Here is a 57,671-nt window from a genome sequence, read left to right on the forward strand (position 1 = left end):
TGGAGCTGTTGGATCATGCTGTACAGCAATTGCTTGGGGAGGTGCCATGATGCTGGACCCGAAGAAGCGTAGACAACAGGTGAATGGGCCGATGGTGCACAGGGATATCCGAACCGAAACCACTTACACGCCAACGGAAACAGTCGATCGGACACATACAGACGCATTGGGAAATGGCGATCACACGCCGGATCATGCACAACCAACGCCGAGCACTCGAAGCCAAATTCATCACTGGGGCGACGTACAAGATCAGGGAGAACAGGATGCTGCTGTATCACAAGAGGAAACAAATGTATTCGAAGAGCCCTTCTCCATTCGTCGGGTTCGCAAAAGCAAAGGCAACAAGCTGACCGCCATGCTCCAGGTTCGCAATGAACGTGGCCGATACCTTGAAGAGGTACTGCATGATCTGAGTGAATTCGTGGATGAGATCGTCATTGTGGACGATGCCAGCACAGATGGAACCCCGGACATATGCAAGGCCTATCCGAAGGTGGTCCGGCTGGAGGTATTGGAGAAACCACTGTTCGCCGAGGAATGGCGGCTTCGCAACACCTTATGGCAAGCGGCTGCGGGAACACGTCCCGACTGGTTGCTCTCAGTTGATGCGGATGAGCTATACAGCTCAGAGGCCAAGAAAGCCATACGCACTCTGATTAATCAGGAGTATGCGGACTGGTTTGCATTTCGTTTCTACGATATGTGGGGTGGCCGGACCCACTACCGGGAAGATGATCTCTGGTCTCTTCACAAGCGGCATACGGCTTCACTTGTACGGTATATGCCTGGATATCCTTATTTTTATCCACAACAGAATCATCATGTTCCCCGTCTTCCCTTGTCCTGCACCGTATTGCCCGGGGTCAGCACGGAGCTGAAGGTTCAACATCTCGGTTGGGCCGGCAGCCTGGAGGACCGGGTTCGTAAATATTTGCGCTACAAACGTATTGATCCTAGTGGTGAATGGGGCAATCTTGCACACTACGAGTCGATTCTCGATCCTGAACCTCGGCTGGTTCCTTGGAAGGAGGGACAGTGAAATGGGCGTGGTGAGTATTCTGACGCATAGCTTTACCGATGGTTACAATCGGGAATTTGGCCGGGTATTTGGCGGTGGACTGGAGCGCTACATTTTGGATCTGTGCAGTGTCATCCGTGGGCTCGGGCATATTCCCGAGGTTCATCAGCTCTCTTATTTTGAAGCGTTTCAGACGCGGACGGAGCAGATTGATGTATTTGGCTATGCGTATGACATGAATGATGTGCCCGAAGCCTTTGACCGGATGGCAGCCGCGGCGCGCGGCCCCGTGATCTATGCCAGCTGTCTGTGGCAGCCCATCACCTACAAACCCGGCAGTCTTGGCATCTGTCATGGCATTAACTGGGATCGTCCCGGACTGCCACTGGATACCAAACAACAAGTAGCAGAACACATTCAGCTGGCTCTGGATGGACTTGTGCGTATCGTGTCTGTGGATTCCCATTTCCAGACCTTTTGCCGGGCCGCGTGCACCTATACCGACCCAAGACAGGTTGTCCTGATTCCCAATGCAGTGGATACGTCCTATTTCACACCAGCCCCACCAACGCGGACCTTAGAGCAGGAACAGGAAGACGAATGGCTTGCTGCATGGAAGACTGATCTGGCGAGTCATGAGGAGAATCTTGGAGCGGTTATATCAGGCGTGAAAACTTTAAAAGGCAAGACTGGAACGAGTGGTGATGGAGAGGTGGATCCCCATTTCAATGTATCGAAAATGGAAGAAATCGAGGTAGATGGCGAATCGTATAGGGTTGCTCGCAGCCACCGCAATTCAACGGATTGGGCTAACGATATTGTAATAGAAGCAGATGCTCAATGTCAGGTTAATGGTCCAATTCAGGGACAGGTTGAAAAGAAAGCTGTGGATGCCCCTGCGTCCTCTCCCCGCCCAATTCGCATTATATATCCACGCCGTATCAGCATGGAACGGGGCATTATTCCGATGATGCTGGCAGCAGATAAGCTATTGGGGGCCTTTCCGGATCTGGAGATTGAATTTGCCGGGGAACTGGTCGAAGGCAGTACGGTGGGGAGAGCCTTTCGTTATTGGCATCGTACTCATCCACATGCAGCGAGAATTAACCAGCGCACGTATGATTTCCGGGATATTCGGGAGGCGTACCATCAGGCAGATATCGCCGTAATTCCAACCGTGTTCTCAGAGGGTACCTCCTATGCCTGTCTGGAAGCGATGAGTTGTGGTCTTCCGGTGATTGCCTCCAATGTTGGCGGATTGAATGATCTGATTCAGGACGGGTTTAATGGGCTGCTCGTACCTCCTGGCGAGCAGGAACTCACCGCCGCACTGGTACGTCTCGTTCAGGACCGGGCCGAGCGAGAACGACTGGGAATCTATGCGCGCGAGACTGCACTGTCCTATGATCTTGCCAGGTGGCGGAGCCGGTGGAGCACGGTGTTGGAATCTTTTTTGGCAGAGACAGGATTGAAGGAGGGAATTCGGGGATGATGGATACGCCCAAGACAACGGAATTCATGGAATCAAGATACATTCGGCAAAGTGACCCTAAAACGGACACACTGGTCTTCCCCCTGCATCCGGCATGGTGGAGCCGTCCATATGAATATGAATGGGCCCGGCGGTTTGCACGTCCGGACGATGTGGTCCTTGATGCAGCCTGCGGCATCTCCCATCCGTTCAAATTCTGGCTTGCAGAGAACTGCCGCGAGGTTCACGCCTGCGACTGGGATGAACGCATTTTGTCTGAAGAGGCGATCCGGCTGGATATTGTTTCTGACTTTGGCGAGCAAGCCGCCCAGGATCTGCCGGATTCGAGTCTCGTCCGATTGCACCGTGCACAGGCTAATCTGGCCCAACTTCCGTATGAGTCCGGCAAGTTCGACCGGGTGTTCTGTATCTCCGTATTGGAACATCTGGATACAGGCACAATGCTGCGGGCTTTTCGTGAATTCGCCCGAGTGCTAAAGCCCAACGGACAGTTGATCGCTACCTTCGATGTGCCCGAGATGCGGCCGGATCTGCTAGAGACGATCATGGCTGTCACCGGATTAACCATTGAAGATAAGCTGAATGTGGAAGAGCCGGATGATGCCATCTGGTCTGATATGTATGGCACGCCGATTCGCTGTTTTCGCGCAGTGATATGCAAAGGTTGAGGGATCGAGCTATTGGCAACGGAACCATGCACGGCTCGGGAAATAATCCGATTACCGGCTGCTCCGTTGCTTTTGCACTTTCAATCGGAGATCAATTGAGAAACAGATCGGGATTGGGGGTTGGGGACTAGAGACTAAAAATCAGAGGTTAGAGACTAGAGATTAAAGATTAAAGATTAAAGATTAAAGATTAAAGAAAAATTATAGGTGTACCAGTAACATGTTGCACTGGTTGGTGTACTCTTTGGCAGTGGCTGCGCCGGGTGCTGTCAGGCGCAGCAGGGTTTGCAGGCCCGGCGAGATTGCAGTCGCCGGGCGACCTGAGGCGGCAGGTTGCCGCGCAGTGAGTTGGGCCGATTCGGCCCATTCACGCGCCAGGTTCTGCCGCCCGGCGAGCAACGCGAGCGTGCCCGCAAGGAGCGCGTGAGCGGTGCGCTCCGGGGCGGGCACTTCGTCCGCGAGGGGCTGCTGCGCGCCGTCAGGCGTGCCGCATAGCGCCAGCAGCCCTTCGCGGACGCTCGCGGGTGCGCGCAGCAACCCGCAGCGTGCCGCAGGCGGAAGCGCTGCGAGCAACGCCAGCGCGCCGCGGGGCGGCAGGGCTTGCAGCAGGCGCAGCCATGCGGCCCAGGCGCCTACGCCGGCAAGCGCTTGCGCAGCGGCGAGCAGGCCAGGCGAAGACGCGGCCAGGACGCCGGGCGTTGCTCCGCGGGGCGGGCTGCCGCTGCTGCGCGCCGAGGCGTTGCTGCGGGCCGGGGCCCCGCGCTGAAGCAACGCCTCGGCGGCGTGGGCCGCGGCGGGCAGCGCTGCCGCATGGCGAGCCGCCGGGCGGGCGTTGCGCCCGCCCGGCGGCTTGCGGCCCAGCGCCCACAGCGCCAGCGCCGCCTCTGGCCCGTGCTGCGCATGCGCCGCCCAGGGCTGCAAAGCCGCCCGAGCCGCGGCGTCTTCGCCCAGCTGGGCCAGCGCAAGCCCGGCGCCCAGCGGCTGTGCCCGCAGTGGGGCAACAAGTGCTGCCGCATGGCGTAGCAGCCACTCCGGCCGATGCGCAGCCAACGCAGCCGCGATCAGCGCTTGCCATGCCGCAGGCGGCAAGCTTCCCCGGGCGGCTGCGCTGGCGATGGCTTGCGGCCGCCCGGTGGTTGCGGCTAGCAACAACAGCCGCTGCCATGCAGGCAAGCTGCTTGGTTGCATGCCCAGTGCCGCCGTGTACGCGGCTTCTGCCTCCGCCCAGCGGCCAGCTCGCTCATGTGCCATGCCTTCCAGTGTCAGGCTGCGATAGGTTCCAGCACCAGAGACCGACGTATATCGGTTGGCTGTGGAAGCAGCGGATCTAGCCCGTTTTAACCAGTCCAAAGCCACATCCTCGCTCCCTTGATCCAGCTCCAGTACAGCACCAAGCTCCAACAAATCCGGAAAATCCTCATACACGGGCGCCCATGCTTCCACCACAGCAAGCGCCCGTTCTGGACTGCCAATTTCTCGCCAGGCGTAAGCCGCTTTCAGCACCAGATCCGAGTGATATCCACACTCCGGCATAAGTTGTGCCAATAATGGCTGCAACAACCGGAGTGCTTCATCATACTTCGCTTGCTGAAACCACTCGGCAGCCAGAGCATATAACAACTCCGGTTGGTCGCCCTCCTGATTCAACGCGGAGCGAATCAATTGCATATTCCGTGCACCTTTATTTTTGTCGACGATTGTCTGCTCCAGATATCCATAATGAATGACCTCAAGTCCAGAATGAAGCACACCTTGCGAAGCCAGTGCCATAATGGATGAAGCGATCTCTTCATGAATTCTGCCCTGAAAGGCAATTCGAGGATCATTTCGGAACAAACGACACACCGCATCTGTCACACGCTCTTCACCAGACACACCCAGCAGACTCGTGACCTGTATCCAGTAACCCCACACATCATCCCTGCTCTCAGCTAACAAATGCATAAGCTCTGCCTTCATCTGTGGGGTCTGTACCCATACTTCATCCGCATCGAGCACCAGAATCCACGGATTCGTAGCAGCAGCCAGTGACAGATTACGGGCTTCACTGAAGTCTCCGTTCCATTCTGTGCGAATTACAATGGCACCATGGCGGCGGGCTATTTCAATTGTATCGTCTTCCGATCCTGTATCCACGATGATGATCTCATCTACGATATCCCTGACTGCATTCAGGCACCGCTGGAGTGGCCCGGCTTCATCCTTCACGATCATGCACAAGCTAATCCCTGTGCTCACATTCATCACCACCCTTAACCAACGGAGTTCAGTCCCATCCAGTACGCATCTGTATTACCTTTAGCTCCTGCACCTACCTTATACCACTTAGCTCTCGAATTAGTTCTCGAACCCATCCGCCCCTGGCAGTTCAAGCCGAATATGCTGAACGACAGGCCAACAACGGTGTCGATTTCCATTCGTATGTTGGGCGAACACCTCCAGATGATGATCCGCAGCACTAACCAATCCCTTCACCAGCCAACTAGTTCCCGCGAGGGAATCCGAAGCCCCAGGGAATGACTCCATTCCATTCTCATTCAAGTTCTCTTTCTCTCCCACTCGAACGCTCTCCCCAACAGATAAATCATCTCCAGCTAATTGCTGTCGACACATCTGAATCAAGCTATGCAGCTCCTTCCAACGTCCTGACTGCACACATCCTTCCATCATCAGTCCGAGCGCCTGCCAGCCATCATACTCTGCTCCTGCAACCGTTCCGTCCATGCTAGCGTCCGTGTCCTTCTTTGTTGTCGCTCGCAGACCAACCGTTCGCCATGTCTGCACAGCAGATTCCTCATCATTGGTTACTACTGCACTTACCTGAGAACTACGCTTCAACCACAACGTCAAAGGATCGTCTCCGCTGACTTCCTTCCCTTCGAGCCATTCCAACCGTTCGAGCCATCGTGCAGACGAGATCGCGAGCAGCCTTTTTTTCCGCTGCACAGGTTCCAATTTCAGACGCGCCTTATTCCATCTCCCCTGTTGGATTTGGAGCATCGCCTCCGCCACAGATAAACGCTCCCTCATCTCTCCGGAAGGCTGTGAGGAAATCTCCGGTAACAATTGCAGAGCCGCTTCATAACAACGACTTTGCTCCAGAATGCCCAATACTTTGTGTGTAGCCTCTTCTGATCCGAGCGCAAAACGCTCCGTCACCAGCTCTGGAATCTGATGTTCCTGCCCGGAGACTCGCATCATCCGGAATATCCGATAGAGCGGAGGTAACAGACTGGATTTGGCACGCACCGCTTCCACGTAAGCATCCACCGCACCCTCCAGATCGGCCCTTCCTTCCAGCAATCGCCCTAGCGTATACCACGTCTGATAGGTGCCGATGCCTTCTTCCGTATGATATATGGGTGGAGGTGGCCCCATGCGAACCGCTTCACGCAGTGACAATTCTGCCCGATCTGCATCGCCCAATGCATCTGCACATACTCCGCGATGATGCATCAGATCCGTGTACTCTGGAAAGAGTTCAAGCGCAGCATCGATTCGATCCAATGCCTCCTGCCAGCGATTCAGTTGCTGTAGACAACGAACTTCATATTTGAACAGCAAATGTGCGTAACTGGTCACCGCTGGATCGATCCCCATCCGAGCCACAGCAAACGTCTCCAAGGCCCGCTCTGCTTCCCCCACACGCAGATATTCTACGCCCAGATTATAGTGATGGAATGGCTGACCCGGTTCTTCCTCCACTGCCTGTTGCAGCAGGCGGACATTGCGGTTCACCTTATCTTTGCGCTCCACAATCGCCGTCTGATATCCATAATGATGGATGACCATGTCCGTCACATGAAAAGCAGCCTCTGGATTCCCACGACAGATCGCCGCCGCAATCTGCTCATGAATTCGCCCTTCAAATCGATGCTCCGGGGCATTACGAAAGAGACGCAAAACCGGATTCACGGTAACCCCCTGCTGACCCGTACCTGTATAGTTATGAATGTTTAAAAACAATCCGTCACATCCGCTGACCGCCGTCCAGCTCCTGATCTGCTCCCTCGCAGCCCTATCGAGCGCCTCGTCCGCATCAAGAAAGAGAATCCAGTCGCCGGAAGCACGCTCCAGGCCAGCATTCCGTGCTGCGGCAAAATCATCGCACCACTCAAACGCCACAACCACCGCGCCATATTGCTGCGCAATCTCCGCGCTGCGGTCCGACGAACCGGTGTCCACGACAATTACCTCGTCCACCGCTCCCTGGACACTGGCAAGACAATGGGGCAGTAACTCTTCCTCATCCTTCACGATCATGCATAGGGAAATTCGTTCCGCTCGCAAGCTGATTCCTCCTTTCCTTCGCATGGAAAATCGTGCGCCATGGGATACCTTCGGCCGTCCGCAGCCTTTGTTCCAGTGCAGCATGTTGTGCCGCGAGTGCCCCTGCCGACGGGGAGCGAACCAACTCCTGTCGAAGTGCCTCCATTGCTATCCGCAAGTAACATACTGCTGCACCAGCTCTGGCCTGTTGCAGATCAGGTTCCCGCTCCAGAGCCTGCTCGAACAGAGACAGCGCCTGATCATAATATCCTTTGGCAGACAGCGTTTCACCCAGCCAGAATAACCCTTCGGCATCCAGATCACTCTCGGTCATGCACTGAATCAGGATGTTCGCGGCTACCATGGTATACCCGTGACGATACAGCAGACTTGCAAACTCCCGCCGGACCGTGACTGCCTTTCCCCGATGCTCACGCATCATGATTGCCCGCAGTTCATGCAGGTGCTCAGCAAGCGTAAGATGTCCAGTCTTTACGGCCTGCTGTACAACCTTTTCTGCCACCATCTGTGCCTGCGGACCCCACTCCATAAGCTTCTGCTCTTCTGACGCAGGTTCCATGCTTCGCGGCTCTTTGGTCAACTGGTCCAGCAGACGATCCATGACCTTCCAAACCGTCTTTTCTTGTGGATGGGTAGATGCGAGGAATATATCGGTTAATCGTAATCCATTAGCCCAATAAGCCAGTGCCCAATCCATTCTGTGCTCAGTTGGCAGATTGGCTTCATGTACACACCCAACGTTCCAGTGTTCTTCTGCCAGTTGTAATGCCTCCGAAACCTTATTCGCACACAACATCCAATGTATTCGATCCGCTACATGGATACGGGTAATACGAGCATCTGTATCCAGCATTTTCAATGCCTGCCCATATGCTCCGCAGCCTGCGAGAACATGAATGACTTGTGCAAAATGATCCTCATTCTTCACGGCGTATGGATGGGGTGTTTCACCATGAATCGTGTCGCCGTGATCTGACTCTTCGATCCCTCTGCATCTGGCGAGCAATGTTTCTGCTATGTTCTCATCTGTTTCTCCGGATTGTTGCAGTACATCCGCTAACCCCACCCATGCCGGAGCATATGCAAACATGCTGTCCAATGCCAGCCCGTACAGATGTGCGGACTCATTCAGGAATCCACGTTTCTGGGCAAGTCTTGCCATCGCGGTATAGACTCTGTAACTGTCAGAACCGGCTTCCGTTACATATGGCGAATCTAACGTGCTACCACCATCACTTTGTCCATCACTGTCTGGCACCCCCAGGCACTCGGTCGCTCGGGCATAGGATTGATATGCACGCTCCTCCAAACCTTGCTGCTCCAACGTCTCCCCATACAATAGGTGCAGATCAGCATAAGATGGGTAACGATGCCTTTCCACAGCCAGAAGTGCATGCGCCTCTTCATATCGTTCCAATCCCACAAGGATCTTCGCATAATCTCTAACCAGTGTAGGACGATAAGGCGCGCGCAACTCTGTCAGGCGCAATGATACACTAAACGCTTCAGTTGCCTGTTCAATCTGACCAAGTTGGCAATAGGTCACTCCGAGATTGTACAGATGAAACGGCTGTGCAGGATTATCTGCGAGTTCCCGTTCAATCAACTTCAAATTACGTCTTGGTTTATGTTCCTTCACAATCGTGGAGGCCAGATACCCATCATGAATGAGACATAGTGGAGCCAGCGGTTCAGTCTCGATCAATACGTTTTCTTCGTCTGTATAGTTCTCGTTCTTATCCCTATCAGCAGGCTCAATCAAGACAAGCTTGCTCGGGCCGCTACGAACCAACTGCTCATGGATGCGTCCCACATATCGATATCCTTGATTAGCACGGAACAGTCTCACCGGTTGGGAGATCATCTTCTCTTCGGCCCCTTCACCGTATCGATTCTCTATAGTAATGCGTAATCTTGAAATGCTTTTATGGACTTTAGGCAAATAGTTCAGTAGTTCTTCCAACCCCTGTGTGACGTACTCATCCGCATCCAGACATAGGACCCATTCGGTGCCAGCCAAAGGCAAACTGATATTCCGCGCATGGGCAAAATCATCCTCCCAGCGGGCATGCAACACCGTTGCTCCGTATGTTCTTGCAATCTCGGTTGTGCGGTCAGACGAGCCCGTATCGGTGATAAAGCACTCCGTGCCGATATGCATCAAGCTGTCGAGACAGCGGGGCAGATGATGTTCTTCATTTTGCACAATCATATGGATTCCAAGTAAACGGTTCTGCAAACATAACCACCTCCAATACAAAAAAAGTACATGAAGTCCACCAAAGGAACTCCATGTACCTATATGACAAATGAATGGGTTATGTGCCTTGTCCATTGAAGAACACATCAATCGTACTTGGTGCACCAACTAGGCTGGAGCGGTAGGATAGACGTGTATATTTGAGAAAACGCTGCGGAACCAATACATCCACTGACCCGGACAAAATGCCTGTTACTGTCGTCACATCCGTGTACCAGTTCGAACCGTTTGCACTGATCTCAACACGAGCATCTACCCGGTTTACACCAGGTCCCCTGTTATATACAAAGAAAGAATACGTACCAAATACACTGGTTGTCACTGCTGGAAGCGGTGTAAAGGTGTTAGCCGTCGGGGTGCTAATGAGTTGGTTTTCCTGAAAACTCTTCTGTGATATGGACGTCACGCTGCTAAGCGTTCCCGCCGTAATTGTAGCGCCGAGCACACTGGTGATTGTCCCGTTCAACAGGTTCGTCAGGGTGCCGGCTGTGATCGTTGCTCCAAGCACACTCGTGATCGTACCATTCAGCAGGTTTGTCAGCGTCCCCGCTGTCACCGTTGCGCCGAGCACGCTGGTGATCGTTCCGTTTAATAAGTTCGTTAGGGTTCCGGCTGTAATCGTTGCTCCAAGTACACTCGTAATCGTACCATTCAGCAAATTCGTCAACGTACCCGCTGTTACCGTTGCACCGAGCACACTGGTGATCGTTCCGTTTAATAAGTTCGTCAGGGTGCCTGCGGTGATGGTTGCTCCTAGTACGCTCGTGATCGTACCTGCGGTAATCGTTGCTCCGAGTATACCTGTGATGGTCCCCGCTGTGATGGTCGCTCCAAGTACGCTGGTGATGGTTCCGGCCGTGATTGTTGCTCCCAATACACTTGTGATCGTACCATTCAGCAAGTTCGTCAGTGTCCCCGCCGTTACTGTAGCTCCGAGCACACTAGTGATGGTTCCAGCTGTGATCGTTGCTCCCAATACACTCGTAATCGTACCATTCAGCAAGTTGGTCAGCGTTCCCGCCGTTACCGTAGCTCCGAGCACACTGGTAATCGTTCCGGCTGTAATCGTCGCCCCAAGTACACTTGTGATCGTACCATTCAGTAAGTTCGTCAATGTTCCTGCAGTCACCGTGGCTCCAAGCACACTCGTGATGGTACCATTCAGCAAGTTCGTGAGTGTTCCTGCTGTTACCGTTGCCCCGAGTACACTTGTAATCGTTCCGGCCGTGATCGTCGCACCCAATACACTTGTGATCGTACCATTCAGCAAGTTCGTCAAGGTACCTGCGGTAACGGTGGCTCCAAGCACACTGTTGATCGTACCTGCCGTGATGGTCGCTCCAAGTACACTTGTAATTGTGCCGTTCAGAATGTTCGTAATGGTTCCGGCATTAATCGTAACGGTGGTCAGACCAGAGATGTTACTGATGGTTCCGTCCAAAATGATGCCAACCACGTTCCCGCTCGTATCGGTTCTGACGGGCTGGGCTGTGCCTGTACTATCCTGGCCGAAAATCAATGTCCTCAGATTATCCGGATTCGTATTAAACGTTGTAAAGTTAGGCATGTGCCTCGTCCTCCTCCCTGGTCAAATCTGTGAAATTTTACTCCCTTACGGCATACGCTGCGCCTGAAAGTAAACATCAAGCCGGGTCGGCTGATCCGGTTCAACAGATCGAATTGCAAGCCGGGTATAATGCAAAAATCGCAAGGGTACCAGCGCTTTGGTCTGACCTCCCGCGACCACCTCCTGGCTGTCCACAGCATAGTCCACGGCATTGGGACTGATCTGGATCTGTACAAGAGCCGGATGTTTGCCCCGATTCACAACGCCATAGGTATACATGCTGAGTGATGAGGTGTCTTGTGCCGGGAGTGAGTGTATGCTGCTACTGGTCTCGGCTCCGACATACGTATGCTCTGTAAAACAATGAATAGCACCAGGGAGTTTCGTACGTGAGGAAGCACCCTGCTTGAACCGGGGACGAGTGATCCGGGAACAAGGGGGTTTCAGCAATTTAGCGCGGCAGGAATGACGGGAGCGACGACGGCTAACATATTTAGTTGGTTGCTTCGTTCTCTTCTTGCTTCGCTTCGCTGTTCGACTCATCTCGATTTCCCCTTAAAAAATGTGCTTACGCATCGTATGCCCGGATTGGAAATACGGGCACGGCAACCGCCTTTATTTCCAGATATACGGCTCAGTTCCCAATCCATTTTTCTTCTTTTCACATACACTGCAAGTACAATGACATGCGAATTAACCGGAGTGTTGCTCTAAAAGAACTGGTCTACGGGAGGTGGATGCGATGACGAACTACAATGTATTTAATCAATCCAATGGTCCCCTGTTTACTCAACTGACCAATACCTTCTCGGCACCTGGAATTGAAGCTTCACCAGACAGCGGTGCTGCTGCTGCCGGAAGTTTCTTTGCCCTAACGACGAACAATACCGCAATTCCTGCCAGCCAAAATCTTCTTCTACAGATCCTGAATGGAGCCGGTAGTGGCAGAACTTTACGCATATCCAGCCTCACTGGAGGCACAACAGCAGCAGCTACGCTTGTCATCTATTCTGGAGGAACGGTGACTGGTGGCAGCTCGCCTGTACCCGTCAATACGCTACTTGGAAATACCAACGTCAGTGTAGTCACAACGAGGCAAAGCACGGGTACTCTTGGGGGAACCTTCACGAGCATCGCAAGTATTCCGCTTACCGCAGGTATGTATTCACTGAATTTGAACGGCTCGATTATTGTTCCACCGGGACAAACTTTATCCATTAGTGTAGGTACAGGGAGTCAGACGGGAGCCATTAACCTGTTCTGGTGGGAATTCTGAGTTGGATCATAGTAGAAGAAGGTGGTGTATACAGTGCCAAACAATAATGTATTCAACCCGTTAAGCCAGCCCGTCTATACGTCAAATACCAACACATATACCTCTCCCGGCATTGTTGCCCCACCGGAGAACGATGCCGGCAACACAGGCAATCTGTACAATGCAGGTTCCACCAACTCCACAACACTGGGATTGCTGGGAGGAACGGTAATCGCCACCGTACAATTGGCCAATCCAGCGGGGAGTGGAAAAACCCTATACGTATCACGGATCTCTGGCGGAATTACAGTCTCACTCAACCTTTTATCTTCCTTCAGCGGTTCCATGAGTCTGACCGCAAATGGAACGCTGTCCTCTCCCAGTACACTTACGCCGGTGAACAGCAATCTTTCCAGCAGCAATACCAGTGTAGCCGTAGTACGATTCTCTGCTGCCGTGCCTTCGGGTGCGACTTCATTGATGGCGATGCCCCTTCAAGCAGGGCCCTTTCTATCCAATGAATTCGGCCGTTATGTGGTTCCTGCGGGTCAGGCCATTAACCTGTCTGTCGGCGGATCACTCTCGGTTGGTGGACTGATGGCCTCCACTGCCTATTTCGCCTGGTGGGAAGTGTGATGTTTCATACATCGCAACGTGCAAACAGCCGCCTTCGGATGAATACCGGAAGCGGCTGTTCGTTTTATTGTAGATGTAATGATGATTAAATATGTTGTCCGGGCAAAGACTGTCAGGCCGATTCCTGCGGAATGATCTTTTTTGCTTCATTCACGTGAGGCTGCTTTCCCTCCCACAAGATACGCTGTAGCAAAATGCCGGCAAGACCAATTACCAGCGTAGCGAGACCAATATATTGAAAGGTGGAACTCGGACCTGCGGCTCGAATGAGCGCCCCACCTGCAAGTGGAGCTACGACCAGTACAACACTGGATAGTGAATTTTGGATACCGAAGACACGCCCTACATAGGCAGGAGGGGTTTCTTTTTGCAGCAAATAATTCAGTGTTACCATAAAGAGTCCATTGCCTATCCCGATGCAGAGGCCCCAGATAATGACCCAAATTTCCGGTGTTTGTGGGCCGATCCACCCCAATGCAGCGATTCCGGCACCCACGAACAGATATCCTCCACCTAGTCCCCATCCATACCCAATCCTCGGCAGCCGATTTAACAACAAAATGATAATTACTGCCCCCGCTCCTGCAGATGAACCCAACCAGCCGAGCAGTGATTCGTTACCTGGCTTGATCTCCCGAAACAGAGTCGTAAACTGATAATCAATCATTAGAATAGCCATGAGTCCAAAACAGCCAAACAGAATCGTGCTCAGCACAGTGCGGCTGCGACGTATAAAATGCCAGCCTTGCTGCCACTGTGTGAACAAGGATTCCGAGCCATCCTTTGCGTCAGAATCACTTCCGTCTGGTTCAACAGGCTCCGATTGCTCCACCAACCGCCGTAAAGGCCACAACACTGCCCCCGACAACAGGCGGGTACAGGCATTAATAACAATACAGATCTGTGGTGAGAAAAAGGCCAAAATGACTGCTCCCAGAAGTGGTCCTGCCACTTTCGAGCACTGGCTCACAAAACCGTTCAAGGAAGATGCCTGGAACAGATGCTCCTCTGCCACCACCTGGCGGGTTAACGCCTGCTGGGCTGGAACATGGAACACCCCCATCATGGCCCGCAGAGCAAGAAGTGGCAGCAACCATGCCGGGCTTGGTGCGAATAAAATAGCAACGGTTAAACCCACGGTGATCACATCACACAAGATCATGATCTTTACTTTGTGCAGTCGATCAGCCAGGGCACCTGCAACGGAGCCAAGCAGTATACCCGGGACAGCCATACATACAGGAATAAGTGCAATGATCAGTGGGTCAGCACCCCAGCGGTAAGCCACCATCACCTGGATCGCAAGTGCATCGAACCAATCTCCAAACGTAGCCAGTGAGTATGCGATAAACATGCGGACAAACTGGAGGTTAGTCCATAAGCTTTTGGAAGATTCCGCAGATGAGGCAGTTAATTCGGTGGATTCATTGGATGTGGGTTCATTTGAAATGACGGTCATACATGTACTCCCTCCCTTGATTACAGCCGTTTACGGTCTGCATGTTCCTTGGCTGTAATCATAAGGGCGTTATATCAGAGGAAGATCAGAGGATGGGGCGATAGGGGATAAAAAGTTGCGTACTTCATCCACAATTTGCTGTCCATATATGGGAACACCGTAGCTTTTGCCGATCTCTGCATACACTTGACGATATTTACTGCGAAGTCTGCCTTCAATTCGATGATGACCCATGAACTGGAGAATCTGATATGCCGCATTCAGATATAACGGTGCGTTCAGCGACATCTTCAATACGTCCAGACCATCATCCATTCTAAGTTCCGCTTCACGAACTCGTCCCTGCCGAAGCAACCATAACCCTTCCATCACCTGAAAACGTCCGATCTCCCGCAGATACGGAGCATTCTTTAATCCTGCTCGCAGGACTGCTATCTGAGCCTCAACCGCTTCACCGCTGCCACCCCACAGTTCCACATACAACGCTGCAAGTGCTACAGGCAGTTTGAAATTAACAAGCTCGTCTGTCTTAATCACACGATACGTCTCCTCCAGCTGCATCCTAGCCCGTTCAATCTGTCCAATCTCAGCATAGACTTCAACGATGTTCAGAATCCGAAGCTCCCGAAGCTGATCTGCAGACAATGCCGATGAATTCAGAGCCTGCTCATACAGCTGTATACTATTGGCTGGCTCAATTAGGGGGTGCACGAAAATCAGTAGCCAGTATAGACGCTCCTCAAAGGGAATTTCCTTTGTTGTAATCAGCCACTCCAGATCTCCCTGTATAAAACGGATATACAACTGATAATACGGGACAATCTGAATGCCAAGTGCTTCCTGCTGTTGAACCAGAGTCTGTATGGCGTTTCCCTGCCCAAACAAGTGATATTTACGAAGTAATCCGTGAATGGATTCCTGCATCTCTGGGTCTTGAGCAGAAGGGGTAGCGGGTAGAGCGGACTTATTCTCATGTACAGCAAGCCGATATCCGTAGCCCCGTACCGTATCCAGACTGATCTCATCCCAGCGTTTCAGCTTCTTGCGCAGACGATAGATATGATCATCCACGGTACGTTCAACCGGATATTCCAAGGGCCATACCCGGTCCAGCAGTTGGCTGCGGGTGAAGGATTTTTCCTTGTTTTCATACAGAAAATGCAGCAGTGCAAATTCCTTGGCGAGTAGACGAATGGATTCCGTTCGCCGTGTTACCGTATATTTCCCTTCATCCAATTGCAAAGACATGCCTGTTTCCTCCTACTATGTATAATTCGCTAATCCGAAATCGTATAGATTCATTCCATTTTTTCTCTTCATGGTGTTCAACATACCACAAAAACCCTTTGCGAGAACGCAAAAGGTTTCTGTCGTGGAGCTATTCTTCGAACGAGTTATTCCCTTGCCTTAACCAAGCACGACTCGGTCATCCGCCATTTTTTTGCCGCTAATACGCTCGAATTCACCCAGCAACTCAGGTACCGTCAACGTACGCTTGCGCTCTTCGCTGACATCCAAAATAATTCGGCCTTTGTCCATCATAATCAAACGGTTACCCAGACGAATCGCCTGTTCCATATTGTGCGTTACCATCAATGTAGTAAGTCTCATCTCACGCACAAGTGTCTCCGTCAGTTCCGTGATCAGTTCGGCACGTGAAGGATCAAGGGCAGCCGTATGCTCATCCAGCAGCAGAATCTGCGGTTGAGTAAAGGTCGCCATCAACAGACTGAGTGCCTGTCGCTCTCCGCCCGACAAGAGGCCGACTTTCGCGTTAAGCCGCTTCTCCAATCCAATACCCAGCTTCTCCAGTTGTGTATTGAAAATCTCACGTCTGGCACGGGTTACTCCGAAGCCTAGTCCGCGTCCTTTGCCACGTTTGTATGCCATCGCCATGTTTTCTTCAATGGACATATGTGGTGCTGTTCCTGCCATCGGGTCTTGGAACACCCGGCCAATCCAGCTACTGCGTTTATGCTCCGGCAGGTTTTTAATGGAACGGTCATTGATCAGAACATCGCCCATATCCGGCTTCATCACACCCGAAATGATGTTCATCAGCGTGGATTTCCCCGCTCCGTTACTGCCAATCACCGTTACAAAATCTCCCGGATTCATCGTCAGATTCACACCAACCAGCGCGGTCTTCTCATCCGTTGTGCCTGGGTTGAACAGCTTGGTTACTTGCGTAATCTCCAGCATGATCACATACCTCCCTTCGTCTGCTGACCCCCGGATCGCATCAACTCTTCCGTTCGTTTGCGAGCCAGACTACGCTGCTTCATGGAGCGCTGCATCGTTGGGAATACCAGGGCGATAATGACGATCACTGCGGTGATCAACTTCAGATCAGATGTATCAAACCACTCAACCTGAAGGGCAAGCGCGACCACAATCCGGTAAATGATTGAACCAACAATTGCTGCGAGTGTAGCCCAGAATACCGTTCTTGCACCGAGAATAGCTTCACCGATAATTACCGAAGCCAGTCCAATGACAATCATACCAATGCCCATCGTAATGTCCGCAAAGCCTGATTGCTGGGCAATAAATGCACCAGACAGGGCAACCAATCCATTGGATAAACTGACACCTACAATCGTAGTCACATCCGTATTCGCACCAAAGCTGCGAATCATGCGTTTGTTATCACCTGTGGCGCGGAGCGCCAGTCCAATATCTGTTTTCATGAACAGATCCAGCATGATTTTAAACACCAGTACTACGATGATGATCAGAACCATGACATGCTCACCCGAGAATGGATTATCCATGCCCATAATGGATTTATTCGGTGCGCCAAGAATCCGCATATTAATGGAGTAGAGTGCAATCATCATCAAAATCCCGGATAACAATCCGTTGATTTTGCCTTTGGTATGAAGCAGACCTGTACAAGCACCAGCCACCATGCCGCCAGCCATTGCCGCCAAACAGGCGAGCCAAGGAGAGAAGTCATTGGAGATCATCACCGCCGCGATTGCGCCTCCTGTTGTAAAACTTCCGTCTACGGTAAGGTCAGGAAAATCGAGTATGCGGAACGTAATATACACACCAAGTGCCATCAGTGCATATAAAAGCCCCAGCTCGATCGCTCCTTCAATTGAATTCCAGCTTATACTCACGCTACTTCCTCCCTGTCTATCGAAAAGAATGAGGCGAACCCGTTGCACGTCCGCCTCGCATCCATCCTGCCGGATTATTCTCCGGTCAGATTATTGAATCAATCTCGTAACTTATTAGATTGATTCTATTGAATAATGTTGTTGTCCTGGTCTTGCACTGCCGCCTTCATCTCATCCGTAACCGTGATGCCTTGAGCTTCAGCCGCTTTCAGGTTCAGGATCAGATCCAGCTTGTCTGGAACGGTGACTTTCATATCACCAGGTTTCGTACCGTTTTTCAGAATGTCCGCAGCCATCTCCCCTACCTGATATCCATGGTCATAATATTTGAAGCCAACGGTTGCGAAAGCTCCTTTTTCAACGGTATCCCGATCACTGGAGAAGAATGGAATTTTGTTGTTGTTCGCCGTTTGAATAATCGTATCAACCGCACTCACGACAGAGTTATCAAGCGTAATGTAAAAGGCGTCTACTTTGCCAACGAGGGAATCCGTTGCCTGTTTTACTTCAGATGTATTCGTAACTGGTGCTTTCACCAGCTTGATATTATGTGTTGCTAGTGCCTTTTCAGCGTTATCTGCCATAACCACCGCATTCGGTTCGCCTTCGTTAATCACCAGACCTACCGTTTTCACATCCGGCAGATTTTTGGCGATAAAGTCAGCCAATTGTACGATCGCCTCCGGGTTCGTGTCCGATGCACCTGTAACGTTGCCGCCCGGCTTGTCCATATCGCTCACCAGTTTCGCACCCAGCGGGTCTGTTACCGCTGCGAACAACAATGGCTTGTCCTTCACTTGTTGAGCCAGAGCCAGCGCAGATGGTGTTGCGATGCCGAGTACGAGGTCGTTTTTGGAATCACCCGAGATTTTCTGTGCAATGGACAGGTTATTCGTCGAATCACCTTGCGCATTATTGTAATCAATTTTGAGGTTCTTGTTCTCTTCAATGCCCGCTTCCTTCAGGGCTGCAATAAATCCTTCGCGTGTAGCATCCAGGGATGGATGTTCAACAATCTGCGAGATGGCAATCTGGTATGATTTTTCCTCGCTGCCTCCACCTGTTGTACTTCCCGATCCTTCGGATTCCGAGCTTGTACCGCTGTTATTTCCGCAACCTGCCGCAACGATCATTGAAGCAACCATCATCAGTGACATCCAGAATTTCTTTTTCATGTGTGAGAACCCCTCTCCATCTTATAAAATGTGGTTACCCTTATCGCTATCCAAGTGACACGATAGGGCGGGACAAAACGAACGCTTCAACGCATTGTTGCTTTGATCGACAAAAGCAGACAAATATAGACTTTTCTCATGCGACTGAAGTCCATGACCCGTGTTGGTGTTTTTGTGTTTCCCTAATATTAAGGGGCGTCCCGATTTACGTCAATGGTTGAACCGCTTCCAATTTACTTTCATTGTATGATGGTGATAGAAAACATTACATAAAGTAAAAAAAACACCCACAATGTTCCGTAGATGGTCGCCATTAGTACAGCTATAACGTAAGGTTCTACTTATAAATAGGGAGTATGGAGTCTTTTTCTAATCTCGTCCATAAGCATTTTTTTCTCCACATCGGATATGGCATCTGCAATCAGTTTGCGTGCTGCAACAGGCGCAATCGAGGATTCAACATCTGCATAACCAATACCGGACAACTTCTCATACTCCTCCATAAAGATGCGAATATTGGCCTCTCTGGTAGCATCGAGAACAACTGTCGCTTCATGTGGCAGATGCGGGGGCAGTATGGCGTATCGAATCATAATAATGTATTCGGCCAAGTCGGCTTCGGGATTTCCGGTAGAAGCATTGTTCCAGTCAATAATGATGGCATCATTGTCCCTGATCAGTATGTTACCTGGATTAGGATCACCGTGACATAGTTGCTGCTTCATCGGTAATCGATCCAATTGGGCAATCACAGCAGCTTTCTCCGCTTCAGACAAGTATTGTGCTTCAACATGAGAATTTCATATTTAAAATTTTTAAAAAAAGAGGCAACCTTCCCAATATACTTTGGGTAAAGGTCACCTTCTAGCGATCAATGGATAGCTCCAGAGTGCTTTATTCCTTTTCTTTTTGCAGCTCTTCTAATTCAGATGGTGTTAGCCCGGTAGCTTTAATAATAGTAGCCTGATTAAGACCTAAAGTGAGCATATTCATTGCGATTTTCCGCTTGCTCTCAGCTTCACCCTCTTTGATGCCTTCTTCGATTCCTTTTTGAATTCCTTCCTCCATGCCTTTCTTGAGACCCTCTTCTCGTGCTCCCTCAATCATGGAAGCTTCGTCCCATAGAAATTTCTGACGGTCGATATATCGTTGACGTGCTTGCTCATCCTGGCTCAGAAACTCTAATACACTCATGGCTTTTTTTAAAGCCGGTTCGGGTTCGTGCATCATTAACGCCTCCCAGCTTGATCTAGTCATTCCTTTCAGAAATAACAGCCAACGCACCAATCCATCTTTCATTTGAATATTTTCATCATTCAGCTTTGGTATTTCCATAAAGTGAATCTCTATAACATCCGTCAACGGAATATCAGTATGGTCTTCTCTTAAATGAAATACGTTGTGATACTGGTCATTAGCGAGCATTTTGAAATTAACAATGTTGATCGCAACGCATTTTTTGAGTTGGCTATATCTCTGTCCTTCAAGTAATTGTCCGGAGTATTGTTTACCCCAATAGAACAAAGTCCTCTTCTCTAAATCATACTGATTAAACAACTGCATTTCAACATTAATTAGCTCACCTTGATCTGTTTTGGCCCGTATGTCCAGAATGGACTGTTTATCTCTCGGGGTATCTTTGTCCAGATAAGGGTTGATTAACACAATCTCGGTCAGTAAGGATTCACCTGCATTTTTGAAGGTGTGATTCAGAAAAGCCAGAAGAACATCCTTATTCTCTTCACTTCCAAAGATTCGTTTGAACACATAATCGTTCTTGGGATCAAGCAACTCTGTCATCATTATTCACTCCTACGCACAAAATGAACAGGATATATCTGCTGAAATTTCAGCAAACATAAGGATGCGAACATGCACTCGATGTTAGCTCTATTATATCACGCATCGCCATACGAAAATAGCGTTTATACGTAATTCATTATCAAAAAAAGAGACTATCTCGACGAATCGAAACAATCTCTTCTGTATAAACCAGTTAATTCCCCGACGCTTCGCGAATCTCATACTTGCACCTTTTGCCGCCATCAGCGTAACATTCGGTACGCTCTACCTCAGCTTGAAGCAGCGAGCGGAACAGATCGAGTTCACAGCGGCAAGCTTGCTTGTAGACACTCGCGACTTGTACAATTGGGCAGTTCATTTCCGTAATGACGTAGGTTCCATCTTCTTCTCTGGACGCATCCGCCATATATCCATTGGCATTCTGGATTCGCGCGAGTTCCTCCACCCGTCCGGCCAGATCCTGGCCCTCCATCTGTGGCAATCCGCTGCGAAGCAGCTTGTCCCGGCGACTCTCGAACAACGCATCTACCACACCGCTCCCGGCTGTGTCAGACAATTCTTCAAGCAGTTCCAACGTAAGGGACGAATATGATTTTGGAAAAAAGCTGTCCCCGCGTACCGTCAGTTGGTACACCGAGGACGGACGTCCGGCCGTAGCCCGGGCCTCCCGAACCTCGATCCAGCCATCCTGCTCCAGTGCCGTCAGATGACGGCGAATGGCCATGCCGGTCAGACCCAGATCAGCTGTCATTTCCCTCGCGGTCAATGTACCATTCTGCTTCAGCATGAACAAAATCCGTTCACGCGTCGTTCGTTCCTCTTCGCGCTTCACGATCAGCACCTGCTCTCCTGCTTATGCGTGTACCGGTGCTGCCTCCCGGCAGGCATCCGAGCAAAAGCGGTTATGCGTCTCTTCGCAATCCTCACAGCTTACATGCTGCAGGTTGCAGGTTGGACAATTAATATATCGGTCATGTGTCGTTCCGCAGTGATAACAGCTGGCAATGACGATATCCTCTTCTGTCCGGTTGATCGGTACAGAGATTCGCTCGTCAAACACGTAACATTTACCATCGAACAAATGGCCTTGTACTTCCGGATCTTTACCGTACGTGACAATACCGCCGTCCAATTGAGCCACGTCCTGGAATCCTTCATTGATCATGAACCCTGTCAGCTTCTCGCAGCGAATGCCGCCAGTGCAATAGGTAATAATCGTTTTGTCCTTCATGTCACCCAGGTTCTCGCGGATCCACTCCGGAAACTCACGGAACGACTCGACATCTGGACGGATGGCCCCGCGGAAATGACCAATTTCGTATTCATAATCATTGCGACCATCGATAACGATCACGTCATCACGTTGCAAATGCTCATGGAACTCTTTCGGTGAAAGGCGTTTGCCGCTAGTCACATTCGGATCAAGATCTTCGTCCACGCGGAACGTAACCAGCTCTGCTTTGTGACGAACAAAGATTTTTTTGAACGCATGCTCTTCCACATCATCAATCTTGAACACCATGTCGCTGAATAGCGGATTAGCCAGCATGTCTTTCATGTACTGTTCCGTCTGTTCAGGCGTTCCGGATACCGTACCGTTAATGCCTTCAGATGCGATCAGAATACGGCCTTTCACACCAAGATCCTTACAGTATTGCAGATGCTCTTGTGTAAACGTCTCAGGGTCTTCAATCTTCACGAACTTATAATATAAAAGCACGCGGTACGCGCTGTTACACATGTATATCACCTGTTCCTATTCCATGTTGTTATTAGCCGGTCATCCGGCAAGACGACTACGTTGCACCCTTACTGTTAAAAAGAAAATAAACAGCCGTCCGAAACATCGTCTCGAACTGCTGCCTGACATTCGACTTTTATTCCTGCATTCTAGTTTATCGGAAGCGGAATAGCTTAGTCAATATAAATGTATAGAAAGGCATGAAAGATATGGAACATATCTGTCCGCAACAATCATCCTATTCCGAGATCGTGATGACTGAGGTTACAAAGTGATACGATTCATTCTCCAATATCGCCTGTGATAACAGGATTTTATTGCCTTCCGGGCTCCAGGCGAGTGGGTCAGAAGCGTTGTCCATATCCGCCGAGATCTGGAACTGTTCTGCCGACTCCGTATTGGAGACGAACAGTCCTTTCTCATTATCATTTTCGGAATTAATCGTATACGCAATCTTGGAATCATCGCCCGACCAGCTTGTGCCGAAGATCTGTGTGCCTCTGGCGAGTGTGGCCTTCTCATTGCCTTCCAGATCGGTGAGCACCAGCGCCCGTTTGGTATCCGCTGTTCTTTTCACAATCGCAAGCCTTGTTCCATCATTAGAAGGGATGACCCACTCCACACTTTTCAACACCTGTTTCACTTCACCCGTCTTCGCATCGTATGTATTCAGCTGGCCATCTTCGCCCGTAATATAATAGAGCGTTACGTTTGAAACCTCGATGCTCCGTACATTGAAATTACCTGTCTCTACTAGCACCTTTGTTGTTCCATCCACACTTGCCGAGATTAGATCACCCTTCATATTGGGAAAAACGACATGTTCATTATCCAGCCACGCGCCCTCTTGGATAAATCCATCCTCCTTACCAGCAGGGGTTGTCTCCCCATTATGCAGGTTCAGGAAGTAGCCTTTACCCGTATTTTCCTCCGGCTCCCGGTAGAACAGGTACTGACCATCCGGTGACACCAGCGGTGCGCCCAGACTGGCTTCACTTTCCTTGAGCGGCGTGTCTGTGCCTTTCGTCAGATCATACATATATAAATTATGCGGGTATCTTTCCTGGCCTTCAACGGTGACGGGTTTCAAGGACTTGTTCTCCTTGTCAGATACAATCAAGTCGTCACTAAGCCATGCAATCCCGCGCATATTCGGCAGTTTATCAATTTTCTCCAGCTTGAAGCTCTGGTACACGGACGTGTTGGTATTATCTTTCACCGTAATATCGGTGCCCGTTTTCCCACCTTGTGCGTTGCCCCCCGGCTCTGTTGTTCCCCCGCATGCTGCTGTCGTTAACAGTGCAATGGCTCCGAACGTGCCCAAAGCTGCTTGTTTCCAGTTCATGATGGTCCCCCCTGGTTTCTCTTGCTATAGACCAAGCATACACATCGCATACTTCCAAAGTTATTCGGACTTGTTTCGAACTTGTAAACTTGCATCAGACAAAGGAAACACGAGTTGGAACGTCACGCCTTCCCCATCCTCTAGATCGCCTGTCAGCAGGGTGATTGTACCGCCCTGTTTTTCAACAAACTGCTTCACGAGAGATAGTCCCAGTCCGGTTCCGCCGGTTTTTCTAGCTCTGTCTTTGTTCACGGTGTAAAAGGGTTCAAAAATCTTCTCCCGTGCCTCTGCCGGAATCGGCGTACCCGAGTTGTAGATGCGAATGACCGCTTGGTGATCCTGCATCCGCAGTTCGTTCTTCACCCGAATCACACCATCCGGGACGTTATATTTGATGGCATTATCCAGCAAGTTGATGAAAATATGCATAAGGCTTTCCCGATCACTGCGGATCACCGCCGGTTCAAGATCCAGTTCCATGTTCAGCGCAAACTTCTCCGCTTTCCCACGCATCCGGCCACAGGCATCTTCCAGCAGAGCACTAACCTCTACATCTTCGGCCTGATTCTCGAAGTCGTACTTCTCCAGAGCAGATAAATGTAAGACTTTCTCAACCATCTCGTACAGCCGCTCGGTTTCTTTGCCAATGCTATTTGTGGCATCATCGAGCAATTGCGGATCATCCTTATACATGTCGAGCAGCTCCACATAGGCTTTGATCGACGTCAGCGGCGTCTTGAACTCATGGCTGATATTGCCGATATATTGTTTCTGCTGCTGTTCTAGCGCCTGAAGCTTCTCAATCGCCAGTTGCAGCTTCTGCTGCTCCGCATGCATGGCTGTGATATTTTGTTGGATCGATGTACTCATATAATAGATGCCCTGCCCTAGCTCGCCCAGTTCATCCTTGCGTCTCACAGGAGACTCCGTAATGTAGTCCCCTTCGCGAATGGAATCTGCGGACTTCTTCAGTCGGGTAATCGCAACGGCAAACCGATTGTAGAACAGGTACCCCAGAATGAAGCTCAGCGCCACAACCGCAATCCCCGCCCACATGAACAGTTGGAGGATACGGGCATAAAATTCATGATAGCTTTGGACCGGATATTGCATCCATACAGCACCCATCTGTCCATCCGGACCATCCAGCGGTGCCGCATAAAGCAAGGTATCCCCTTGCTCATGGTAGGCAATTTTATTTTCCAATGCATAGTTGAGCGTATCCTGAACAATCGCACTCTCCCCGGAGCTAATCGATGAACCGACTTGCTGACCTTTCATGTCATAGAGCGCTATCGGCAATCCGGTAGAGTTCGCCAATTCCTGTGCCAGCCTGCGACCGTTCCGCTGTAAAAAAACGTCCTGTTCGAGATGCACGGACTCCGTATAGTAGGCCTGTCGCACATTCAAATTCACCAGACGTGTCTGCTGCGACAGAATGCCCTCGATCTGTGACTGCTGATTGCGTTCAATACCTCGCAGTACAAGTGAACTGAGCACCACCACGGTCAGGATAAGTAATGCCGCCAGAAAAACACTGAATTTCAGCTTGATGCTGACTCTCATACCGCCCCGCCCGTTTCAGGCGCAGCGGCTTTGTAGCCAATCCCGTATACCGTCTGCAATTTTTGCTGATCCGTATCTCCAATTTTTTTACGCAAACGCTGGATGTGAATGTCTACGGTTCGTGTGCCACCCGCATACTCCATGCCCCATACCCGATCCAGCAGATCGTCTCGTGTGTACACCCGCTCGGGATTGGACATAAGAATCGTCAGTAGGTCAAACTCCTTCGGTGTCAGATCCAGCTTCTCTTCATTCACGGTGACCGTGCGATGAGCGACATGGATACGCAGATCGCCATTTACAATGGCCTGATTCTTCGCATCGTCAGGTGGTGGACTGCTTTTCTCGACACGGCGCATCAATGCTTTTACCCTTGCGAGCAGTTCGCGGATCTCGAATGGCTTGGTCATGTAATCATCGGCGCCCATTTCCAGGCCGACAATCTTGTCTACGATATCGTTTTTGACGGTCAGCAAAATAATGCCGATATCCTCCCGGTCCTCCAGCCTGCGACATACGCCATATCCATCAAGCCTTGGCATCATGACGTCCAGAATCATGACCTGTGGGTGAAACGATGCAACCTTGACCAAGGCCTCTTCGCCGTCACTCGCAGTCTCTACTTCATATCCTTCGCGCCGCAACGCGTAAGCAATGGCACTGACGATGCTTGATTCGTCATCTACCACGAGTACTTTTTTATTCATGGAATTCATCCTTTACGTTACACGAGGTAACTTCGATTGCAGTACCGTCTTCTGATCGCTGTTAGTTGATAAAGGGCGTAGCATATGCTTCCGAAGTAGCTTTCTGACAGAAAGCTTTGAACTTTGTTTCTTCAGACTGGTTCTGCACTCTTTGTTTTCGTGTAAATATTCAGTTCTTTTTATTTATGTTAGCAAGGTCTATGTTAATTGGCTATGGATGAGTTATCAATTTGTATGAGAAGCTCATGTCCTCTCAGCTTGGACGTTGCTCTACTTTCTTTATACCCCAAAGGCAACAAAAAGAGCCAACCCGTGATTGGATCAGCCCTTGGTCTGTAGATTCCTAATTCATAATGCTATATTGGCAACCATTTTTGATCTCCTCTGCATCTACTCCTCAAATGACAAATTCAACGGCTCGTCCGACATCTCATACTCTGTCTCCATGTGCGTCAGCGGTGTGTTCAGGTCAACTTCCTCGAAGCGGAAACTGTCGACCCACACTTTTCCTTTGCCATTTAAAATTACTCCGAACGAAATGACCGCGCTGCCCTCCGGCACATCAAGCACAATACTATACTGGTTCCATGGCTGCGTACCCGTAATAGGCCGATCATGCATGTTATCAAATTGAAGTACATCATGCACGTTATTATCCACCCGCATCCATAATCCGCAGAACGCGTCCACACGCTCGGTCTTCACGAATCCCGATAACTTCATCCGCTTACCCACATACTTGTCCGCTCTGAACTGTTGCATCATCGTTGCGAACTCGTTAGGCTCCATTGGCGTAACGGCTTTCAAATATCCTGATGCTTTTCCCTGATGCACTTCAGCAGGATCAATGCCCATCTCATAATTTTGCGGATGACTTCCGGTTAACATCCAACCTGTAATCGTTGACGATTGATTCATCTGTAATTCTCCTCCTCTGGTTCTTCCTTCGAATAATTTCAGATCGAACAGTTTGCGAAAACGTCCTGGTGGCATGCCATATAATTTGCGGAATGCGCGGGTGAAGGCTTCCTGACTCTCAAAACCACATGCCAGGGCGATGTCCAAAATGCCTGCGTCCGTCGATCGCAAGGTCGTGGACGCCAGACTCATCCGTCGGTTCCGGATATAATCCACCACGGTCATGCCCACCTCATTACGGAAAATTCGGTGATAGTGATACGGCGATAATAATGCCTCAGATGCCACTTCTTCCAGCCCAATCTGCTCATGCAGATGAGTCTCAATATAGAACAAACTTTGCTGAATCATTGCACGGTAACGGCTCAACTGAGGTAAAGCCCCCTTCCATATCCTTACTATACGTGAATGAGTTATCTCCGTTTTGATCATTTTTGCTAAAAAAAACCGATCAAGGGCTCGAACCCTTAATCGGTTTTTCGTATCTTCACTATTTCATTTATACCGCAGGCACAGGTTGCGCTATACCATGATCCTCTTCGTCATGATCCACAAGCGCATGTTTCTCCCAAGCCCGGCTCTTCCAGCGGAAGTACATGATGAAGGCACGCGTCCATTCATCCGCCGCAATGGCGAGCCAGATGCCCGCCAGCCCCATATTCAGCTGGAATACAAAGAGGTAGCCCAGTGGCAGACTCAGGCAGACCATGGAGATCAGCCCCATGTACACCGGGAACTTGGCATCCCCCGCTGCACGCAGCGAGTTAATGATGACGATGTTAGTGGTGCGTCCGGTCTCCAATACAATGCTCAGCAGAATAACCTGTGCAGCAATGCGAATGACTTCCGGATTATCCGTGAACAGACTCACCAGTGGTACGCGGAATGCAATGACCACCAGATCGACGGCAATGGTTACGATCATGGCCCATTTCACACTTTTCCAGACCCGGTGATAGGCCGTTTCCTGCTGCTTCGCACCAACGAGACGTCCAACCATAATTGCCGTTCCCATCCCAATTGCGAGACTGAACAGATAGATGTAGGATGAGATGTTGGTTGCGTACTGGCGAGAAGCCAGCGCTTCAGCGCCCAGGAATGTAGCATAGAAGAAAAAGACGAGCTGGCATGAGTGGTACATAATTTGTTCCACTGCGGATGGTACACCAATCTTCAGAATCTTCATGACATAATTTTTCGTAAATTGCAGATAGAATTTGAGTTCTACTCGCACTTCCGTCACGCGATACATCAGCCAGAAGAAGATTAACAGGCAGACAAAACGACTTACAATCGTCGAGATTGCTGCACCCTCTACACCCAGAGCTGGCATGCCGAAGTGACCAAAGATCAAAATGTAGTTTAAACCAACGTGAAGCACGTTCATAAATACGGAGACGTACATCGTCTCTTTTGTGAATCCATGCGTACGAATGATCGCAGCCAGTGAGTTGATTAGCGCTTGAAGGAAGATGGCTCCACCAACGATGTGCATATACGATTTGGCATAGACGAGGATTTCGCCCTGCACATTCATTTTCTCCAATAAAAATCCGCCAAACACCAGGAATGCTCCACTGAGCAATAGTCCCACCACAAGGTTGAGCGTAATCGCCATACCTGTGATTTTGGCTGCTTCATACAGCTTCTTCGATCCGATATATTGGGCGACCACAATCGCTGCCCCATTACCAACGACCTCCAACAGCAGTATGGCAATTGAAATAATCTGATTCGACGCCCCGATTCCCGCCACGGCATTGTCTGATACGGAACTGATCATCAACGTATCGACTGTACCCATCAACATAAATAGAAATACTTCCAGAAAAATCGGCCAGGTCAGTGTGAACAGATTAAGCTGTTTGCCCTGTTGTTGTGTCCCGGTCTCTGTAACGGCTGCACTCATGATGTCACCTCTTTAAACTCCGTAAAATGGATATTGCTCTATGATTTCCGACATCGTAACTAATTGTTTCAAAATGTAAACAAAGGGTATAGTAGCACAGTCTTTCTGAAAAAGCATCTGCTTTTACGAAAATATTTTTATTTTTTTCAAAAATATTGAAAATGATTGGAAAAGCATGAAAAAGCCTGGACGATATTCGCCCAGACTTCGGTTTGGAGTTAATTCATGGATGGATTTCATGATGAATGTTCAGCCATGCTTGCTCTATTTTATTTTACAGACCCTTGGGTAACCCCGTTGATGATCCACTTCTGTGCAAACAGATAGATGATAATCATCGGTAGCAACGCGAGCAGGTAGGATGCAAACGCAAGGTTAAATTCAGTATTGAACTGCCCTTGGAATACATACTGTACCAGCGGCAGCGTGTATTGTCCCGGATCACTGATAATAATGAGTGGCAGCAAGAAGTCGTTGTACGTGGACAGACAAGTCAGAATACCAACCGTGGCACTGATCGGTGCCATGAGCGGGAAAATGATTTTCCAGAATGTGCCCCAGGTTGTCGCCCCATCCACAAACGCCGCTTCCTCCAGCGCCACCGGAATGGACCGGATGTATCCAACGTACACAAATACGTTAAATGCCAGACCATATACCGTGTGAAGCAGGATCAGACCTACCAGATTCGTCATCTCCAGAGATGCGGTCAGCTTAACAATCGGCAGCATGATGATCGGGAACGGAATGAACATCGCGCTGACGAAGTAATAATACAATCCTTTGAAAAACTTGCGTTTCTGCATATTCCGCGCAATCGCATAGGCTACCATCGAGTTACTGAGCAACGTCAAAAGCACGGTGGATGCGGTAACGATCGCACTGTTACGGAAGGATTGGAAGAAGTTCGTCATGTCGATAGCCCTCGCGAAATTCTCCCAGTGAAGCGTTGTCGGAATGGCAAAGACCGATTGGGCCATCTGTTCCGGATTTTTCAAAGCAATCGTAACGGTCATATACAATGGGAACAGGATAAACAGGGTACCCAGCACAACGAGCAGCATAACGAGCCAATTGATTCGTGTACGGCTTCTCATTACAGATCCATCTCCCTTCTTTGCAGGAACCGGATTTGCAGAATTGAAATCACCGCAATAACGATGAAGTAAATAACCGAGTTCGCAGATTGATATGCATATTCGCCGCCTTCAAATCCGCCGGTGTAGATCAGATGAGAGATGGACTGCGTCGCCCGTCCGGGACCACCGTTGGTCAAGGCTACGATTTGGTCGAAGACCATAAGTGAATTTTTCATCGCCAGCACCATATTAATGGTGAAGAAAGGTGCAATCAGCGGGAAAGTAATGCTCCAGAATTCACGCCATTTGCCTGCACCGTCTAGATTGGATGCCTCGTACAGTGTCGTTGGTATCGTTTGCAGACCAGCCAAATACAGAATCGTATTCAGGGCCACCGATTGCCATACTGCAACAATGACGATACCGATCCAAGCCAGACTCTCGCTGCCGAGAATGTTGGTGGATAGCGCGTTGATACCCAGATTTTGTCCCCAGATCGGGAATACGTTGGAGAACAGGTAGTTAAATATGTAACCTACGATCAGCACACTCAGAATATTGGGCAGGAAATAGATGCCGCGGAAAAAGTTACGGAACTTGATCTTGGCATTCAGCCCGAGTGCAATGAGCAGGCTCAGGATATTGGTCAGGATCGTCACAACGATCGCAAATTTGAACGTAAACCAGTAGGCGTTACCTACATTGTCATCCTGGAACAAGTTGAAATAGTTTTTGAAGCCAACAAAATCATACTCTTTCCCGAATCCGTTATAATTCGTAAATGAGTAATAGATGCCCTGGAGGGCCGGCAGTGTCATAAATACGAAGAACAATACTACCGCCGGGACCGTCATCCAGTAATAGGGTGCGATACGCTTGTTCATATTCCATCCTCCTTCAGACCAGGCCTAGCGCCGATTGGCAACCTTGTCCCATTCTTTGTCGAGTGTATCTAGATAGTTGTCGATGTTTTGGTTCTGCAAAAAGGACTGTACGATGGAATTCAGCTGCACCGCAGCCGGAATATAGTGATCGGCAAAGTCAATGACCTTACCCTGCTCAATATATGGCATCAATTCCTGTACAGCAGGATCATCCTGCTTCACACCTTCGACCGCAGAGAACAGCGTCTGCTCGTCAATGTATCTTCCGATATTTTCGGGCTCTAACAGAAACGCAATAAACGTCTCCGCCTGCTCGCGATTAGGCGTGTCCGCTGCAATGGTAAACAGGGAGTCGATCCCGTTCACCAGTTTGATCTCGCTTGCATCGTTGCCCGTAGGGAATGGGAAGAAACCGATGTCAACATTTGGGTTCGCTTTGCGAATCTCCGAGATGGCCCAGGTTCCCTGGATGTACATAAAGGCTTCACCATTTGCAAAAGCACGGTTACCATCCGAATAAGCTTTACCAAAGTTATCGCCGTGACCGTACTTCATGAGTTCCAGCTGCTTCTCGGCTACCTCGCGGTACTTCTCCTTGAAGGTCACTTTGTCATCGCGCCGCTCTTGGTAGAAATCAATACCGACCAGATTGGAGCCAAGTGCATTGAAGGGCAGGCTCGTCTGCCAGTCATCCTTGTATGTGAAGTAAAATGGAACCTCACCTGCATCCTTGATCTTTTGGGCGGTCGTAATGAGTTCATCCCACGTCTTGGGCACGTCCAATCCCATTTCCTTAAACAACGTTTTGTTGTACATGATGCCGTTTGCATTAGTCGCGTAAGGAATACCTGTCACTTCGTCCATGCCTGTGAGATCCTTCAGCATTTGTATGTAGTTCGGATCAATCGTCTGGAGTAATGAACTATCCGTCAGATCGGTGAAAATATCACTCTGGGCAAGAATAGAATAGGTGTCGGTTGCACCCATAGCCATAATATCCGGTATATCATTTTTGACGACACGTGTCTTTAATACCGTCTCCGCATCGGGTGGATTCACCTGTGTCACCTGGATATCGTCATGCTCCGCGTTGAACGTCTTAATCAATTCATCAAAGGTTGTTTTGGCTTCAGGCTTGTTCTGGAAAAACTCAATCTGCACTTTGCCATTCGCGCTATCCCCACTGGTACAGGAAGATAGAAGTACAGCCATCATTCCACACAGCAACATTGTCCCGAGAGCCTTGGTAAGCGTTGTTCTCATGTTGTACCTCCCTCAGCTTTATAAATTGAACTAATGTGATTTACACGGTGTCACTCCGATTGCAGTACCATCTTCCGATCGTTGTTATCCCCAGATTTTTTTTTGATTCCCTTCCTGAAAGGGAAAATCCGGTGATAAACACGCACACTACGCTTCTTCAGATTGGTTCTGCACTCTCCGTGTTCGTGTATATCTTAGTTTCACTTTATATACGTAAAGATTTACCCATTCAAATGGTGAAATAACCATTTGGTTAATCCTTCCAAACTAACTTCAATCTGAACGGATGATAGAAGTCTTTATTATTTCTAAAACGGTTTCGATAAAAATGAATCAAGGCAGTTCTTCCCATGACCTGAATCAGGCATAACAAAAAGGACACCGGATGATATCCAATGTCCTACATTTATTAAGCTTATATTCAGCCACTGTAACGCTTTTATCCAACCTATTAAGAACGCTCAACCTTCGGCAAAGCATTACGTAAACGCTTGGCCCGATAACTCTGATATGCACGAATCAACATGCCGATGATGATCATGACCACACCGATGTTAATTGCGACATCAGCGAGATTCAAAATCCCGCGTCCTGACGGAAACACGAGAAAATCCGTGACCCGGGCATAGATAAATCGATCGAGTGCATTTCCTAAAGCTCCACCGACCATAAAGCCCGCGCCAGCTTGCATCCAGAAACCGCGAATCTCACCTTTACTCCGGTAATACAGCATGCCTGCTATGAACAGAACAGCAATCACACCGAACAGACGCGCATTTCCCTGAAACATGCTGCCCGCCATTCCACTGTTCTCGTAATGCTGTAACTGCATGCCCGAGTTACCCAGTCTCATCACGTCGCCAACTTCCATATACATTCTCACTGCAATCTTGGTTCCCTGATCCACCAAGGTCACCAGCAGTGCTACAAAATAAAACAGCATCGTGCTTCTCCTCCTGCCTACTGAGCGATAACTTATTTTAACTTTAAGAGTTATGTTTATTAGGTTCCCTTCACTTTAACACAGCCGGTGTACGGTATCCAAATGAACGATCTTTAACCACGCAAATAACGTCCACTAACATCGTTCAGACTGCATCCAGAAGGGACTACACTCATTCATGTCGAATGTAGACATCAATCATATATGTAAAGGGGCTGCCTGTAATTTGAACCTGACCACGACAGAGAAATTAAAGGAAATGCAGCAGGAAGAAAAGGACTTGATATTTGGCAAATTTGATTCTGAAACAGCACTCCAACTTGGCCTGCATCTGGTTGAAGAAGCGAAGCGTCGTTCCCAAGCCGTGACCATCGACATCACCCTGAAAGGACATCGTCTCTTTTTGCATGCGATGGAAGGCACTCATCCCGACAACGAAGACTGGATTCGCCGCAAGAACAACGTGGTGAATCATTTCTCATCCAGCTCATGGCATACGGCTCTGCGGTTAAGAAAAGAGGACCAAACGCTTGAGCAGGATTTCAATCTGCCTTCATCGGACTATGTCCTGGCTGGTGGCGCTTTCCCGCTGATTCTGAAAAATGAGGGACAAGTCGGCACCATTACGGTATCGGGTTTACCTGATGAGGAAGACCATGATCTGGTCACGACAGGCATCCGCTCTTTTTTGTTGAAGCAAGGTTAGATTAAATGGAGCAAAAAAAGCCCACCTGATCAATATAGATCAAGTGGGCTTTACTAGCTAAAGCAGTACTCAGGACGGATTTTTGCTTTTCATAATATGGTACACATTGCTAAAGCTGCCGGAGAGAATGCCTGTAATCGGGAATATGGCCCAATTGATATCCCACCGTTGATATACAAAGCCTGTGAACAAGAAGATGGCTGTCGCCAGCGGCCATACAATCGCTTCCACGGCTCTCACAATTTTTACTTCTTGCTTCTTCTCTACCGTCAACTGGTGCTTCTCCAGCAAGTTCGTGTAAGCCCCCTGAATATTGCCGTAATATACAAACAGGAATGCTCCTACCCCAGCCATAACCATAAAGGCAGATACACCATAAGAGGCGTAGTTATCATTGATAGAGGAGGCTGCGAAAATAAACACAGGAGACAGAATGCACAGGCAGACACCCGTAATGATGGCTATACGATAAGTCAGCGCGAAGCTCTCCCGACTATGCTGAATACTCATTTTAAGTGTATAAGGAAGCTGGAAGCCCTTCTCCATATGACTGAAGCGTTCAAGCTTCATGCCACTGTGAATGAACATGCCTACCGCAATGGCAATCAGCACGAACATGCCGATCAGGCCCAGTACAGCCCCTGTTTCCACCGAACGGTTTGCAGCTGAAGTGGCATAGTTCTCAAATAAAGTATCCATGAAAATCAGAAACGCCACACCCGACGCGCACAATAAAACACCCAGCCCGATCCAAAATCCGGCATTTCTTTTTGCAGTGGTATATGCGTAGGCTTCTTCTTCCGTCAGCACAGGTACTGCCTCTTCCGCACTGACTGGTTGAATACCGAGTTCTGCAGTTAGCTCCTCGATATTACCGAATTCTGAGATCACAATACCGATGGCTTCATTCTCCGACTTGCCTTCCCGCTTCAACTCCAGGTACTTATCTTCCATCCCCGAAAGGAGTTCCTGCTTCAGATGCTCCACCTCGGGTGTCTTCGGTAGACCAGCAAACATGTTCTCCAGATACACCATAATTGTCTCCATGTTCCGTCACAACTCCCTGATAAATAGATTAACAACCTCCTGCGTAACCTTCCATTCCTCACACTTTTCTCTGTAATAGTCGAGGCCGGGCAGCGTAATCCGGTAATAGGTACGGCGCTTTCCCAAACTATTCTCATCCAGGTAAAACGATTCAATATAACCGTTCTTCTCCAATCGGGTGAAGGCCGAGTATAATGTCGTCTCCTTCATGACGTACTTTTCCTCTGTCAGCTGCCTGATGTTCTTGGAAATCTCGTAGCCGTACGACTCCCCTTCGAGCAGCATGTAGAGGATCAGCGTATCATTGTAGCCACGTATAACGTCACTGCTGATCACAAAAGATACTCCTCCTCATTACTTCATCTGTCGTAGTAGTTGAAGTATAGCACATTTTACTACGACAGGTGAAGTAGTTATGCCAAAAATGGGCAATAAAAAATCCGTACCTGGGATAGGCACGGATTTTCTTCTTTTTCCTGTAGTTAAATTCCTGCTTTATTGGATCGCTGAGAGAACGTCCAGCAGCATGGATTTGAACTTGGGCCGATCAATGGCTTCACATACACGTACATTCGGCTCTTTGCCAAAACGTCCGTTGATATCCACCACACTGTATCCGCGCGTCAGTTCTCCAGCCGCTTCCACATCCACATAATATTGACCCGACTTGGTCATGATGGATTCATCTGCCGCAACAGCCATTAGCAACGTATCGGGATGAGTTGTGCCATTGAGTTTATGTACCGACTTGTTGAACTGCATAACCACTTTGTTGATTGCAGTGAAGAAATCGGCACCCGATGTACCGAGAGCTGCAATCTCTGCATGATCATCGTCGTCCATCACTGAATATTGCGTACACATCTCCCAGCCAACCATCGTGATCGGAATGCCTGCATGCAGTACAATTTTCGCCGCTTCCGGGTCTACATAGAAGTTATACTCCGCTGCTGGTGTGATATTGCCGAGTGCATTATTCGTTCCGCCCATGATGTACAGGTGAGCAATCTCCGGAATAATGGTTGGGTCCTTCTGGATCGCCATTGCAATGTTGGTCAAAGGGGCAATCGCCAACAGCTCAATTTCACCTGGATGTGCGTGCACCTTCTCAATGATGAAATCAACCGCATGCCCGCTCTCGGGACGTTGATCCGCCTTCGGGAAATGCGCGCCGCCCATGCCGTCATCGCCATGCACGTCTTCCACTGTGCGGTGCTGAGCCTTACCGTAGGCCATTAGCGGACGCTCGCAACCTTTATATACAGGCACCTTGCCGCCATGTCCAGCAACCTGTACCGTGTACAGGGCATTTTCAACCTCTTGGTCGAATTGTACGTTACCGCCCGTAATGGTGATGCCTTCCACCTGAAAGTGGTGCAATGCCGTCAGGATCGCAATCGTATCGTCTCCTGCTGTATCTGTATCGATGATGACTCTTCTCATGATGCCGCGCTCCTTCTTCCGTTTGATATTCATTTAGAACAAAAATACAACATTACACTTAATAACTCTGCGTACAGAACAATCTTAAGATCGCTGTTACCCTCAGATTTTTTTGTATACCTTCTTTCAAAGGTAAAAATCCGATGATAAAGGCGAACGCTTCGCTTCTCCAGATTTTTTCTGTCCTCTTCGTTTTCGTGTAAACACTATATTCATTCTAAATTATCGTTTATCTCTAGGCCTATTTTACATCAAAAACGTACCAATGACGATGGAAACGCCGATGATAATCGAACGCAGCAGCTGGGCTACCGCCATATTGCCTCGTGCAATTTCGTCACACACCCGCATTTTTGGAATCAGGAAATCAAATATAATATAGACCAGGCACAACACAATAATTCCAAACGCCGACCACAGCAGCATATCCAACCACGAATGCGTCGAGAAAGATACCATCCCCACAATAATACACAGTCCCAGCAATTTGCTGCCCATATACATACCTGCCGCCTCGTTACCTTTGGCGATTTCCTCACTATCGTTATACCGGGTCAATTTGCTAAAAGCGAAATATCCACATACCAATACCACCAGCAGAATGCCTACACCCACCGCGACATTCACGAGGTTCAATCCCAAGTTCTCCATTCCTTCTCCTCCTCATCATTCATCCGTTCACGAACCGTAGCCGCGCAATAATAGGCCATATCTCCGGTTACTTTCTCCCCGACCCGTGGTAGTATCCCAGCCAAACGCCCACCGATAACAAACACCCCTGTAAGCAGATAACCGCTGTACGCTCCATCTTTCGTCTCGATCACGGCCTGCTCCATTGGAACCAGCTGCTGATAGATTTTGGGCTGATTTTCGTAATAAGCTGTAATCTCTTCATCCTCGTCTGTCGCTCCAGTTGCAAGATTCGATTCCAGTTTCTCGCTAAGGGAATACTCTATATCCTGCTTTCCAAAGGCATTGTCCGTTTCTCCATCCAGCAAAAGAGTTCCTCTGCCTTCGCGCCCCCAATAACTTTTGGCTACATATGGTATGGCGCTCAGCTCGAAAGGCTCAGCTGAAAAATAGGTGGGCAGCAGATATCGGGAAATCACGTCCATCTCTGCTTCATCAAAGAGGGTAAACCCGCAATATTCCGGGGTTTGCTCGTTCCGCTCGTAGAGCGACCAGATTGCCGCCATGAAGCCTTTGCTCTGCATCAGCACATGCTGAACGGGATTCATCAGGCCAAGTCGTCCCTCCCGTACAAGATCAAGCAGGGCTACGCCAATGTCCACTCCTGTCGTCTCATCCCGATCATCGATCAGATACTCCAGCGGATAGAGACGGTACAGCAGGTTAATCTCCCGACCCTGATGGTAAAGCGCCTCCCCCGGAACAATCTCCAGTTCATCCAGTGGAGCATAGAAGACATCGTATCCGGCTTCCTGACAACGTCTCATCAGGTATTCCGTATTTGTTCGATCTTCGACATGTTCGCCAAAAGAAGTGAATGTCACCGGACCCTGCAATCCTTGGTTTGCGTAGAATTCGAGCCATATCCTAAAACACTCCCGAATACATACATCCATCTCGGCAGATGGTGCAGTTAGCGTAGCATCCTCAGCAAGACCGACCAGGATATCTTCCAATGCAGCAGCCTCCGGTATACCCGTAGGGGTGTCCGTATTATTTTCAATACACTTGGGCCCAGCCTCTCCAATAATCCAGTCCTGACGGGTAATGCCTCCAGTTACCAACTCCATACGTGCCGCTGGGATAAGCCCCGGATGTATACCCAACTGATACTCCAAAAAAGAATCCGGCATGTATTGCTGGATAAATCGCATCACTTTACAGTAAATGCCGTCTACCGCCTCGGCTGCAATACGCAACTCCTCTACCTCCGAGAGAGAATAGACCGTTAATGCAGGCACACAATATTGCTTCCCGTACATTCGATGGTATGGAATCTGTTGTCCCGCCTCACCCTGAAATACCTCTTCGTGACTTAACGGCAGTTGAACCACTTGCCTCATCCGTTTATCCTCCCGAGCTGCGGAAGAAGCTACCGAAGCCGCTTGATTTGGACTTGGATTTGCTATAGGAGCTGTTACTATCCTTGTTGCTTCGATACGACGACCCACCGTAGTAATAGTGCCCACTGCTGGAATCATATTCACATCCGGTATCATACTCCGGGTCACATTCATCATTGTTGCTGCCACAACCGGATAACACGGCAGGAACCGCCAGCATCAGGGAGAAAGCAACCAGTTTCGCTTTTGACCCGGGTTTCGATGCTTGCCCCCGCTCTTGGTCACTCATCACAGATCCACCTCTTTCATATAAAACAACACTTTCTTGCGATCCGCATCCAGCACGGAATACAGGAATTCATACGTCTTGCCAGCGCGAACCATGTAATGGTCCAGCAGTTGCTCGGCAAGTTCCATCGTATAGGTGGAGGAAGCTGTGAGTTCCAACTCCTGAAATGAACTTCCATTCCACAACATATACTCTGCACTGTACATGGAGGACATTTTGCACATTACCAGCGCAGCGTCCGCAATCGCCGCACCGTACACATCCGGCATCTGTTGCTCATACGCCGTTACATATACTGCATGTTCCCGCCCATCCTGGCATTCATTGGACAGATGCGCCCAGAGTTTGTTTTTCACCAAGGTGGCATCCACCAGTTTGCGCATGAACAGTTCATCTCGTGTGACTGAAGTCTGTTCCAGCACCCCCGTCTCCGCCTGTCGATCATCCGACCAACTCCGATACGTCAATGAATAATAGATACCGATAACCTCCCTTTTTGTAAGCTCTTAGGTGAGCCGTTTCAATTCATACAAACGTATTTAACGCATGGGGAGGTAAAAAGTTACACTATTCCCCATGACATGTAATAAAGAACATGTTGGCTACCTTCGTTCTCCGATTAACGAAGCAGGAAATAACATACTGTTTTCTGCGTTTGGTATGTAATTCAGTTCAAAAAGGCCGGAGAAGACTCTCCGACCGCACTTGTTTAATCTTATGATCATGCCATTCGGACTTATAACTCAGCCCATTGTGCCAATACATCATTATATTCAGTGGACAATTGCTCACGTTCATTCCAGATTTGTTCCAATTCAAGCGGATTGTTCTGCACAAATTCCAACTGTTGGTCCAGCACCTGAATCTGTGCCTCAAGACGAGCCAACGTCTGTTCCAGCTTCTCCGCAGACGGTTTGTTGCCATTGCCACTTCTATGTTTCGATGCAGCTGCTGCCGAAGGGGTCAACGACTTGCTTGATTCAGTAGAAGCTTCATAATCACGACTTCCTTCGGTAGCCGCAACAGTGGAACCGTTCATTGTCGAGTTTGTTTCTGGTTTCTTCCCTGATCTGGAAGTTCCGCCGGGCGCGGACGTTAAACCTGACTTCATCTCTGACTTGGCGTCCCCACGAGAAGAAACTCCCGCTCCTGCCGTAGCCTGGCCTCTCGCCGCCGCACGAGCTTGCAAATCAAGCTTCTTCTCACGATACGCCTCATAGTCTCCCAGATAAGCGGTCATCTGACCGTCCTCCAGTTCCCACACACGGGAAGCGAGGCGATTGACGAAGTACCGATCATGCGAGATGGCAAGTACGGTCCCTTCAAAATCAACCAGCGACTCTTCCAGCGCTTCTCTGGATGCGATATCCAGATGGTTGGTTGGCTCATCGAGCAGCAGTACATTGGGTTTGCGTTGCACCAGAAGAGCTAGCCGCAGACGCGTCCATTCCCCACCAGATAACTGTCCCACCGAGCGGGAGACATCCGCTCCATAGAACAGATATCGGGCCAGAATTCCGCGAGCCTCTCCCTCTTCAACGCCTGCTTCCAGACGGAAGTATTCAAGTACGTTCAGCTTTGGATTCGTAGGTTCCTCCTGTTGAGCCAGATATCCCACATCCACGCGAGCACCCCACTCCAGCTTGCCCGCATTGGGTTGCTCTTCACCAAGCAACAGCTTGAACAGGGTCGTCTTACCGGAACCATTGCGGCCAATGAGTGCAATTTTATCTCCATATTCCAGCAGACCCGAGATTCCGCGCAGGATTTCACGCTCACCATAGCTTTTCTCGACCTGTTCCAATACCGCTACCCGTTTACCCGTTCGATCCGTAGGACGCACATCGAACTCGGCATTGCGGCGCTCCAGTAAAGGACGCTTCACCTGTTCCATCCGCTCCAGCGCCTTGCGCATGGAAGCGGCCCGCCGGAAGAACTTTTCATTGCCACCCACACGACCCCATTCCTCAAGTTGGCGAATCGTTTCTTTCATTTTCTTGATAACCTTCTGCTGCTCTTTAAACTCCTCGAATTGCTGCAACAGCCGTTGTTCCTTCACTTTCATATATTCCGTATAACCGCCAGCAGATGTTTCTGCTTCTCCATCCTCCAGCTCCAGTGTTCGATTCACTACCCGATCCAGAAAATAACGATCATGCGAGATCAGGACAATGGTGCCGGGATATTCTCGTAAAAATCCTTCCAGCCACTCGACCCGCTCCAGATCAAGATGATTCGTCGGCTCATCCAGCAATAACAGGTCGGGTCTTACGATTAGCTGTGAAGCCAGCACCACCCGAGTCTGCTCCCCACCGGACAGGGAACCAAAGCGCCAACCATAATGCGCCTTGGCGATATCCAAACCGTCCGCCACCTGATCGATCCGGGCATCCATTTCGTATCCACCCTCACGCTCGAACTGTTCTTGCAGTGCCGCGTAGCGTTTCAGCAGGCGCTCCAATTGATTAGCGTCTGCTGCACATGCCGGATCGGACATCTGCTGCTCCATTTCCTTCATTTGCGTGCGACATATCATAAGCTCCTTAAATCCAAGGCTCAGCACATCCAGTACGGTATGGTCATCCAATCCTTCTGGAACCTGAGCCACATATCCCATTCGTGTATCTTTCTTGATCATTAATTGCCCTTCATCCGGCTTGTTCAGTCTTGCCATCAGGCGCATAAGTGTGGTCTTGCCGCTTCCGTTGCGGCCGATCAGGGCGACCTTGTCACCTTCCATAATCTCAAACGTAATGCCGTCCAGCACCAGATGTGCTCCGTGGTATTGAGTCAGTTGTTGCGCGCTAATCATCATCATAATAAGGTTCCTCCTATGGTATGGAAGATCCTGACCGCAACACAAAAAGAGCCGCAGGAGGTTAGCTCCGCGGCCCTTCAGAATTCAAGCAATATCGCTTATCGTCCGAATGAGGTCAAGGCAGGCATCTTCTCGCAAATGTTAACTTCCGTATATTCAAAATTGGACAGACTTCTCCCGTTGGTCAGAAAAGTATGAACAATGCCAGCCATAGCAATCGGCAGCTGGCTAATACGGTTGTTAAGCATCTCGTGATTCACCTGTCTTCACCTCCCTTGTCATAATTAATGTCAATATATCACATACGAATGCGTTTCCGCAACCATCCCTTCGCCCAATTCAATCTTACTGTACAGTAGTTTCATTCTTACGCTTAATTCCTGCCCCGTCGCCGAAGCATTACATCCCTGATCGCCACCGTAATAAGTGTTAACATTCCCGAGGTACCCAGTGATGCGCCGAGCAGGGCATATCCGATGCCATTCCACCCGCCAATATCGATGCTGATCATGATTACAACGGCACCACCGAGCAAGGCTACACATGGCAAAATATATTGAACCCACGTCATTCGCCGTCCTTGCATCCGGTAGATCAGCCATTCAATCAGTAGCTGCACCGCCCACATTCCCAATGTCCACAAGATCAGTACTTCCATAAGGTTCCCCTCCTGTTGCTGGATGGATCAAGCCCTTTGTTACAGACCTTACGTTACTTCAACCAATCTGAGAAAAAGTTCCGGTAGCCTTCTTTCATCTTCGTGCGCGAAAAAGCACCAAACGCATACTCCCGGTTGTCTTCTGACACACTGCGCGGCGCGGCCGCAGCCATGTTCACCAGTTCAAACCAGTTATCCTCGTTGCCTGCAAAGGCATGCGTGGATCGAATGTGACCGTAGCAAGCATGCTCCGGTTTCACGACCATTTTGCCCATTGCCATCGCTTCCGTCAGCGGCATCGCAAACGTATCAAAGGCCGAACAGCTCCAATACACCTTGGATGAGTTCATCAACGTAAATATCTCATCCTGTGTGAGCGCAAACTTCAGCTTCACGTTGGAAGGAATGTCGTACTTCTTCATGGTTTCCTTATAGCGTACACCGCCAAACACCATATATACTTCCTTGTCCGGGTTCTGCCGAGCATATTCCAAAACTAGATCCGGGCGACGGTTCGCCTCATCCCGACCGATCCAGAGCACCCGATTATGCACAACCTGGCTCGGGTCATAGTGCCGATTCGCCAGCTCTTCGCTAAAACCAATCGGGATGACGTTCACGTCATGTACGCCGAAATTGCGGCCCAGTTCTGTTTTCAAAAACTCGGTCTGTACAATCGCTTTATCCACCATCGTATAAAATGGCTTCATCATCTCATATCCCGTCAGTGCGGGATCAGGGAAACTATGCGGAAACAATACACTCTTCGGTAAAAACATCTTCAAAAACGTAAACCCGGATACGGTGTAGATGACATGCTCTATATTTTGGCTATGAATCTGGTCCAGCACGATATCGTAATTCACCAGGTCACCTTTCTCATGCTCATACCCTGGTAACCAGTCGTATCCGCTGACATGACGCTCTGGCGAGATGAACACAATATCCACGCCCAGCTCCAGACCAATCTGCTTCAGTCGATCCGCAAATACGCGTGGCCCCTGAGCTTCCGTGAATTGAATTTTACGCATAACAAGTCCGACTTTACGCAAGCTTCTCACCCCTCATTTCTATTCCTCACCCATGTGCTTCATGCACTGTTCCAGCGTTGCTGCCGTCTCAAGCCATTGGTTCCGCAGCTGTTCCTTCGGCCACACACATTCCTCACTCCTCAGGTCACCATCAATCAAACGCAGCATCCAGAGCGAAAATACAATAGCATAGGCGTCGTACCATTCTGCAAAAGAAACCCGTTTAATCTGTACGCCCAGGCTCCCCAGTTTGTCCAAATAAACATCCATAACCCGCTCTCGCAATGCAGGCGTAACCGTTCTGGGAAACAGCGGATGCGAGAGATCAACTAGGTGATATATATCCCACAGCGGCGTATTCAGATGGGCATGCTCCCAGTCCAATATGACCAGTCTGCCGGCCACCTCCGCCATGTTACCCGGATGCAGGTCTCCGTGACACAAAACAGTAGGAAGTTCTTCCTCTGCCGTGAGGATCAACGTGGCAATCTTGTCCCAATCCAATGAAGACAACCGCATATCCAGTCTGGATAACAGGCCATCCGTAGATTGCCTATACATTTGCAACTCGTCCAGCATCGTGCGAATGGACGGTTTCTGGCCTACGCGAGGCAGTTCGCTCCAATCCGTAACAGGCAGTGCATGCCACGCTGCCATATGTACCGCTGCATCGAGCATCGTCGCTTCTTGCGAATCATGCACCAGTTTCCCCAGATCCTCGTAGATCATCCAGCTCTGTGCTGGTGCAAGGGTAAGATCCGACGCTGCAATGAGCTGCGGATAAATCGGTGGCAGGCCAGACATCACACGCTCGTACATCCATCGTTCCCGTCCATGCTGTGCAGGATTCGTCAGTGGTTTGAAAATATAGCTTTCACCGGTAGGAACAGTGAATCGCTCCACATATCGACCGTTCATTCCTTGATACAGCTGTTCGCGGCTTGTTATATAGTGATCATTCAGCATTCCTTCGGGCGTCACCCAACTGTATGCATCCAACTCTTCGTTCACGCTACCACCATCCATTTCGTTCTTCCTGCTGCTCCGATGTTGATTTCTATTCATCATACGTTGCCACTCACAAGCCTGCAAGCTTTGGTCGTAAGCGCTTATTTAGGATCTCAAGTCATAGGTTCTAAAGTGCTTGTTGCATTTTGGTTAGTAATCACTTACTATACAATCATGAAGAACAAATCTCATGTGGATAGCAAAAAGAAAGATATCCTACAAGCGGCGATGCGCTTGTTCGCAACCAAAGGCGTTGACGGCATATCCGTCAAAGAGATCGGTGACGCCGCCGGAGTAACCGATGCGGCGATCTACAAACATTTTAAAAACAAAGATGCCGTTGCCCTGGAAGCCTTCACCCAATACTGCGCGGACTATACTGCACTGATTGACGGGTATGTTCGACAGGAAGGTCCCGTGTTGGAACGCTTCAAGCAACTGGTGACCGAGGTTCTCCATCTGCATGATGAGGATCCCTACGGGCTGCTGCTGATTTCACAGAATCATGAAATATTCATTGAAGCCGGGAGCAGCGAGGATTACCGTCAGCCGTTGGATGCGTTAATGGATCTGATCGATCAGGGAATGATGCGGGGCGAGCTGCCTCAGCAGGATTCGAGGCTCACAGCCGTGCTGGTGATCGGTGCAATTACACGCATGGCGGTCTCCAGTATGCAAGGTGAGCTACCAGAGCTGTTGGTACCTTATACGGGCGAGACTGTTCACCGACTTGCATCAATGTTGGGGCACTTACCTCAGGAGTAACGATGGAAATGGGATGAAGCCAGAAATGGAGTAGCGGAGCGTAGGGAAAACGACGTGAGCAACTACATTGTTTCCGAAGGAAACAACCTTCGTAAGCATCCGCTTATTTCAGCTGAATCCCATATTCGATGCGGATGATGCCGCTAGGCATGATTCGTAATTAAAGGCGGACTTGTTGAACAACTTCTAAAAGAGAATCGTCAGCATACCATTAGGATATATGAATGGATTATCGGGTCACACGTGACCTTTTCTTTTTGCACATGAGGTTAGTGTTCATTAACTAAAATAGTCAGGACGTGTCATCTTCCATGAAAAAAATATTAATTATTCAAGGCAATCCCGTCTCCCCCAGTTACAACGGCGCACTAGCCGAAGCCTACCGTAAAGGTGCGGTGCAGGCGGGTGCTGACGTCCGCATGATCACCCTGAACGAGTTGGCGTTCAACATGAATCTGGAAGGAGGATATCGTAATAAACTTCCACTTGAACCAGATTTGCTACAAGCTCAAGAATCAATCAAGTGGGCAGAGCATCTCGTATGGGTGTTCCCAATATGGTGGGGAGGACCACCTGCCCTGCTGAAAGGTTTCGTTGACCGAATCTTCATGCCAGGATACGCCTTCAAGTATCAAAAAGGAAAACCTTTCCCGGATCAACTGCTCAAAGGCCGCACCGCTCGCATGATCACCACGATGGATGGTCCGAGCTGGTACTTCAAATGGTTCCAGGGTGAACCCGCACATAAAATGATGAAGATCTCCACATTTGCACTGACTGGCATCAAACCTGTGCGGATAACAACTGTAGATCAAGTTGGTAAGAAGTCAGATGAACAGAGAAAGAATTGGTTGGATAAGATCGAGGAGCTTGGGCGGAAAATGGGGTAAAAGATTGTCTGAAAAAATACCTCATCAGAAGTATAAGCTTCCCTCCAGATATTCACGTTGTAAGTTAAATCAAAAATCTGGGGATAAACGCAATTCGGAGATAGTCCTGTATTCCGCGAGTGGCGCAATTGTAATTATAGTCTGACTTATATCAGAAAGCAGAAATGTGCCTATTCCCAGTTAAAAAAAGGGTTATCCCCTACGTCTTGTTTAAGACGTAGGGGATAACCCTTTTAGCATTCATTATGGTCTAATGAACCGTAAACACGCTACTAGCGCCATTGTCGATAAGTCTGAGGTTTAACGAATCGTAGACGCGTTATTTCCTCGATCTGTGTATCATTTGGCGGTTTTAAACTAGTTTGCACCGGAATAACTTCACTGAGGTTCGTTACATTTTGCATTCCACGCTAAATCGCCATATAACACTCACTCGGTTCGTTAGCGACCTGCACTTAGAGAGACAAAACCGCAAAACAGGTCAGCGTGATACGCCAATCGCCCGCCTTTGGAAAGTCGACTTCGCATCAGTAATGCAATGGAAACAACCATGGTAAGCAACCCCAACCAATAGCCCATACAACACCACGAACAATCGATTACCTAAACGAAATACGACCCGATGGATGCTCAGGCAAAATAGCTGTAACCAGTTGTTGCACAGCTGGATGATCAGACTGCATTACCGAATCGCCGGCCTCACCGCTATAGACAATCCTTCCCTGATCCATCACGGCAATGCGGTCACAGATGGTCATGGCTGCCCGAATGTCATGTGTGATAAAGAGGTACGACAATCCGTAGGTAGTTCTTAACTCTGCCAATAAGGCTAAGATTTGCGTCTGGTGCACCATATCCAGGCTGCTGATCGATTCATCCAGTACGATTAACTTTGGCTTGAGCGCAATGGCTCGTGCGATGTTAACTCGCTGTAATTGGCCACCGCTGAACTGATGCGGAAGCTTGTTTGCATCCTCAGGTGTAAGTCCAACCTGTTCAAGCAGTTGTCCGACCACACGAAGTTGTTCTTTTGCCGAAAATCGCTCGTAATTATCCAGCGGCTCCCCAATGATCTGCGCGGCAGTCATAAGTGGATTCACAGCCGAATAACAGTCCTGGAACACGACCTGCAGATCACGCCGTAATCCCTTAAGCACGGGTTTATTAGATCGATAGATGTCCTGACCCTGAAACAAAACCTGACCCTGGCTGGGCTTCTCCAGACCAAGAATAATTTTGCCCAAGGTACTTTTACCAGCCCCGCTCGTACCCAAGAGCCCCAGACAAACACCCTTTTCAATCGTAAGTGAGATGTCTGCCAGCACAGGAGGACGCGCTCCTGAACGATCCAGCCAATTACGTTTGCCATAGCTATGGCTTACTTCACGTACCTGAAGCATTAGGTCATCCTCCTCTTTTGTACTGGGCAGAAGCAATCTTCGAACAAGCTGAAATTACACATCACCATGCCCATTCCACCCCTACGACTACCCACTCAAAATACAGTTCATACCCGCTCTACGCATACACTCACTGAACGATTCATCCCACATGTCATTCGCTATCGTCCCAAAGACATACTGGGCCTGGCATTTAACAACATCCGCGTATACTCATGCTGCGGGTGATCGAACAGTTGGTACACATCTGCCTGCTCCACAATTCGCCCCTTCTGCATGACCGCCACTTCATCCGCCATTTGCGAGATCACACCCAAATCGTGGGAGATGAGCAATATGGATGTGCCGTATTCGGTACGTAGACGATCCAATTCCTGAAGCACCTTGAACTGATTCACGACATCCAGTGCCGTCGTTGGTTCATCAGCAATGACCAGGGCTGGTCGCAGGCACATCGATATGGCGATCATCACCCGCTGCAACATACCGCCACTCAGTTGGAATGGATATCGCTTCATCAGTTTGGCTGGCTCAGGCAGGTTCATATCTGCCAAGGCTGCAATCGCCCGCTCTCGGGCCGCCGCTTTGGACATTCCTGAATGCGTACGCAAGGTTTCAATGAATTGAGATCCAATCGTATATACGGGTGTAAAAGCATTCATCGGATTCTGCATAATAAATCCGATTTCCTTGCCGCGGATGCGCCGCATCTCCTCGCCTGACAACGAGCCAAACTCCCGTCCATTCAGACGGATGCTGCCCGATACTTCCATCCTGCGCGGATCAAGCAGATGGAGCAAGGCGTTACACGTAACGGTCTTACCGCTGCCACTCTCGCCGACCAGACCGAAGACACGACCTTTTTTTAATTCAAAATCAATGGGCGCAAGTAACGGGACTGAACCCTTCGCTGTTCTAAGATTCACTTGCAGACCACGAACTTCAAGCACCTTCGCTGCATCATCCATCGTTACGTTCACCTCCATATGCCTTCGGTTTCGAACCACTACCTTTTTGCAATGCCATAACGCTCGGATAACGCTTCACCCAAGATGTTGAACGTAATGACTACCAGTAGAATTAATGCACCCGGGTAGATCATCAACTCCGGATGACTGCGAATATACCCCGTTCCTTCATGGATCATGGCTCCCCACTCTGCATTCGGTGGTTGAATACCAAGTCCCAGGAAGGACAGAGCGGATATATCCATAATCGCCCAGCCCATCTCCAGCGTGCCCATCACAACAATCGGACGCTGTACATTGGGGATGATATGTTTGCGGATAATTGTCCACGAGGAAGAGCCGCTAATCCGCGCCGCTGCGATGAAGTTCCGTTCTTTCAGACTAACGACCATGTTCCGGCAGATACGTGCATAATACACCCACTGTACCATCATGAGGGCCAGAAGCACCTGCATCAGACCTGGACCAAAAATCCCCACAATACCCAGCACAAGCACCAGATTCGGAAACGCCATAATGCCTTCACACAAGCGCATCAGCAGACTGTCCACCCAGCCACCAAGGTAACCGGAGATTGAACCTACAATGACACCTATCAGCAAAGAAGAAAGAAAGATCAGGGTGGCAAATCCGAGCGACACCCGCGCTCCATACATCAGCCTAGTGAGATTGTCGCGTCCCAGATGATCCGTTCCGAGCCAATGCTCAAGCGATGGACTCGCCAGCTTCTGCAACAGATTCACCTTCACAGGGTCATGAGGAGCAATCCATGGAGCTAATAACGCGATCAAGAAGAAAAGCAATATAGTCACCGAGCATATCTGGATCGCTCTCTGTCCTTTAAATACCGCACGCCATTTGTTTATCAATGTTCTGCCCGTCCTTTCGCTGAAATCCGTGGGTCCATAACGAGCTGCACCAGATCAACGAGCAGATTGCATACGATGAACAGGCAGGCCGCCAGGAAGACATAACATTGAATCACGGGAATATCCCGGTTAAATATCGCATCGACAAAGTACCGTCCGAACCCCGGCCAGGAAAATACCTGCTCTACAATAATGGTGCCTGTGAGCAGCTTGCCCATACTCATGCCCATTCCTGTAATAAGGGGCGATATGGCGATTTTCAGCACATGTTTCAGCATAATGACTCGTTCGCGAATTCCGCGTGTTCTCGCGTACTGCACATATGTCTCCTGCAATTGCTCCAGTACACTGGAACGTAACAATCGGGTGTAAACCGCAATAAGAATCAAGGAGAGAGTAATCGTAGGCAGAACCAGATTCTCCCACGATCCACGCCCCTCCACAGGTAGCCAGTCCAGCTTCACCGAGAAAAAGAAGATCAGCAAGTAACCAAGCCAGAATTGCGGAATAGATGCTCCAAAATAGGAAATCGCACGGCTGACCATGTCAATCCAGCTATTCTTGTACACCGCCGCCAGTATTCCCAAAGGAATACTCACCAAAACCGATAACAACATACTCCAGAAGGCGAGCTCAGCCGTAGCGGGAAGCCTTAATTTCACTTCATCCCATACGGGTTTATTGGTGAGATACGAAGTGCCGAAGTCGAGCTTGGCAATCTTCTGAATCGTATGCGCATATTGGGTTAATAAAGGCTGATCCAGGCCGAACTCATGCCGCTTTTGCGCAAGCAGCTCAGGTGTGGGATAGATATGAGCGGCTGTCAGATAAGCCTCGGCCGGATCAACCGGTGAAATATGAATAAGCGCAAAGGTAACGAGTGTAGCGATAAATACGATAGGAATGATCGCGATCATTCGTTTACCGATATAACTGATCAACAAAACTTCCTCCCTTTTATCAAGCTACATGACCTTGCCAAGGCCTTACCATTTCCGAGTTTTAAAGTAATTACGACCTATTGATTGCCCAATTCAATGCCCACAAACGGATTCTCGTCACGGTTCGCCGGGAAAATAAAGTTGGAGATTTTCTTCTGATATACAGCCGTTTTCTTAATATAAGAGATCGGTACGATCGCCGATTGCTCCTGAAGTGTTTTCAGGATAGAGCCATACAGCTCCTGGCGTTTCGTCTCGTCTGTAGATGACAGTGCTGCATGCACCTGATCGTCCAGTTCCTTTTTCATTGGCAACGCACTCAAGGTCTCGGAAATCCCGAATCCAGGGCTCGCCACAACGTTAATGAAGGAATGTGGATCATATGGAGCGCCATAGTTGTACCAGAAATACAGGTCGAAATCATTGGCTTTCAAACGTTTGATCTGAACCGTCAGTTCCAGCCCAGTGAGGTTTACTTTAACCCCGAGCTCGCTCCATTCCGCCTGAATGGTCTCAGCCATCGCTTTCTGAATCGGATCGGTCTTGTCAAAAATCATCTCAAAATCAAGCTGCTGCCCGTCTTTCTCACGAACTGTACCACCTGCAGGCAGTTTCCAACCCGCTTCATCCAGTAAAGCTTTGGATTTCTCCACGTCATACGTGATCGGTTCCAGGTCTACATTGGTGTATGGATAGTTTTTGGACAATACGGTATCGGCTGGTTCTTCCAATCCGGAAGTCACGCCTTCCACCATCGCCTGTTTGTTAAACCCTTGCTGGAGCGCCATCCGCACTCTGACATCGGACAGCTTTGGATTAGAAGAGTTCAGCAGCAAGCTGCGAGTACCCACCGGGTCAGACAATTGGGTTACATATTCATCATTGTCACGCAGCTCCTGGAACGCATCCAGACTGATCATACCTTCACCATAGATCAGGTCGAGATCGCCTTTTTCAAAAGCAAGGACACGAGTTTCACCGTCAGGAATGATTTTGACCGTAATCTGATCCACCTTTGGTGCTGTTCCCCAATAATTCGGGTTGCGTTTGAAAACAGCATATTCGTCCTGCTTGTATTCAGCCAGCATCCACGGGCCCGTTCCAACTGGCTCTTTGATGCCTTGGGAAGTATCTCCGTCATCCGGGAATCCGGCTTCACCCAGGAAGCGGAACGGACGAACCACCGACAAGTCCTGAAGAACAGGATAATATGGCTCTGTGAGTGTCAATCGGAAAGTATGGTCATCCACAACCTCTGTCTTGTCGAGCACACCTACAATGCCCAGCCAGCTATGTGTATCTTTGTTTTTCATTACAGCGTCAAAATTCTTTTTCACAATCTCAGCATTAAATGGCGTACCATCTGAGAATTTCACACCTTGGCGAAGCTTGAATGTATATACCTTGCCGTCATCGGAGATGGTCCATGATTCTGCCAGCGCAGGTTCCAGTTTTCCGTCCTTCTGGTAACTGATCAGTGGCTCATAGAGCATGGATTGGGCAAATAATTGCGAAGGATTGTACGTGTGCGGATTCATTGTGCCGATATCACGTGGCCATGACATCGTAATCGACTTCGTAGATGTTTGATCCGAAGCAGCAGATGAGGATTCATCTCCACTTCCTGTATTGCTGCAACCCACGATAACGAATAGCAACAAGAGCATAGTTGCCAGCATGAGGGCCGAAGATTTGCGATGTTGAACAGACATGGATGTTGAACCCCTTTTCTCTATTTTATGATAATGATTATCATATTCATCCATTAAGAATAGGCAGGAGCCCTCCTTTTGTCAACAAAATTCGACATAGTATGTGTTGTTATTAAAATAGCCAAAAAAGCCCTTCCTGTAGGAGGAAGAGCCTCTCGACCTGAATATAAATCGCAACTGCAAAAATAAGTTCCACAATAATCTGCTATTCCTTGCTCACAGCAAGGTAATCACGAAAGTACATATGCAGATATATTACTGAAATCCATCTTCATACGCCTTCTTGTTTCTCGTTTAAACGTCTACAGTGATGCCCTCATAGAAACCTCGAATCACCTGCTCCGCTGGCTTGCCATAAACTCCATATCCGTCATCGGTCAGCGCATCCTTCTCCGCGTGCAGATGTGCGCTCCAATCCCACAGACCGAATCCGCGTACCCAATGACGCTGACTGACATGCCGGAACATCGCCTCATAGAAACGCTCTTGTTCCTCCGCATTCACTTCGCCTTCCAGTCCCCAATCGTTTGGTACCTGGGCTGATCCACTGCGGCTGGGACAGCCTGCTTCTGCAAAGAAGAAAGGTTTGCCGTAGGGAGCAATCGCCTGCTCAATTCGATCCAGCTGTGCCTCCCAATCTCCGATGGGATAATACCCACTGGAAGAGATCACGTCCACCGCATCCCACCATTTCACATGATCTTCCTGATATTTGTCCGTGTTGTATGACACTAGTCCCGTGTACACTTCACGCACAGCGGCGATCACCTCGCGCCACTCTTCATCCCGACGCTCGGATTGCACCATCTCACAGCCTACGATGAACATCTCACACTTTTCCTGCTCTGCAATCCCTGCATAATGCTTCTGAAATGCCATGTAGCTGCGGAACCAATCCTTCCACTTCGGCTCACAAGGCACATCGATATCAAAAAAGTTAATGTGTGCACGCCATGTACCATCGGTGCAATTGACGGTTGGTTTCAGAATGATACGCAGCCCGAGTGTACGGGCATAACGAATCATGTCCACCAGTTCATCATCCTCCACCAGATGTGCACCCCGATATTTCACTTCTACTGCCTGTGGATGATCCTGATGTGCCGCCTGAGCAAAAATAACATGAGAACTGCCTGTACGTTCAGCCATCAGGCGCAAGGATTCTTTGGCTTCCGGCTTGCGGAAGTCACCCTTGCCACTCATCCAGCCAAATGTAAATCCCTTGATGTACTCCATATGCATTACTCCCCAGTGTTCTGTTCACTTAATGTAAAAAGAATGGCCAACTGTATACACTTTCACATCGATTACAGTTTGCCCTCTTCATGGTCTCCGGCGATGACTTCGTCCGTCTCGATTACATAGTTCACGATTTCCTCGATGGTCGTGTAAGCCACGCCCACATACGTGTCGGCAGCGCCGTAATAGATAGCGATACGTCCGGTATCGGCATCATGCAGCGTTGCGCATGGGAAGATGACGTTATCGACAAATCCTTGCTCCTCATACCATTTTTCCGGTGTCAGTACGAAGTTAGAAGAACGATATTTTACTTTGGACGGCTCATCCAGATCCAGAATGACTACTCCCATGCTATATACCAAGCCGTTACAGGTTCCAGTTACGCCGTGGTAGAACATCAGCCAGCCTTCAGACGTTTCGATCGGAGCGGGCCCGCCGCCAATTTTGACCGATTGCCACCAGCCTTGGCCGCCTTTGCTCATCACATGACGGTGCTTGCCCCAGTACACGAGATCGGGGCTTTCACTCAGGAAAATGTCTCCGAATGGGGTATGACCACTGTCGCTCGGTCTGGACAACATCACATAGTTATCCTTGATTTTGCGCGGGAACAACACGCCATTACGGTTGAACGGCAGCATTGGATTTTCGAGGCGGACAAATGTTTTGAAATCATCCGTCTTCGCTAGACCGAGTGCTGCACCGTAGAAGTCTGTACACCAGATGATGTAATACGTATCCTCGACTTTGACCAAACGTGGATCGTACGCATAATTCGGCATAAACGGATCGCCATTCTCATCCACAAATGCAATGCGCTCTTCTTCAATTGTCCACTCCAAACCGTCCTCACTCGCACCCATGTGAAGGTGCGGACGGCCATTAACGGTTTCAGCACGGAATACCCCAATGAATTTTCCTTCATAAGGAACAACGGCACTGTTGAAAATGCGGGCAACGCCTTTGACCGGATTACGCGGAACCACGGGGTTCGCCGAGTGTCTCCATACCGGGCCTTCCGTTCCCTCCGGTTTGGCTTCCCACGGCATATTCGGCAAAGCATCCCCAACAATGTGTACGTTTTTCGTTTCAGCAACTGACATTTTTCATTTCTCCCTTCGGATTTTATTTAACAGAGCCTTGCGCGAAGCCATTGTAGATGTACTTCTGTAACAGCAGGAAGATGATCATCGTTGGAATAATGGCGATCATGATGCCGGCGCTGATGACTTCCCACTGCGATCCGAACGGTCCCTTGAATTTGAACAAGGCGGTGGATATGACCTGCAGACTGTCCTTCGGCATGTACAAGAACGGTGTGTAGAAGTCGTTATAGATGTTCACACCCTTCACGATAATGACCGTTACAATGGCCGGTTTCAGCAGTGGCAGAATGATTTTCCAGTAGATCGTGAAGTACGAAGCGCCGTCCAGCATGGCGGATTCATCCAGTGCACTTGAGATGGAGCCAAGGAATTGCAGGAAGATATAAACCGCGATGATATCTGTACCCAGGTACATCACGATGGCCGCCCAGCGTGTGTTGAACAGGTCGAGTGCGTTGATGATCTGGAATGTGGCGACCTGCGTCGTAACACTTGGAATCAGGGTAGCGAGCAGGAATGCCGCGACCATGATTTTCTTGCCTTTGAATTTGAACCGATCCAGCACATACGCGATCATGGAACCGGTTAAGGTCGCTCCTATAATGGAGATGACCAGGATAATAATTGTATTTTTGAAACCGACCAGCATGTTGCCATCCACAAAAGCCTTCACGTAGTTCGCAAAGTTAAGCCAGTTGGCTGGTGGAGCAAGCGGGCTGCTGCTGGCGTATTCCGCATTCGTTTTGAGGGATGCAAACAGGATGACCACGATCGGTAACAGTGCGATAAACGCTGCAAGGATGAGGGAAGCATATTTAACCACACTCGCAAGGGTATATTTGAGTTGTGTCACGTTTATTCCTCCCCTTTCATGGTGACGCGCTGCACGAGCGTAACGAGAATAACAATCATGAGCAGCACCACAGCCATGGCGGATGCCAGTCCCAGCTTGCCATATTTAAACGCCAAGTGAACCGTTTGGATTACAAATGTCATACTGCCGTTGGAACCATCGGTCATGATATATGGAATATCGAACGCACTAATTGCGCCGCTAATGGCCAAGATCAGATTAAGCTGCAGGATGCGTGTAATGCTTGGCAGGATGATATGGCGGAATTGCTGCCAGCGATTGGCCCCGTCAATATCCGATGCTTCATATACATCCTTCGGAATGGAAGAGATCGCTCCCAGGAAAATGATAAAGTTGAAGCCCATGTATCTCCATACCGATGCGCCTGCAAGTGACACATTGATAATATTCGGATTACCGAGCCAGAGCTGCGTGTATTGTCCAAGTCCTACAGCATGCATGAGCATATCAAGTGTGCCGTCCGGTTTGAAGAAAAAGAGGAAGATAAAACCGATGGCTACCCCATTCAGCAAATAAGGGAAGAACAATATGCCTTTGAAGAAGTTTTTGCCTCGGACTTTGAAACTCAGGATCGTGGCAAAGTAGAGTGCCAAGCCCATCTGTAAGAACGTAGCCACAAAGTAGTACAAGCTGACAATAAATACTTTGAAGTATTCGGGATCACTGAAGATGCGCGTATAGTTCTCAAACCCAACATAATCGAACCTTTTGCTGTATCCGTTCCAATCGGTGAAACTGTATTTGAACATGTTGATGACAGGTAAGTATGCAAACGTGAACAGCAACGCCAGCGGAATAATTGAAAAGGCACAGATAATAAATATGCGTTGCGCTGAGTAACCCCAATTCGAAACCTTTAAGTACTTCATGCTCTCCACACCTCCAAGCGGTTCACCCGCCTATATATCAAAAGACTCCCGTCCAATGGAATTCCTGCGGAATAACTGCCGGGGAAAGAGCATGGGCATCCTGCTTTCAAATCCCACATGCTCCATGCTCCATTCATAAATGGATTCCTATTCCCCGCAGTCCATTCATCGCCTGATCCGCTCACGTTATTCTAATTATTTCGTGAGTTCTGCCCGTGCTTTGACCCACTTGTCGTTCAGGTCCTTCATGATGTCGTCATACGATTCCTTGCGGTTACCGATACCTGCTTCGATAATGCGTTTCTTGAAGTCAGGCTGCCAGAGGCCGATTTCACCTTCGTTATCGATCTTATCAACCAGACCTTCCTGACCTTCTTTGGCAGGTGTAAGTGTCGAGAATTGAACGTCTTTATATTGATCCAAAATGGGTGGCAATTCAGCATTCTTGTCTGCATCCATACCGCCGCCTTGTTCAACCGCGTAGTTCGACTTCGCCAGGAACCAGTCAATCCAAGCTTTGGCAGCAGGTTTGTTCTCACTGTTCACGTTCATGCCGATGTTATAGTCTGCGGAGAGTGGAACCACAACCTCACTTGCATTGGTTGGGAAAGGTAAGAATCCGATGTCGTCCGGGGTATCCGTCATGCCTTGAATCTGTGTGATGGCCCAAGAGCCAAGTGCCATCGTGGCAATTTTGCCTTTGGCAAGATCAGCCTTGGAGCTTTCCCAGTCGGTTGTCGTTGGATCTTTCTCGATTAGACCGTTCTTGGCTGCATCATAGAGCACTTTGTACAGTTCATAGTGCGGCTGACCAGGCACAAAGTTCTCATCTGTGTTCGGTTGGTCCACGTTCACGTAGTCCACGCTGCCCGCAACTGTTGGCAGATCCGATTCCCATTGGGTGAGAGCCCAGCCGGATGCATAGTTGGTGTAAAGCGGGACCGCATCTGTATTATCTTTGACCAATTGAAGTGCAGCCTGGAATTGCTCCGGTGTTTTTGGCAATTCGGTAACGCCTGCGTCTTTGAAGACCTGTTTGTTATAAATGATTCCTGAGAACGTAATTACGGTAGGGATACCGTAGACCTGACCATCCACCATGCGTTCTTCAATAGCGGTGTATTTGTCTTTCAATTCATCGTACGTGCCAAGCGGCTCGAAAAAGTCCGGGATATCCGCGATCGGTACGCTCGTCGGGATCATCAGTACGTCACCGTAATCCTTGGTGCTCATACGGATTTTCACTTGTCCTTCATAGTCGGCCAGTGCCTGAAAGTTTACTTTGACATCCGGGTATTCCTTGTTGAACTCTGCGGCGTAGTCTTTGAATACGGTATCAACAATATCTGTACGTTGTGTAAGGACGGTAATTTCACCCTTGATATCTGCCGAATCTGTACTGATCTCCTCCCCTGCCTGCGAAGATCCACCTCCGGATGAACATGCAGCAAGTAGTGAAGTGATGAGTAGCATCGTCAGCAACATCATCCAACCTTTGTTTTTTCTCAATTGTTTCGACCCCTCTCTTAAGTTAATTAAGTTATCGTTAAGGTTACAAAATGAATTCTATTATGGTAACGCTTACCTGTCAATTAAATTATTTATAACTTAACAAGAAAAATTGCGATGCATTTCGTTGACATCTGTTTTTCAGAGCACTAATATTGAATAATAAAGTTACCGTTAACTTAACGAAATGTGATTGATGTAACATTCTGAAGGAGTGCTCACTTATGAATACAAAAACAACCGAACTTCAATCTGAGATTAAGGCACATTGGGAGAAGCAGATTTTACCCTTCTGGTCTAACCTTAAAGATACAACCCACGGTGGATTCTACGGCTGGGTCGGCAACGATCTTCAGGTGAATCCACAGGCCCCCAAAGGCGGGATTG

Annotated in this window: 55 protein-coding genes (2 of these 55 only partly in view); 10 read left to right on the forward strand and 45 right to left on the reverse strand. The window is 49.3% G+C overall.

The features are described 5' to 3' along the window. The 4 genes in view from MHI06_RS27990 to MHI06_RS28005 are tightly spaced (at most 1 nt apart) and all read left to right on the forward strand, a layout consistent with a single transcriptional unit that may run on beyond the window. Window positions 1–50: the end of a hypothetical protein gene (locus MHI06_RS27990; RefSeq protein WP_340399781.1), read on the forward strand. Its footprint begins 1,243 nt before the window's first position; only the last 50 of its 1,293 coding nucleotides appear in the window; the start codon falls outside the window, past its left edge; it ends in the stop codon at window positions 48–50. After that, on the forward strand, window positions 47–1,042 hold the full coding sequence (locus MHI06_RS27995) for a glycosyltransferase (protein ID WP_340399782.1): 996 nt from the start codon (window positions 47–49) through the stop codon (window positions 1,040–1,042). The genes MHI06_RS27990 and MHI06_RS27995 overlap by 4 nt, the downstream gene beginning before the upstream one ends. 1 nt (window position 1,043) lies before the next feature. Next, a complete protein-coding gene (locus MHI06_RS28000) occupies window positions 1,044–2,513 on the forward strand; it encodes a glycosyltransferase (protein ID WP_340399783.1) in 1,470 nt (489 codons plus the stop codon). Continuing rightward, a complete protein-coding gene (locus MHI06_RS28005; RefSeq protein WP_340399784.1) occupies window positions 2,510–3,181 on the forward strand; it encodes a class I SAM-dependent methyltransferase in 672 nt (223 codons plus the stop codon). Before MHI06_RS28000 ends, MHI06_RS28005 begins: the two co-directional genes overlap by 4 nt. 201 nt (window positions 3,182–3,382) lie before the next feature. Here the strand turns inward: MHI06_RS28005 and MHI06_RS28010 are convergent, their stop codons facing one another. The 5 genes from MHI06_RS28010 to MHI06_RS28030 form a co-directional block, all read right to left on the reverse strand. Then, on the reverse strand, window positions 3,383–5,395 hold the full coding sequence (locus MHI06_RS28010; protein ID WP_340399785.1) for a glycosyltransferase family 2 protein: 2,013 nt from the start codon (window positions 5,393–5,395) through the stop codon (window positions 3,383–3,385). A gap of 123 nt (window positions 5,396–5,518) precedes the next feature. Beyond that, on the reverse strand, window positions 5,519–7,471 hold the full coding sequence (locus MHI06_RS28015) for a glycosyltransferase (RefSeq protein WP_340399786.1): 1,953 nt from the start codon (window positions 7,469–7,471) through the stop codon (window positions 5,519–5,521). Beyond that, window positions 7,428–9,710, reverse strand: a complete 2,283-nt coding sequence (locus MHI06_RS28020) for a glycosyltransferase (protein ID WP_340399787.1) — start codon at window positions 9,708–9,710, stop codon at window positions 7,428–7,430. The genes MHI06_RS28015 and MHI06_RS28020 overlap by 44 nt, the downstream gene beginning before the upstream one ends. Window positions 9,711–9,789: 79 nt before the next feature. Beyond that, window positions 9,790–11,298: a DUF6385 domain-containing protein gene (locus MHI06_RS28025; protein WP_340399788.1), complete on the reverse strand. Its 1,509-nt coding sequence runs from the start codon at window positions 11,296–11,298 to the stop codon at window positions 9,790–9,792. 45 nt (window positions 11,299–11,343) lie between these two features. Next, entirely contained in the window at window positions 11,344–11,841 is a 498-nt protein-coding gene (locus tag MHI06_RS28030) for a DUF6385 domain-containing protein (RefSeq protein ID WP_169479932.1), read from the reverse strand. Between the two features lie 199 nt (window positions 11,842–12,040). Between MHI06_RS28030 and MHI06_RS28035 the strand changes: the two genes are divergently transcribed. Together MHI06_RS28035 and MHI06_RS28040 are read left to right on the forward strand one after the other, a co-directional pair. Beyond that, a complete protein-coding gene (locus MHI06_RS28035; protein ID WP_340399789.1) occupies window positions 12,041–12,574 on the forward strand; it encodes a hypothetical protein in 534 nt (177 codons plus the stop codon). Window positions 12,575–12,607: 33 nt separating this feature from the next. Continuing rightward, window positions 12,608–13,189 (forward strand): hypothetical protein, encoded by a 582-nt coding sequence (locus MHI06_RS28040; protein WP_340399790.1) that lies wholly within the window; start codon window positions 12,608–12,610, stop codon window positions 13,187–13,189. A 112-nt stretch (window positions 13,190–13,301) separates the two neighbouring features. Here the strand turns inward: MHI06_RS28040 and MHI06_RS28045 are convergent, their stop codons facing one another. The 18 genes from MHI06_RS28045 to lspA form a co-directional block, all read right to left on the reverse strand. After that, entirely contained in the window at window positions 13,302–14,648 is a 1,347-nt protein-coding gene (locus MHI06_RS28045; RefSeq protein WP_340399791.1) for an MFS transporter, read from the reverse strand. A gap of 69 nt (window positions 14,649–14,717) precedes the next feature. After that, window positions 14,718–15,896 carry a winged helix-turn-helix domain-containing protein gene (locus MHI06_RS28050; RefSeq protein ID WP_340399792.1) on the reverse strand — a complete coding sequence of 393 codons (1,179 nt, stop codon included), beginning with the start codon at window positions 15,894–15,896 and terminating at the stop codon, window positions 14,718–14,720. Between the two features lie 159 nt (window positions 15,897–16,055). Beyond that, window positions 16,056–16,850 (reverse strand): ABC transporter ATP-binding protein, encoded by a 795-nt coding sequence (locus tag MHI06_RS28055; RefSeq protein ID WP_100528246.1) that lies wholly within the window; start codon window positions 16,848–16,850, stop codon window positions 16,056–16,058. Between the two features lie 2 nt (window positions 16,851–16,852). Then, entirely contained in the window at window positions 16,853–17,773 is a 921-nt protein-coding gene (locus MHI06_RS28060; RefSeq protein ID WP_076333783.1) for an ABC transporter permease, read from the reverse strand. A 125-nt stretch (window positions 17,774–17,898) separates the two neighbouring features. Beyond that, window positions 17,899–18,948 (reverse strand): ABC transporter substrate-binding protein, encoded by a 1,050-nt coding sequence (locus tag MHI06_RS28065; protein ID WP_340399793.1) that lies wholly within the window; start codon window positions 18,946–18,948, stop codon window positions 17,899–17,901. 341 nt (window positions 18,949–19,289) lie between these two features. Further along, window positions 19,290–19,724: a phosphotransferase gene (locus tag MHI06_RS28070; protein WP_169479938.1), complete on the reverse strand. Its 435-nt coding sequence runs from the start codon at window positions 19,722–19,724 to the stop codon at window positions 19,290–19,292. 118 nt (window positions 19,725–19,842) lie between these two features. After that, entirely contained in the window at window positions 19,843–20,751 is a 909-nt protein-coding gene (locus MHI06_RS28075; protein ID WP_340399794.1) for an Rpn family recombination-promoting nuclease/putative transposase, read from the reverse strand. 193 nt (window positions 20,752–20,944) lie between these two features. Next, window positions 20,945–21,592, reverse strand: coding sequence for a winged helix-turn-helix transcriptional regulator (locus MHI06_RS28080; protein ID WP_169479939.1), 648 nt, complete (start codon window positions 21,590–21,592; stop codon window positions 20,945–20,947). Window positions 21,593–21,604: 12 nt separating this feature from the next. Next, complete coding sequence (locus MHI06_RS28085; protein WP_169479940.1) at window positions 21,605–22,492, reverse strand: rhodanese-related sulfurtransferase; 888 nt, start codon at window positions 22,490–22,492, stop codon at window positions 21,605–21,607. Window positions 22,493–22,730: 238 nt separating this feature from the next. Continuing rightward, window positions 22,731–23,837: a hypothetical protein gene (locus tag MHI06_RS28090; protein ID WP_340399795.1), complete on the reverse strand. Its 1,107-nt coding sequence runs from the start codon at window positions 23,835–23,837 to the stop codon at window positions 22,731–22,733. Window positions 23,838–23,897: 60 nt separating this feature from the next. Next, window positions 23,898–25,403 carry a HAMP domain-containing sensor histidine kinase gene (locus MHI06_RS28095; RefSeq protein WP_340399796.1) on the reverse strand — a complete coding sequence of 502 codons (1,506 nt, stop codon included), beginning with the start codon at window positions 25,401–25,403 and terminating at the stop codon, window positions 23,898–23,900. Further along, window positions 25,400–26,110, reverse strand: coding sequence for a response regulator transcription factor (locus tag MHI06_RS28100; protein ID WP_340399797.1), 711 nt, complete (start codon window positions 26,108–26,110; stop codon window positions 25,400–25,402). Before MHI06_RS28100 ends, MHI06_RS28095 begins: the two co-directional genes overlap by 4 nt. A gap of 390 nt (window positions 26,111–26,500) precedes the next feature. Next, window positions 26,501–27,397, reverse strand: coding sequence for an AraC family transcriptional regulator (locus MHI06_RS28105; protein ID WP_340399798.1), 897 nt, complete (start codon window positions 27,395–27,397; stop codon window positions 26,501–26,503). Window positions 27,398–27,527: 130 nt separating this feature from the next. Continuing rightward, window positions 27,528–28,937, reverse strand: coding sequence for an MATE family efflux transporter (locus MHI06_RS28110; protein WP_169479945.1), 1,410 nt, complete (start codon window positions 28,935–28,937; stop codon window positions 27,528–27,530). A 269-nt stretch (window positions 28,938–29,206) separates the two neighbouring features. Beyond that, window positions 29,207–30,034 (reverse strand): carbohydrate ABC transporter permease, encoded by an 828-nt coding sequence (locus MHI06_RS28115; RefSeq protein WP_169479946.1) that lies wholly within the window; start codon window positions 30,032–30,034, stop codon window positions 29,207–29,209. Then, on the reverse strand, window positions 30,034–30,900 hold the full coding sequence (locus MHI06_RS28120) for a sugar ABC transporter permease (protein WP_036606633.1): 867 nt from the start codon (window positions 30,898–30,900) through the stop codon (window positions 30,034–30,036). Before MHI06_RS28120 ends, MHI06_RS28115 begins: the two co-directional genes overlap by 1 nt. A gap of 24 nt (window positions 30,901–30,924) precedes the next feature. Beyond that, the gene (locus MHI06_RS28125; protein WP_340399799.1) at window positions 30,925–32,163 is read right to left on the reverse strand and encodes an extracellular solute-binding protein; all 1,239 of its coding nucleotides are present in this window, start codon (window positions 32,161–32,163) and stop codon (window positions 30,925–30,927) included. Window positions 32,164–32,614: 451 nt separating this feature from the next. Further along, the gene (gene lspA, locus MHI06_RS28130) at window positions 32,615–33,106 is read right to left on the reverse strand and encodes a signal peptidase II (RefSeq protein WP_340399800.1); all 492 of its coding nucleotides are present in this window, start codon (window positions 33,104–33,106) and stop codon (window positions 32,615–32,617) included. Window positions 33,107–33,332: 226 nt separating this feature from the next. On the opposite strand from lspA, the gene MHI06_RS28135 reads away from it, so the two are divergent. Then, on the forward strand, window positions 33,333–33,812 hold the full coding sequence (locus MHI06_RS28135; RefSeq protein ID WP_340399801.1) for a heme-degrading domain-containing protein: 480 nt from the start codon (window positions 33,333–33,335) through the stop codon (window positions 33,810–33,812). 69 nt (window positions 33,813–33,881) lie between these two features. Here MHI06_RS28135 and MHI06_RS28140 read toward each other — a convergent pair whose 3' ends face one another. From MHI06_RS28140 to MHI06_RS28195, 12 genes are all read right to left on the reverse strand, one after another. Beyond that, on the reverse strand, window positions 33,882–34,859 hold the full coding sequence (locus tag MHI06_RS28140) for a permease prefix domain 1-containing protein (RefSeq protein ID WP_076216809.1): 978 nt from the start codon (window positions 34,857–34,859) through the stop codon (window positions 33,882–33,884). A gap of 6 nt (window positions 34,860–34,865) precedes the next feature. Beyond that, window positions 34,866–35,195: a PadR family transcriptional regulator gene (locus MHI06_RS28145; protein ID WP_340399802.1), complete on the reverse strand. Its 330-nt coding sequence runs from the start codon at window positions 35,193–35,195 to the stop codon at window positions 34,866–34,868. Window positions 35,196–35,354: 159 nt separating this feature from the next. After that, window positions 35,355–36,302, reverse strand: coding sequence for a nucleoside hydrolase (locus MHI06_RS28150; RefSeq protein WP_036671600.1), 948 nt, complete (start codon window positions 36,300–36,302; stop codon window positions 35,355–35,357). Between the two features lie 246 nt (window positions 36,303–36,548). Next, window positions 36,549–36,953 carry a DUF350 domain-containing protein gene (locus MHI06_RS28155; protein WP_017691702.1) on the reverse strand — a complete coding sequence of 135 codons (405 nt, stop codon included), beginning with the start codon at window positions 36,951–36,953 and terminating at the stop codon, window positions 36,549–36,551. After that, a complete protein-coding gene (locus tag MHI06_RS28160) occupies window positions 36,935–38,335 on the reverse strand; it encodes a glutathionylspermidine synthase family protein (protein WP_340399803.1) in 1,401 nt (466 codons plus the stop codon). The genes MHI06_RS28155 and MHI06_RS28160 overlap by 19 nt, the downstream gene beginning before the upstream one ends. Window positions 38,336–38,339: 4 nt before the next feature. After that, window positions 38,340–38,624: a hypothetical protein gene (locus MHI06_RS28165; protein ID WP_036671603.1), complete on the reverse strand. Its 285-nt coding sequence runs from the start codon at window positions 38,622–38,624 to the stop codon at window positions 38,340–38,342. Further along, the gene (locus MHI06_RS28170) at window positions 38,624–39,091 is read right to left on the reverse strand and encodes a hypothetical protein (protein ID WP_340399804.1); all 468 of its coding nucleotides are present in this window, start codon (window positions 39,089–39,091) and stop codon (window positions 38,624–38,626) included. Before MHI06_RS28170 ends, MHI06_RS28165 begins: the two co-directional genes overlap by 1 nt. 269 nt (window positions 39,092–39,360) lie before the next feature. Then, window positions 39,361–41,442 carry an ABC-F family ATP-binding cassette domain-containing protein gene (locus MHI06_RS28175; RefSeq protein ID WP_340399805.1) on the reverse strand — a complete coding sequence of 694 codons (2,082 nt, stop codon included), beginning with the start codon at window positions 41,440–41,442 and terminating at the stop codon, window positions 39,361–39,363. 98 nt (window positions 41,443–41,540) lie between these two features. Further along, window positions 41,541–41,702: a hypothetical protein gene (locus MHI06_RS28180; protein WP_017691697.1), complete on the reverse strand. Its 162-nt coding sequence runs from the start codon at window positions 41,700–41,702 to the stop codon at window positions 41,541–41,543. A gap of 113 nt (window positions 41,703–41,815) precedes the next feature. Next, window positions 41,816–42,100, reverse strand: coding sequence for a hypothetical protein (locus tag MHI06_RS28185; protein ID WP_340399806.1), 285 nt, complete (start codon window positions 42,098–42,100; stop codon window positions 41,816–41,818). Window positions 42,101–42,153: 53 nt separating this feature from the next. Further along, complete coding sequence (locus MHI06_RS28190; protein ID WP_340399807.1) at window positions 42,154–43,152, reverse strand: glycosyltransferase; 999 nt, start codon at window positions 43,150–43,152, stop codon at window positions 42,154–42,156. A gap of 18 nt (window positions 43,153–43,170) precedes the next feature. Then, window positions 43,171–44,199, reverse strand: a complete 1,029-nt coding sequence (locus MHI06_RS28195) for an aminoglycoside phosphotransferase family protein (RefSeq protein ID WP_340399808.1) — start codon at window positions 44,197–44,199, stop codon at window positions 43,171–43,173. 114 nt (window positions 44,200–44,313) lie between these two features. On the opposite strand from MHI06_RS28195, the gene MHI06_RS28200 reads away from it, so the two are divergent. Next, entirely contained in the window at window positions 44,314–44,904 is a 591-nt protein-coding gene (locus tag MHI06_RS28200) for a TetR/AcrR family transcriptional regulator (protein WP_026081408.1), read from the forward strand. Window positions 44,905–45,215: 311 nt separating this feature from the next. Then, window positions 45,216–45,794, forward strand: a complete 579-nt coding sequence (locus tag MHI06_RS28205) for an NAD(P)H-dependent oxidoreductase (RefSeq protein ID WP_340399809.1) — start codon at window positions 45,216–45,218, stop codon at window positions 45,792–45,794. Between the two features lie 599 nt (window positions 45,795–46,393). On the opposite strand, the gene nikE is transcribed toward MHI06_RS28205, so the two are convergent. From nikE to MHI06_RS28255, 10 genes are all read right to left on the reverse strand, one after another. After that, entirely contained in the window at window positions 46,394–47,194 is an 801-nt protein-coding gene (nikE, locus tag MHI06_RS28210; protein WP_340399810.1) for a nickel import ATP-binding protein NikE, read from the reverse strand. 161 nt (window positions 47,195–47,355) lie between these two features. Continuing rightward, window positions 47,356–48,162, reverse strand: coding sequence for an ABC transporter ATP-binding protein (locus MHI06_RS28215; RefSeq protein ID WP_340399811.1), 807 nt, complete (start codon window positions 48,160–48,162; stop codon window positions 47,356–47,358). Between the two features lie 38 nt (window positions 48,163–48,200). Continuing rightward, window positions 48,201–49,031, reverse strand: a complete 831-nt coding sequence (gene nikC / locus MHI06_RS28220) for a nickel ABC transporter permease subunit NikC (protein WP_340399812.1) — start codon at window positions 49,029–49,031, stop codon at window positions 48,201–48,203. Beyond that, the gene (gene nikB / locus MHI06_RS28225; protein WP_340399813.1) at window positions 49,028–49,972 is read right to left on the reverse strand and encodes a nickel ABC transporter permease subunit NikB; all 945 of its coding nucleotides are present in this window, start codon (window positions 49,970–49,972) and stop codon (window positions 49,028–49,030) included. The genes nikC and nikB overlap by 4 nt, the downstream gene beginning before the upstream one ends. A gap of 77 nt (window positions 49,973–50,049) precedes the next feature. Continuing rightward, window positions 50,050–51,684, reverse strand: coding sequence for a nickel ABC transporter substrate-binding protein (nikA, locus tag MHI06_RS28230; RefSeq protein ID WP_340399815.1), 1,635 nt, complete (start codon window positions 51,682–51,684; stop codon window positions 50,050–50,052). 294 nt (window positions 51,685–51,978) lie between these two features. Continuing rightward, the gene (locus tag MHI06_RS28235; RefSeq protein ID WP_340399816.1) at window positions 51,979–52,920 is read right to left on the reverse strand and encodes a 1,4-beta-xylanase; all 942 of its coding nucleotides are present in this window, start codon (window positions 52,918–52,920) and stop codon (window positions 51,979–51,981) included. Window positions 52,921–52,991: 71 nt separating this feature from the next. After that, on the reverse strand, window positions 52,992–54,029 hold the full coding sequence (locus tag MHI06_RS28240) for a glycoside hydrolase family 130 protein (protein WP_340399817.1): 1,038 nt from the start codon (window positions 54,027–54,029) through the stop codon (window positions 52,992–52,994). Window positions 54,030–54,051: 22 nt separating this feature from the next. Then, a complete protein-coding gene (locus tag MHI06_RS28245) occupies window positions 54,052–54,885 on the reverse strand; it encodes a carbohydrate ABC transporter permease (RefSeq protein WP_340399818.1) in 834 nt (277 codons plus the stop codon). A gap of 2 nt (window positions 54,886–54,887) precedes the next feature. Beyond that, on the reverse strand, window positions 54,888–55,775 hold the full coding sequence (locus tag MHI06_RS28250) for a sugar ABC transporter permease (RefSeq protein ID WP_169479961.1): 888 nt from the start codon (window positions 55,773–55,775) through the stop codon (window positions 54,888–54,890). Window positions 55,776–55,970: 195 nt separating this feature from the next. Further along, window positions 55,971–57,284 (reverse strand): extracellular solute-binding protein, encoded by a 1,314-nt coding sequence (locus MHI06_RS28255; RefSeq protein ID WP_340399819.1) that lies wholly within the window; start codon window positions 57,282–57,284, stop codon window positions 55,971–55,973. A 224-nt stretch (window positions 57,285–57,508) separates the two neighbouring features. Here MHI06_RS28255 and MHI06_RS28260 point away from each other — a divergent pair, with 224 nt between their 5' ends. Then, window positions 57,509–57,671 carry the 5' end (the start) of an AGE family epimerase/isomerase gene (locus tag MHI06_RS28260; protein WP_340399820.1) on the forward strand. Its footprint extends 1,028 nt past the window's final position, so the window shows 163 of its 1,191 coding nt (coding positions 1–163); the start codon lies at window positions 57,509–57,511; the stop codon falls past the right edge of the window.

It is taken from the genome of Paenibacillus sp. FSL H8-0079 (genome assembly GCF_037991315.1).
Classification (GTDB): domain Bacteria; phylum Bacillota; class Bacilli; order Paenibacillales; family Paenibacillaceae; genus Paenibacillus.

Excerpts from the sequence above, each read along its gene's own strand:
- MHI06_RS28030 (WP_169479932.1), bottom strand. The coding sequence starts at position 11,841 with ATGAGTCGAACAGCGAAGCGAAGCAAGAAGAGAACGAAGCAACCAACT.
- MHI06_RS28050 (WP_340399792.1), bottom strand. The coding sequence starts at position 15,896 with ATGTCTTTGCAATTGGATGAAGGGAAATATACGGTAACACGGCGAACG.
- MHI06_RS28000 (WP_340399783.1), top strand. The coding sequence starts at position 1,044 with ATGGGCGTGGTGAGTATTCTGACGCATAGCTTTACCGATGGTTACAAT.
- MHI06_RS28140 (WP_076216809.1), bottom strand. The coding sequence starts at position 34,859 with ATGGAGACAATTATGGTGTATCTGGAGAACATGTTTGCTGGTCTACCG.
- MHI06_RS28055 (WP_100528246.1), bottom strand. The coding sequence starts at position 16,850 with ATGCTGGAGATTACGCAAGTAACCAAGCTGTTCAACCCAGGCACAACG.
- MHI06_RS28215 (WP_340399811.1), bottom strand. The coding sequence starts at position 48,162 with ATGGATGATGCAGCGAAGGTGCTTGAAGTTCGTGGTCTGCAAGTGAAT.
- MHI06_RS28120 (WP_036606633.1), bottom strand. The coding sequence starts at position 30,900 with ATGAACAAGCGTATCGCACCCTATTACTGGATGACGGTCCCGGCGGTA.
- MHI06_RS28010 (WP_340399785.1), bottom strand. The coding sequence starts at position 5,395 with ATGATCGTGAAGGATGAAGCCGGGCCACTCCAGCGGTGCCTGAATGCA.
- MHI06_RS28025 (WP_340399788.1), bottom strand. The coding sequence starts at position 11,298 with ATGCCTAACTTTACAACGTTTAATACGAATCCGGATAATCTGAGGACA.
- MHI06_RS28175 (WP_340399805.1), bottom strand. The coding sequence starts at position 41,442 with ATGATGATGATTAGCGCGCAACAACTGACTCAATACCACGGAGCACAT.
- MHI06_RS28150 (WP_036671600.1), bottom strand. The coding sequence starts at position 36,302 with ATGAGAAGAGTCATCATCGATACAGATACAGCAGGAGACGATACGATT.
- MHI06_RS28235 (WP_340399816.1), bottom strand. The coding sequence starts at position 52,920 with ATGGAGTACATCAAGGGATTTACATTTGGCTGGATGAGTGGCAAGGGT.
- MHI06_RS28065 (WP_340399793.1), bottom strand. The coding sequence starts at position 18,948 with ATGAAAAAGAAATTCTGGATGTCACTGATGATGGTTGCTTCAATGATC.
- MHI06_RS28090 (WP_340399795.1), bottom strand. The coding sequence starts at position 23,837 with ATGAACTGGAAACAAGCAGCTTTGGGCACGTTCGGAGCCATTGCACTG.
- MHI06_RS28005 (WP_340399784.1), top strand. The coding sequence starts at position 2,510 with ATGATGGATACGCCCAAGACAACGGAATTCATGGAATCAAGATACATT.
- MHI06_RS28100 (WP_340399797.1), bottom strand. The coding sequence starts at position 26,110 with ATGAATAAAAAAGTACTCGTGGTAGATGACGAATCAAGCATCGTCAGT.
- nikE (WP_340399810.1), bottom strand. The coding sequence starts at position 47,194 with ATGCTTCAGGTACGTGAAGTAAGCCATAGCTATGGCAAACGTAATTGG.
- MHI06_RS28095 (WP_340399796.1), bottom strand. The coding sequence starts at position 25,403 with ATGAGAGTCAGCATCAAGCTGAAATTCAGTGTTTTTCTGGCGGCATTA.
- MHI06_RS28045 (WP_340399791.1), bottom strand. The coding sequence starts at position 14,648 with ATGACCGTCATTTCAAATGAACCCACATCCAATGAATCCACCGAATTA.
- MHI06_RS28085 (WP_169479940.1), bottom strand. The coding sequence starts at position 22,492 with ATGTGTAACAGCGCGTACCGCGTGCTTTTATATTATAAGTTCGTGAAG.
- MHI06_RS28165 (WP_036671603.1), bottom strand. The coding sequence starts at position 38,624 with ATGAGTGACCAAGAGCGGGGGCAAGCATCGAAACCCGGGTCAAAAGCG.
- MHI06_RS28240 (WP_340399817.1), bottom strand. The coding sequence starts at position 54,029 with ATGTCAGTTGCTGAAACGAAAAACGTACACATTGTTGGGGATGCTTTG.
- MHI06_RS28205 (WP_340399809.1), top strand. The coding sequence starts at position 45,216 with ATGAAAAAAATATTAATTATTCAAGGCAATCCCGTCTCCCCCAGTTAC.
- MHI06_RS28200 (WP_026081408.1), top strand. The coding sequence starts at position 44,314 with ATGAAGAACAAATCTCATGTGGATAGCAAAAAGAAAGATATCCTACAA.
- MHI06_RS28110 (WP_169479945.1), bottom strand. The coding sequence starts at position 28,937 with ATGAGTGCAGCCGTTACAGAGACCGGGACACAACAACAGGGCAAACAG.
- nikA (WP_340399815.1), bottom strand. The coding sequence starts at position 51,684 with ATGTCTGTTCAACATCGCAAATCTTCGGCCCTCATGCTGGCAACTATG.
- MHI06_RS27995 (WP_340399782.1), top strand. The coding sequence starts at position 47 with ATGATGCTGGACCCGAAGAAGCGTAGACAACAGGTGAATGGGCCGATG.
- MHI06_RS28035 (WP_340399789.1), top strand. The coding sequence starts at position 12,041 with ATGACGAACTACAATGTATTTAATCAATCCAATGGTCCCCTGTTTACT.
- MHI06_RS28185 (WP_340399806.1), bottom strand. The coding sequence starts at position 42,100 with ATGGAAGTACTGATCTTGTGGACATTGGGAATGTGGGCGGTGCAGCTA.
- MHI06_RS28195 (WP_340399808.1), bottom strand. The coding sequence starts at position 44,199 with ATGATGAATAGAAATCAACATCGGAGCAGCAGGAAGAACGAAATGGAT.
- MHI06_RS28125 (WP_340399799.1), bottom strand. The coding sequence starts at position 32,163 with ATGAGAACAACGCTTACCAAGGCTCTCGGGACAATGTTGCTGTGTGGA.
- MHI06_RS28250 (WP_169479961.1), bottom strand. The coding sequence starts at position 55,775 with ATGAAGTACTTAAAGGTTTCGAATTGGGGTTACTCAGCGCAACGCATA.
- MHI06_RS28160 (WP_340399803.1), bottom strand. The coding sequence starts at position 38,335 with ATGAGGCAAGTGGTTCAACTGCCGTTAAGTCACGAAGAGGTATTTCAG.
- MHI06_RS28155 (WP_017691702.1), bottom strand. The coding sequence starts at position 36,953 with ATGGAGAACTTGGGATTGAACCTCGTGAATGTCGCGGTGGGTGTAGGC.
- MHI06_RS28075 (WP_340399794.1), bottom strand. The coding sequence starts at position 20,751 with ATGATGACAGAGTTGCTTGATCCCAAGAACGATTATGTGTTCAAACGA.
- MHI06_RS28115 (WP_169479946.1), bottom strand. The coding sequence starts at position 30,034 with ATGAGAAGCCGTACACGAATCAATTGGCTCGTTATGCTGCTCGTTGTG.
- lspA (WP_340399800.1), bottom strand. The coding sequence starts at position 33,106 with ATGCTGTTTTATTTTGTAGCACTGCTGGTGACCTTGGTGGATCAGGGA.